48 protein-coding genes, 7 pseudogenes and 1 riboswitch are annotated in these 53,367 nt (G+C 58.7%); of the genes and pseudogenes, 27 read left to right on the top strand and 28 right to left on the bottom strand.

Translation table 11 applies throughout. The features are described 5' to 3' along the window. From NKH52_RS29480 to NKH52_RS29465, 4 genes are all read right to left on the bottom strand, one after another. The coding region (locus tag NKH52_RS29480; RefSeq protein ID WP_352657397.1) for a hypothetical protein at positions 1-387 on the bottom strand (387 nt) is incomplete at its 3' end. Positions 388-612: 225 nt separating this feature from the next. Further along, positions 613-1,626, bottom strand: coding sequence for a type III secretion system translocon subunit SseC family protein (sctE, locus tag NKH52_RS29475; RefSeq protein ID WP_352657400.1), 1,014 nt, complete (start codon positions 1,624-1,626; stop codon positions 613-615). After that, entirely contained in the window at positions 1,619-2,152 is a 534-nt protein-coding gene (locus tag NKH52_RS29470) for a SycD/LcrH family type III secretion system chaperone (RefSeq protein ID WP_352657403.1), read from the bottom strand. Before NKH52_RS29470 ends, sctE begins: the two co-directional genes overlap by 8 nt. 7 nt (positions 2,153-2,159) lie before the next feature. Continuing rightward, positions 2,160-2,432, bottom strand: coding sequence for a hypothetical protein (locus NKH52_RS29465; protein WP_352657405.1), 273 nt, complete (start codon positions 2,430-2,432; stop codon positions 2,160-2,162). Positions 2,433-3,274: 842 nt separating this feature from the next. Between NKH52_RS29465 and NKH52_RS29460 the strand changes: the two genes are divergently transcribed. The 8 genes from NKH52_RS29460 (at position 3,275) to NKH52_RS29425 (ending at position 10,185) form a co-directional block, all read left to right on the top strand. Then, the gene (locus tag NKH52_RS29460; RefSeq protein WP_352663182.1) at positions 3,275-3,592 is read left to right on the top strand and encodes a hypothetical protein; all 318 of its coding nucleotides are present in this window, start codon (positions 3,275-3,277) and stop codon (positions 3,590-3,592) included. Further along, the gene (locus tag NKH52_RS29455; RefSeq protein ID WP_352657410.1) at positions 3,589-3,993 is read left to right on the top strand and encodes an EscF/YscF/HrpA family type III secretion system needle major subunit; all 405 of its coding nucleotides are present in this window, start codon (positions 3,589-3,591) and stop codon (positions 3,991-3,993) included. Before NKH52_RS29460 ends, NKH52_RS29455 begins: the two co-directional genes overlap by 4 nt. A gap of 19 nt (positions 3,994-4,012) precedes the next feature. Continuing rightward, complete coding sequence (gene sctJ, locus NKH52_RS29450; protein ID WP_352657413.1) at positions 4,013-4,777, top strand: type III secretion system inner membrane ring lipoprotein SctJ; 765 nt, start codon at positions 4,013-4,015, stop codon at positions 4,775-4,777. Further along, complete coding sequence (locus tag NKH52_RS29445) at positions 4,774-5,499, top strand: hypothetical protein (protein WP_352735881.1); 726 nt, start codon at positions 4,774-4,776, stop codon at positions 5,497-5,499. The genes sctJ and NKH52_RS29445 overlap by 4 nt, the downstream gene beginning before the upstream one ends. Further along, positions 5,478-6,128: a FliH/SctL family protein gene (locus tag NKH52_RS29440; RefSeq protein ID WP_352657420.1), complete on the top strand. Its 651-nt coding sequence runs from the start codon at positions 5,478-5,480 to the stop codon at positions 6,126-6,128. Before NKH52_RS29445 ends, NKH52_RS29440 begins: the two co-directional genes overlap by 22 nt. A 4-nt stretch (positions 6,129-6,132) precedes the next feature. Further along, positions 6,133-7,503, top strand: a complete 1,371-nt coding sequence (gene sctN / locus NKH52_RS29435) for a type III secretion system ATPase SctN (RefSeq protein ID WP_352657422.1) — start codon at positions 6,133-6,135, stop codon at positions 7,501-7,503. Next, a complete protein-coding gene (gene sctO / locus NKH52_RS29430) occupies positions 7,500-8,003 on the top strand; it encodes a type III secretion system stalk subunit SctO (protein WP_352657425.1) in 504 nt (167 codons plus the stop codon). The genes sctN and sctO overlap by 4 nt, the downstream gene beginning before the upstream one ends. Positions 8,004-8,490: 487 nt before the next feature. Beyond that, positions 8,491-10,185 carry a hypothetical protein gene (locus NKH52_RS29425; RefSeq protein WP_352657428.1) on the top strand — a complete coding sequence of 565 codons (1,695 nt, stop codon included), beginning with the start codon at positions 8,491-8,493 and terminating at the stop codon, positions 10,183-10,185. A gap of 470 nt (positions 10,186-10,655) precedes the next feature. Here the strand turns inward: NKH52_RS29425 and NKH52_RS29420 are convergent, their stop codons facing one another. The 15 genes and pseudogenes from NKH52_RS29420 to NKH52_RS29350 form a co-directional block, all read right to left on the bottom strand. Then, the gene (locus NKH52_RS29420) at positions 10,656-10,808 is read right to left on the bottom strand and encodes a hypothetical protein (protein WP_352657431.1); all 153 of its coding nucleotides are present in this window, start codon (positions 10,806-10,808) and stop codon (positions 10,656-10,658) included. Positions 10,809-11,195: 387 nt separating this feature from the next. Beyond that, a pseudogene (locus NKH52_RS29415) lies at positions 11,196-11,312 on the bottom strand (integrase core domain-containing protein); the annotation flags it as partial. Between the two features lie 222 nt (positions 11,313-11,534). Continuing rightward, complete coding sequence (locus tag NKH52_RS29410; RefSeq protein ID WP_352657434.1) at positions 11,535-11,768, bottom strand: EscF/YscF/HrpA family type III secretion system needle major subunit; 234 nt, start codon at positions 11,766-11,768, stop codon at positions 11,535-11,537. Between the two features lie 13 nt (positions 11,769-11,781). Further along, on the bottom strand, positions 11,782-12,024 hold the full coding sequence (locus NKH52_RS29405) for an EscE/YscE/SsaE family type III secretion system needle protein co-chaperone (protein WP_352657436.1): 243 nt from the start codon (positions 12,022-12,024) through the stop codon (positions 11,782-11,784). Further along, positions 12,021-13,376 carry an FHA domain-containing protein gene (locus NKH52_RS29400; RefSeq protein ID WP_352657439.1) on the bottom strand — a complete coding sequence of 452 codons (1,356 nt, stop codon included), beginning with the start codon at positions 13,374-13,376 and terminating at the stop codon, positions 12,021-12,023. Before NKH52_RS29400 ends, NKH52_RS29405 begins: the two co-directional genes overlap by 4 nt. Continuing rightward, a complete protein-coding gene (gene sctV, locus NKH52_RS29395) occupies positions 13,373-15,469 on the bottom strand; it encodes a type III secretion system export apparatus subunit SctV (protein ID WP_352657442.1) in 2,097 nt (698 codons plus the stop codon). The genes NKH52_RS29400 and sctV overlap by 4 nt, the downstream gene beginning before the upstream one ends. Continuing rightward, positions 15,466-15,843, bottom strand: coding sequence for a hypothetical protein (locus NKH52_RS29390; protein ID WP_352657445.1), 378 nt, complete (start codon positions 15,841-15,843; stop codon positions 15,466-15,468). The genes sctV and NKH52_RS29390 overlap by 4 nt, the downstream gene beginning before the upstream one ends. A gap of 5 nt (positions 15,844-15,848) precedes the next feature. Then, on the bottom strand, positions 15,849-16,277 hold the full coding sequence (gene sctX, locus NKH52_RS29385; RefSeq protein WP_352657448.1) for a type III secretion apparatus assembly protein SctX: 429 nt from the start codon (positions 16,275-16,277) through the stop codon (positions 15,849-15,851). 88 nt (positions 16,278-16,365) lie between these two features. Beyond that, entirely contained in the window at positions 16,366-16,935 is a 570-nt protein-coding gene (locus NKH52_RS29380; RefSeq protein ID WP_352657451.1) for a TyeA family type III secretion system gatekeeper subunit, read from the bottom strand. Between the two features lie 776 nt (positions 16,936-17,711). Next, positions 17,712-18,491 (bottom strand): EscU/YscU/HrcU family type III secretion system export apparatus switch protein, encoded by a 780-nt coding sequence (locus NKH52_RS29375; protein WP_352657454.1) that lies wholly within the window; start codon positions 18,489-18,491, stop codon positions 17,712-17,714. Next, positions 18,488-19,369 (bottom strand): type III secretion system export apparatus subunit SctT, encoded by an 882-nt coding sequence (sctT, locus tag NKH52_RS29370; protein ID WP_352657457.1) that lies wholly within the window; start codon positions 19,367-19,369, stop codon positions 18,488-18,490. Before sctT ends, NKH52_RS29375 begins: the two co-directional genes overlap by 4 nt. Positions 19,370-19,398: 29 nt before the next feature. After that, complete coding sequence (sctS, locus tag NKH52_RS29365; protein WP_352657459.1) at positions 19,399-19,662, bottom strand: type III secretion system export apparatus subunit SctS; 264 nt, start codon at positions 19,660-19,662, stop codon at positions 19,399-19,401. Continuing rightward, a complete protein-coding gene (sctR, locus tag NKH52_RS29360; RefSeq protein ID WP_352657462.1) occupies positions 19,662-20,324 on the bottom strand; it encodes a type III secretion system export apparatus subunit SctR in 663 nt (220 codons plus the stop codon). Before sctR ends, sctS begins: the two co-directional genes overlap by 1 nt. Beyond that, on the bottom strand, positions 20,321-21,310 hold the full coding sequence (sctQ, locus tag NKH52_RS29355; RefSeq protein ID WP_352657465.1) for a type III secretion system cytoplasmic ring protein SctQ: 990 nt from the start codon (positions 21,308-21,310) through the stop codon (positions 20,321-20,323). Before sctQ ends, sctR begins: the two co-directional genes overlap by 4 nt. A 997-nt stretch (positions 21,311-22,307) precedes the next feature. Then, a complete protein-coding gene (locus NKH52_RS29350) occupies positions 22,308-23,255 on the bottom strand; it encodes a LysR substrate-binding domain-containing protein (RefSeq protein WP_352657468.1) in 948 nt (315 codons plus the stop codon). Between the two features lie 1,563 nt (positions 23,256-24,818). Between NKH52_RS29350 and NKH52_RS29345 the strand changes: the two genes are divergently transcribed. The 3 genes and pseudogenes from NKH52_RS29345 to NKH52_RS29335 form a co-directional block, all read left to right on the top strand. Further along, on the top strand, positions 24,819-26,609 hold the full coding sequence (locus NKH52_RS29345; RefSeq protein ID WP_352657470.1) for an F-box protein: 1,791 nt from the start codon (positions 24,819-24,821) through the stop codon (positions 26,607-26,609). A gap of 317 nt (positions 26,610-26,926) precedes the next feature. Beyond that, a pseudogene (locus NKH52_RS35535) lies at positions 26,927-27,007 on the top strand (isopentenyl transferase family protein); the annotation flags it as partial. Positions 27,008-27,307: 300 nt separating this feature from the next. Beyond that, positions 27,308-27,472, top strand: a pseudogene (locus NKH52_RS29335) (hypothetical protein); the annotation flags it as partial. Here the strand turns inward: NKH52_RS29335 and NKH52_RS29330 are convergent. Together NKH52_RS29330 and hemN are read right to left on the bottom strand one after the other, a co-directional pair. Further along, positions 27,428-27,717: pseudogene (locus tag NKH52_RS29330) on the bottom strand (isopentenyl transferase family protein). The pseudogenes NKH52_RS29335 and NKH52_RS29330 overlap by 45 nt on opposite strands. Positions 27,718-27,869: 152 nt before the next feature. Further along, positions 27,870-29,315 (bottom strand): oxygen-independent coproporphyrinogen III oxidase, encoded by a 1,446-nt coding sequence (hemN, locus tag NKH52_RS29325; RefSeq protein WP_352657473.1) that lies wholly within the window; start codon positions 29,313-29,315, stop codon positions 27,870-27,872. 1,003 nt (positions 29,316-30,318) lie between these two features. On the opposite strand from hemN, the gene NKH52_RS29320 reads away from it, so the two are divergent. The 4 genes and pseudogenes from NKH52_RS29320 (at position 30,319) to NKH52_RS29305 (ending at position 32,738) form a co-directional block, all read left to right on the top strand. Then, positions 30,319-31,476: a porin gene (locus tag NKH52_RS29320; RefSeq protein ID WP_352657476.1), complete on the top strand. Its 1,158-nt coding sequence runs from the start codon at positions 30,319-30,321 to the stop codon at positions 31,474-31,476. 18 nt (positions 31,477-31,494) lie between these two features. Then, a pseudogene (locus NKH52_RS29315) lies at positions 31,495-31,758 on the top strand (thiazole synthase); the annotation flags it as partial. Next, positions 31,679-32,494, top strand: a pseudogene (locus NKH52_RS29310) (thiamine phosphate synthase). The pseudogenes NKH52_RS29315 and NKH52_RS29310, both read left to right, overlap by 80 nt. Beyond that, positions 32,448-32,738 (top strand): bifunctional hydroxymethylpyrimidine kinase/phosphomethylpyrimidine kinase, encoded by a 291-nt coding sequence (locus tag NKH52_RS29305; RefSeq protein ID WP_352657479.1) that lies wholly within the window; start codon positions 32,448-32,450, stop codon positions 32,736-32,738. The pseudogene NKH52_RS29310 and the gene NKH52_RS29305 overlap by 47 nt, the downstream one beginning before the upstream one ends. A 221-nt stretch (positions 32,739-32,959) precedes the next feature. Here NKH52_RS29305 and NKH52_RS29300 read toward each other — a convergent pair whose 3' ends face one another. Further along, the gene (locus tag NKH52_RS29300; RefSeq protein WP_352657482.1) at positions 32,960-33,121 is read right to left on the bottom strand and encodes a hypothetical protein; all 162 of its coding nucleotides are present in this window, start codon (positions 33,119-33,121) and stop codon (positions 32,960-32,962) included. A gap of 111 nt (positions 33,122-33,232) precedes the next feature. Here NKH52_RS29300 and NKH52_RS29295 point away from each other — a divergent pair, with 111 nt between their 5' ends. Next, complete coding sequence (locus NKH52_RS29295; RefSeq protein ID WP_352657485.1) at positions 33,233-33,712, top strand: MaoC family dehydratase; 480 nt, start codon at positions 33,233-33,235, stop codon at positions 33,710-33,712. A gap of 784 nt (positions 33,713-34,496) precedes the next feature. On the opposite strand, the gene NKH52_RS29290 is transcribed toward NKH52_RS29295, so the two are convergent. Together NKH52_RS29290 and NKH52_RS29285 are read right to left on the bottom strand one after the other, a co-directional pair. Continuing rightward, a complete protein-coding gene (locus tag NKH52_RS29290) occupies positions 34,497-34,973 on the bottom strand; it encodes a PIN domain-containing protein (RefSeq protein WP_352657488.1) in 477 nt (158 codons plus the stop codon). Continuing rightward, positions 34,970-35,245 (bottom strand): hypothetical protein, encoded by a 276-nt coding sequence (locus tag NKH52_RS29285; protein ID WP_352657529.1) that lies wholly within the window; start codon positions 35,243-35,245, stop codon positions 34,970-34,972. The genes NKH52_RS29290 and NKH52_RS29285 overlap by 4 nt, the downstream gene beginning before the upstream one ends. Before the next feature lie 426 nt (positions 35,246-35,671). Between NKH52_RS29285 and NKH52_RS29280 the strand changes: the two genes are divergently transcribed. The 8 genes from NKH52_RS29280 (at position 35,672) to metE (ending at position 46,022) form a co-directional block, all read left to right on the top strand. Beyond that, positions 35,672-36,016 (top strand): recombinase family protein, encoded by a 345-nt coding sequence (locus NKH52_RS29280; protein WP_352657491.1) that lies wholly within the window; start codon positions 35,672-35,674, stop codon positions 36,014-36,016. A 237-nt stretch (positions 36,017-36,253) separates the two neighbouring features. Beyond that, positions 36,254-36,610, top strand: coding sequence for an ArsR/SmtB family transcription factor (locus NKH52_RS29275; protein ID WP_084026290.1), 357 nt, complete (start codon positions 36,254-36,256; stop codon positions 36,608-36,610). Positions 36,611-36,638: 28 nt separating this feature from the next. Next, a complete protein-coding gene (gene glyA / locus NKH52_RS29270) occupies positions 36,639-37,976 on the top strand; it encodes a serine hydroxymethyltransferase (protein WP_352657494.1) in 1,338 nt (445 codons plus the stop codon). Between the two features lie 53 nt (positions 37,977-38,029). Beyond that, positions 38,030-39,202, top strand: a complete 1,173-nt coding sequence (gene metK, locus NKH52_RS29265) for a methionine adenosyltransferase (protein ID WP_023812683.1) — start codon at positions 38,030-38,032, stop codon at positions 39,200-39,202. A gap of 49 nt (positions 39,203-39,251) precedes the next feature. Further along, positions 39,252-40,244 carry an adenosine kinase gene (locus NKH52_RS29260; protein ID WP_352657498.1) on the top strand — a complete coding sequence of 331 codons (993 nt, stop codon included), beginning with the start codon at positions 39,252-39,254 and terminating at the stop codon, positions 40,242-40,244. 321 nt (positions 40,245-40,565) lie between these two features. Then, entirely contained in the window at positions 40,566-41,123 is a 558-nt protein-coding gene (locus NKH52_RS29255; RefSeq protein WP_352538835.1) for a hypothetical protein, read from the top strand. Further along, complete coding sequence (locus tag NKH52_RS29250; RefSeq protein ID WP_352657501.1) at positions 41,111-42,805, top strand: alpha,alpha-trehalose-phosphate synthase (UDP-forming); 1,695 nt, start codon at positions 41,111-41,113, stop codon at positions 42,803-42,805. The genes NKH52_RS29255 and NKH52_RS29250 overlap by 13 nt, the downstream gene beginning before the upstream one ends. Before the next feature lie 568 nt (positions 42,806-43,373). Further along, positions 43,374-43,575, top strand: a riboswitch (cobalamin riboswitch). 95 nt (positions 43,576-43,670) lie between these two features. Beyond that, positions 43,671-46,022, top strand: coding sequence for a 5-methyltetrahydropteroyltriglutamate--homocysteine S-methyltransferase (gene metE / locus NKH52_RS29245; protein ID WP_352538837.1), 2,352 nt, complete (start codon positions 43,671-43,673; stop codon positions 46,020-46,022). Between the two features lie 437 nt (positions 46,023-46,459). Here the strand turns inward: metE and NKH52_RS29240 are convergent, their stop codons facing one another. Further along, the gene (locus NKH52_RS29240; RefSeq protein WP_023812678.1) at positions 46,460-47,515 is read right to left on the bottom strand and encodes a cytochrome-c peroxidase; all 1,056 of its coding nucleotides are present in this window, start codon (positions 47,513-47,515) and stop codon (positions 46,460-46,462) included. A 955-nt stretch (positions 47,516-48,470) separates the two neighbouring features. Here NKH52_RS29240 and NKH52_RS29235 point away from each other — a divergent pair. Beyond that, the gene (locus NKH52_RS29235; RefSeq protein WP_023737108.1) at positions 48,471-48,824 is read left to right on the top strand and encodes a hypothetical protein; all 354 of its coding nucleotides are present in this window, start codon (positions 48,471-48,473) and stop codon (positions 48,822-48,824) included. A gap of 137 nt (positions 48,825-48,961) precedes the next feature. On the opposite strand, the gene NKH52_RS29230 is transcribed toward NKH52_RS29235, so the two are convergent. Both NKH52_RS29230 and NKH52_RS29225 read right to left on the bottom strand, forming a co-directional pair. Continuing rightward, the gene (locus NKH52_RS29230) at positions 48,962-49,930 is read right to left on the bottom strand and encodes a glycosyltransferase family 10 domain-containing protein (RefSeq protein ID WP_084026292.1); all 969 of its coding nucleotides are present in this window, start codon (positions 49,928-49,930) and stop codon (positions 48,962-48,964) included. A 159-nt stretch (positions 49,931-50,089) separates the two neighbouring features. Further along, positions 50,090-50,715: pseudogene (locus tag NKH52_RS29225) on the bottom strand (transposase); the annotation flags it as partial. A gap of 398 nt (positions 50,716-51,113) precedes the next feature. On the opposite strand from NKH52_RS29225, the gene NKH52_RS29220 reads away from it, so the two are divergent. Next, a complete protein-coding gene (locus NKH52_RS29220) occupies positions 51,114-51,584 on the top strand; it encodes a Ros/MucR family transcriptional regulator (protein WP_023737111.1) in 471 nt (156 codons plus the stop codon). 218 nt (positions 51,585-51,802) lie between these two features. On the opposite strand, the gene NKH52_RS29215 is transcribed toward NKH52_RS29220, so the two are convergent. Next, the gene (locus tag NKH52_RS29215) at positions 51,803-52,015 is read right to left on the bottom strand and encodes a cold-shock protein (protein WP_023737112.1); all 213 of its coding nucleotides are present in this window, start codon (positions 52,013-52,015) and stop codon (positions 51,803-51,805) included. Between the two features lie 345 nt (positions 52,016-52,360). On the opposite strand from NKH52_RS29215, the gene NKH52_RS29210 reads away from it, so the two are divergent. Then, entirely contained in the window at positions 52,361-52,615 is a 255-nt protein-coding gene (locus tag NKH52_RS29210; protein ID WP_023671853.1) for a hypothetical protein, read from the top strand. Positions 52,616-53,367 lie beyond the last annotated feature (752 nt).

Below are 53,367 nucleotides of genomic sequence, written 5' to 3'. Positions count from 1 at the left end.
GGGATCCGGCTTAGTAGCCCGCTTGGGCACCTCGGTCTGAAAACTCGTCTTGCCATTGCGCGCCTTCCAACCGCCAATCTCGGCATCGAACCGTGCCTGTGCTTTGCGCGCGCCCTGAAAGCTCAGTCCCGCACCGGCTATTGCGAAGGCGGAGGTTAGGACTGTGCCGACCAGTTGGCAAAACCCGGAAGCGCGAAGTGCCTTGGCAGCGGCGTTCTGCGCCGCGATATCGCAATCACGTGCAACCTGCCGGTCCAATCTCGCAGAATCACGGAACTGAAGATTGAGCCTGTGCAGCAACGCGCCAACTGTGTATATGTCAATTGAGGCGAGCCGTGTTCCCAAAGTTTCGGCAGCCGCGGTTTGAACGTCGATGCCTGCGAGCATTGGCGGACCTGCCCACGCCAACTTGCAGGAATCGGCAAGCGTTGACGCAACTTCGCCGTTCCTAGTACCCAAGCCACTAGAGGTCGCGGACATGACCAATAAGGGTCGATGTTCCTGCGAAGCGCCGTCCGGCGATAGATGACCGCCGATTCGGTTTGTCTGTATGACGGTGTGTAGCATGTATATCCTCCTGGCGTTGGGCAGGGATTTGACAGCTATGGCTCGTCAGCCGATGTGCCGTATGGCAGTTGAGGCGGATCGACTCTGCTCCTCGATCGCATCGGCAACTCTTTGCGTCATGACCGTCATGCTGAGGACCAATTCTTGGATGCGTGCGATCTCGTCTTCTTGAGGATTCGCCAATCTGGCGAGGAATTTCCTGATATCCAACGTCTCTGCCTGGGCGTCCGTCGCCTGCTTCTGCAGGACTCCGCTCGCGCCGCCTGCGAACGCCTCGGCTACCGAAGCAATGACTTCGCCCGTTCGGGCCGCTGTCGCAACGTGCTGACCGGCCATGGCAATCTTCGCTAGCTTGTCGGCCTGGCTTGTGATCTTCGCGGCAATGCTCGCGGCCCCGTTTACCCCACCGCGGAAACCGGCACCCATGGTGGCCACCGAACAAGTGACGACGATGAAAACCGTGATGATAGTGGCCCAAAGCTCGGCCTGGTGCTGTGCCATCCCTTGATCTTTGATGAGGCTTTTCGCAATGGCCTGCATCATCTTGTCCATGACGCCCGTCTCGGTCAGGATCCCCACGGCGAGTGCAACTGCCGCGGCCGAAGCGGCGAGAAGCCCGCCCGTGACTACGGCTGCTACCCCGGTGAACGCGACCGCAATCCACCCAAATATCCTCATGGCCAGCGAACTCTTTTTCGCTTTTCTCACCTTCTCCGCCGCCTCGGAAATCTTTCGGGCAATTTTCTCGTTCTCCTGCTTCTGCAGTTCACCCCAGTGCCGTACATCCTCCGTACCCGCGGCAGCCTGGGCGTTGGCCATCTTTATCTTGAGCGCTAGAAATTTCTCGACGAGTTGGATCTTATCGAAGGCCCGTGGCGGGGGTAGCGTTGGCACCCTGTCCGGCGACACAGCGCCGTCAGAGACTGGTGGTAGCGAAAGTTCAGCGCCCGATTTGCTAAAACCAGCGACAAGATTGCTGGTGAGCGCGTCGACCTCAGTTAGCACCCCGGCTTTTAGTCCCAGTCCTCCGATCGCTTCTGTAACGTTGACGTTACGCATCGCAGTCTCCTTTACAATCAGCTTCAGGGTTGAGCCGACGCAGCATCAGCGACGCCCGCTGAGCCAAATCCTTATGCTCAGGTTTGCCGCAGCTAAGCGCCAATACACTCTCAAGCGCGCTCACAGCTGCCGCCGGCTGATCTAGCTTGATAAGACATTTGGCAGCGCGAAACGGGATCTGCGGATCCTCGTCATTCAGCAGCGCAGCCATTCCATAGGCACGCACGGCATTTGCTGAATCGCCCAACATCTGACTAGCAGCACCGAATCCGAACCAAAATCTCGGGTCGATGTACCGATGCATGCATAGAAACCGAAAGAAGTTCAGCGCGTCGAAGTATTTACCGGCAGAATAGAAACGATGGCCGAGCGCGTAGACTGCCTCGAGCTCGTCATCCGTCATCCCAATAACAGCCGCCAAATCCGTTCGTCCTGCGATCAGCTCTTCCGTAATCCGCGCCAGCCCTGCAGCCTCAACAGCGCCCGCTTCTCCATCACCCGTTAGCCGCTCCTCTACCTTCTGCATCGTCGCCTCAGACCATCTGCCGTATCAGCTTGACGCCCGACCCACGTACCGGTCGCTGATCGGACGTGAGCGCCGCCTGCCGTTCACATGTGTAAGCTTGCCGAAAGTTCTCGTCTCGAGTTCCAACGAATGCGGAGTCGATACCGCCGCTGATGGCATAATCGCCTAAGAGCTCAGCTTGCCTGGCGAGCTGTTCGCGATTTTCTTTCAAGGAGCTCTCCACCTGGGCGATCGTTTGCCGCGCGGTTTCCATCGTCTCATCGAGATCTTTGCTACCCATTCGTTCCCCCGTGGAATTGCAGGCGTTGCGCCTCGCGGGCAAAGTTTTGACCTCTGGAGAGCAGCAACTGCCTGATGGTCGATGCCCACGGCACATTCCATCCCTCAAGGACTGTGCTAGCACCGTCGTCGGTGAGCTCAACGCGCTTCACACCTACGACGAGGCAGACGAATGATCTGAATCCTTCAGCCACTGACACGACACGGTCTACCGATGTGTGCGTCACGCGGGCATTCCGTTTGCCTCAAGGCGAGAGCTTTACCCGCAACGGCTTGATGCTCGCGTTCCATGCTGATGCACTCCTAATAAAGCCAGTCATACTGTCGATATCCTTATTTAGATCAGACCCGTAATATTGTTTCGATATGTGCTCATAATCAGGCGTAATGGCATCGAACATCAGCCCGATCAGGAATGACAAACATGCTCTCGCTTACGCCCTCATATGCGGCGAGTATGGATGCATATCGTCTTTGTATTTGTGCCTGGCGCGATATCGAACAACACTGGCGGCGAGCTCTTCCGCCTTGATGCGTACTTGTTAGCAAAATCCTTTGTCGAAGTGGCTGCCGCGCATGGATTAGCCGTCCCGGATGCAAGTTAACAAACCAATGCCTGCCGGCGCGGAGCGATTTGAACAAGCTGGGGGCATGTTAGAATCGGTCCGCAGCTCGATCGCATGGTTTGCCGGAAAATGACGCGCAAATCGCCCAGAGAAAGGGAACTCGATAACGATGTCTCCTTCATGTACATCCGGCTCATCCGGGAGTCGAACTGAGATCGGGCTCGGCTTTCGGCGGCATCTTGCCGAGGCGGCATTCCTGGCTTGCGTTTCGAATGACGTGATTCGGGCCAGACGTATTGCGAAAGGACTTCACGCCATTGCGCCGGGCGGTAGGGAGTCTGTCATCGCCTACGCCGTGGCGGATTTGACGGTTGGAGATATCGAGGCAGCGCTGGAAAAGCTGCGTCCGCTTTCGGATATCAATGACGCGTATGGGATGGCATTCAAGGCCCTGGCTCTCCATCTGGCCGGACGACTCAGCCAGCGTGATGCCGTGCTCAAGCAGGTTCCGGGTGGAGATCCCGACGTCGATGGACTCGTCATAACGCTTGGCAAGAGTTCGGTCGCACATCCGGCAGAGAGGGACATCTGGTGAGCGTGAACAGCATTAGTCCAGGGGCTCTGAAGTCTGTTTTGCCAACGGAGAGTGCATTCGTTTCGAAAATTTCGGCTGAATCGATTGACCCCGTTCGTGCCGCATCCGTTCGGCCCGAGTTGTCGCTACAACACGACAGGTCAGCGACCGAGGTGGCGCGCGGATCTGGGGTCGCCCGGACACCGGGAGACGCCATCCTCAGCAGCATGGAAAAGCTGAGCGCCAGCTTTACCCAAGCCATAGAAGCCACTTCGGTGAACATGAACCCGGGAGAAATCCACTCGGCTGATTGGCTGAGCGCACAGCTCACGATATCAGCTTTTTCCCTACAGTGCGACATGCTGGCCAAGGTGGTCGGCAAGGCCACACAAAGCCTTGAGACTTTCCTGAAAAACCAATGATCTACGCTGGTGCGCGGGTGTGACCTTTGTATTGAAGCAGCTGGCGATAATTCTATTAATGTTCACGATGGTGAGCTGCGGATCAAAGCTCGAGCTCTACCGCAATCTTCCGGCGCACGAAGCGAACGAAATGCTCGCACTGCTTATGGATCAAGGCATCTATGCCGAAAAAACGACGGACAGCGGCGGCACTGCCTCGTTGGCAGTAGATACTAAGGATGTCCCCCCTGCCATGGAAGTGTTGAACGGCGCCGGACTGCCTCACGACGTCTATGCCGATATGGGCAGTCTTTTCAAGAAAGAAGGTATGATCTCATCGCCGACAGAGGAGCGTGTGCGCTATATTTATGGCATCACACAGGAGTTGTCGCGGACCCTGACCAGCATCGATGGCGTGCTCAATGCCCGGGTCCATGTGGTGTTGCCGCAAGAGATGAGCGACGATCGAAACCCGCCCTTCCCCTCGAGCGCTGCTGTGCTTGTCCGTTACGCACCCAGCACCACCGTCGATCAGATAGTACCGAAAATCAAGGAGCTCGTCGCAAACAGCTTGGAGGGCCTGTCCTATGAAAGGGTTTCCGTCATCCTGCTAGCGGCGAGCCAGGATAATGCTTTACTGCGTTCGGTCGATAGATCGGCCGTCCTCACGACACAGGACAAGGGCGCACGCTATCTACTGGTCGGGCTCGTGTGCGGCACAGCGGCATCGCTTATCGGCAATGGTGTCCTCGCGTTCCTGCTATGGCGTCGCTTCCGCCAGACATCCGCCATAGCGTCTCAATGAGATCAAGCGGATCGAACAATTCAACGGTGATCGCCGGGACATCCGCCGCGATGTCGGATGAATGGCTTGATGCACCGTGGGCGAAGGCGGTGATGTGCTGCATTGCCGATCCTGCCGCTGATCTCGATTTCATAATGGCGCATGGTTGGCCAGAATGGATGCCGCTGGATATCGCTCTGGCGCAACCATTCACTCGTATTAAGCTTGGGCGCTGGCTGCTTCGTGGCCAAAGTGACCAACCGTCAGCCATCATTTCCGCTTGCGCCGCGCGACGAAGTCGGCTCGCGTTCCTCCCGGGACAGGACGCGGTGCGCCTCATGCGGCTAGCTGGCGCCTGGGTGGGTGCATCCGGCCTGACAGGACTTATTCGCACGAGCGATATCGCGGCGGTTCGCGCGGCGCTTGGAGAAGAAGCCGTCGCATTCGCTCCGCAGGCCGCACTCCTGCCGCGGCCGACTGCCGAACTGATGTCGGCGATCGGTGCTTGTGACATTCCGTCCGCGCCCAGTGCATTGCTCCACTGCGGCGCGGCGATCTTCGGTCTTGCGATTGGCGGCATTCCGCAAATGCTGCGGACTCGGCTAGGCTTGCGCCGTCCCGCGCCACTCTGGGCGGCGGCGGTGGATGCCTGTCGTGACGACAATGCTGGCGAAGACGCATTTAATGCGATGCGGCGCCTGGTCCGTAAGAGAATACCCAAATGGTCGCATTGGTTCAGCTGACACCTGCATCGGCCGGGATACTCGGCCCTGGGCGAATCTTGCCGGCTGGGAGCGCACAGGCGCTGGTGGACGCCGAGCAACTGCTTATGCAGGCACGGCGCGAAGCCGATGCGCTCATCGAGGCGGCGCGTGTATCGGCCCGGGTGATCGAGGCGAACGCCAAAGAAGCCGGCTTGGCTGCGGCACAAGCGGCAATCGAGGCCCGCCTGACCGCGATCGCTACGGATTCTCTGCGGGTTATGGCGCAAAATGAAGAGCAGATCGTCAACATGGGCTTGCAGATCGCACGGCGGATCATCGAAACTGTGGAGCCAGTGGAGGCGGCGGTGCAGATTGCTTTGCGCGGTCTGAAATTCGCGGGGCACAAATCCCTCGTCCGGCTACGCGTGGCACCGTCGCTCCTCGAGGCGGTCCGCAGCCGATTAGACGAGATCCTCCCGACGCTGGCATCGCGCGCCGTCGACCTAGTTGCGGACGCGCGCGTAAATGATGCCGGATGCATCATCGAGACCGATGCCGGACTGGTCGAAGCCACCATCGAGAGCCAGCTTGCGGCAATCGAAAGCTGCCTACGCAGCAGCCTAGAAACCTCTGCAAACTCCAAGCATAATAATGTCTCAACAGCGTAAATCGATGCCCGAGCCAGCCGAGCCGGCGAACGCAGCCATTCCCCCTGAGCAGGAGGACATCGATCGTTTTTTCCAGCTCGCAAGATCAGCAATTGCGCAGGCGTCGACAATGCACGTCCGCGGCCGGGTCCTTCAGATTCTTGGAACGGTCATCCGTGCCACGGCGCCGGGCGCCCGCATTGGCGACCTTTGCACTCTCCGCAATCCGGAGAACGGCTTGCAATTGTCGGCGGAGGTCGTTGGCGTTCAGTGCGACGTCGCCATTCTGACACCGCTTGGGGAAATGCAGGGCCTCTCCACGCTCACTGAAGTGGTCCCAACGGGAAAGCCCCTCATGGTACCCACCGGCTGGAATCTGCTGGGCCGCGTCCTCGACGGTTTCGGCCGACCTCTCGACGAATCCACTAATGGGCCGCTGCTTCCGGAAGCCCGCGTGCCTGTCTACAGGGACGCACCGGACCCCTTATCCCGGCCTATCATCGACAACGTCCTTCCTGTCGGCATACGGGCCATCGATGGTCTTCTAACCTGCGGCGAGGGGCAGCGCACGGGCATCTTTGCCGCTGCGGGCGGAGGCAAGAGTACACTGATGTCGATGCTGGTGCGTGGCGCAGCGGTCGACGTGGCTGTGATAGCGCTGATCGGCGAGCGAGGCCGGGAGGTGCAGGAGTTGATCGAACACAATCTCGGCGCAGAAGCGCTATCGAGAGTGGTTATTGTCGTTGCTACTTCCGACCGCTCCGCAGCGGAACGGGCCAAAGCGGCCTATGTCGCGACGGCCATCGCCGAATGGTACCGCGACCAAGGACAGCGTGTGTTGCTTCTCATGGATTCGGTAACCCGTTTCGCGCGTGCGCTGAGGGAGATTGGTCTCGCGGCCGGTGAGCCGCCGACACGGCGTGGTTTTCCGCCGTCGGTTTTCGCTGCACTGCCGAGGCTTTTCGAACGCGCGGGGAACAATCACCGCGGATCCATAACGGCCTTCTACACTGTGCTTGTGGAGGGCGATGATATGGCCGAACCGGTGGCTGATGAAACCCGATCCATCCTTGATGGTCACATTGTGCTCTCACGCGCCTTGGCAATGTCGAACCACTATCCCGCTATCGACATTCTGGCGAGTATCAGCCGTGTCATGAGCGCAATCGTGTCGTCCGATCATGAATGGTTGGCGGGCAGCCTGCGGCAGCTGATGGCAAAATACGACGAGGTGGAACTGTTGGTGCGTGTCGGCGAGTATAAGGAGGGAGCAGATCCACTCGCTGATGCAGCGATCGCTAAAATAGACCAGATACGAAGCTTCTTGCGACAGTCGACAAAAGAGCAGATCGGCTTCGACGCAATGGTCGATGCGCTCGCCGCCTGCTTGGCGTGATTCCTAAAGCCGTACATCGCATTCTCGAACTCAAGCAACTGCGGCGCCGCCGCGCTGAAGATGCGTTGCGCCTGCGGCACACGGCTCTCGACAATGCTGTCGCGGCAATCGAAACCGCTTCGATAGATCTTCGCAGATGGCAGGAAGACCGACCCCGTCGCGAAGCCGCGCTATACGATCCGTTAATCGGGAAAGCCGCCGCTCTCATTGATCTTGACGAGGTGAATGCGCAGGTCGTCTCGCTGCGCCAACACGAACAGCTGCTCCAAAAGCGCCTCGATGCGACCAGAGCTGAGGCCGACCGCAGTCGGCAGGCGCGTGAGGAGGCGCACAGCGTGGCACGTGAGGCGTGGCGCGAGGTTAGCAAATTCGAGGATTTCGTTCGCCGCTTGCGCACCAACGCCAACCTGGAGGAAGAACGCTCAGCGGATCTGGAATTGGAAGATTTCGCTCAGCGGCGGAACAGTTTGGGTAGTAAGCAAGACATAATCTGTCGGTGAAACTGCATCGAATGTGGAGCGTCCGTCCGTTGCCAGCGATGCGGGGACCACGGCGATTAGTGGTCTTGAAAGGCTGAGGGCTCTGGCGAAGCGCTCAGATCAATGTTGACCTTTTGAAGGGGCACGTGTTTTGCGTGGAACCACAGGAGCGCCCCGATGGGCCATGATGCTGAACATTGCGCAGGTACGCACTGCTGTTGACCCGGAATTTCCAAAGGCAGGTTGTTTCTGGCGCTTTGAAATTCGCCACCATTGGTTCCGGCCGATATTGGGCAATCATTGGGGGGCCACCTGGAACTGGCGGTTTCATCCGGTCTTCTTCGACAGGGCAGCTCATGGTCGACGATGGAAAGGATCTTGTCCGATCGAGTAATTCGCGGACTCAACCTGGTCAAGCCAGCGACGTTCTAGGAACTGCCCGATCCTTGATTGCTTCCGCTGTGCGACAATCACGATGATCTAAAGATGTATCCATAGGAGGTGAATTATGAGGGGCATTGAGGAGGGTGGCAAGGCGCCCATCTCGGCATTCAACGCCATCGAGCGTGATATCACGGACGATTCTCTCATCGGACCGGCGGCTGGCGTTGAAGGACCCGGTGAATCATCCTGTTCTGTGGTGGAGCAGACGCGCTCTGAGCCTCAAGATCAAGCGTTTTCTCCTGTAAGCAGCCAGCATACCAGCAGTATCGATGATCTGCCGCTGGATATGCTCGGTGAGGTTGCTCAGCGGCTCAGCCTGATCGATCTGCTGGGCATGTCACAAACAGATCAACAGCTGCGTGTCGCCGCCATGGCAATCGCGACGCCTGAAGAAAGGATCCGGGTTCAGGCCATCTGGAACAGGCTGACGCAACTCCAACCCGGCCCGCAGCCGCTGATGTATCCCGGCGTGATGCAATCACTCGCGCGCAACTTCGATTGCCTCACCAGAGTGCAGCAGGAGCACATCGTCGCGCTAGTCGAGGGGCTTGAGGACTACGACGACCGCAACTCGATCCTCGACGATATCGGACCGGGCTTGGTAGAACTCGCGCCCGACCTCCAGCAGCGCCTCGTGGCGCTTGCCGAGGGACTTCACCAGTCCTGGGAACGTGGCTCGGCCCTGCGAGGCCTCGGGACAGGCGTGGGAAGGCTTGCGCCCGAGCTGCAGCAGCGTCTGGTCGCCCTCGCCGAGGGACTTGACCACCCCTTACATCACTCCTCGGCTCTGTACGGCCTCGGAGTGGGTGTCGCGGGGCTTGCCCCCGAGCTCCAGCAGCGTCTCGTCGTCCTCGTAGAGGCACTTGACGACCCGGAAGATCGCGCGGAGGGCCTATTGGGCTTCGGCCCGGGCTTGGCAGCGCTTGTACCCGCGCTCCAGCAGCGTCTCATCGTCCTGGCCGAGGGACTTGGCGACCCTGAGCTACGCGCCGTGACCCTGGAGGGCCTCGGAGCAGGTGCGGCTGGGCTGGTCCCGGCGCTCCAGCAGCGTCTCGTCGTCCTCGCCGAGGGGCTCAATCAGCCCGACGATCGCGCCTTGGCCCTGCAGGGACTAGCAGCGAACATGGCAGCGCTTGCTCCCGCCCTCCAGCAGCGTCTTGTCGCCCTCGCCGAAGGCCTTGACGTCTCCGAGAATCGCGGCCCGGCCCTGGGGGTCCTCGGTGCAAGCGTGGCAAAGCTTGCACCCGAGCTCCAGCGGCGTCTCGTCGTCCTCGCCGAGGGGCTCGACCCGCCCGCCGATTGCGCCTCTGCCCTGGAGGGCCTCGGAGCGGGTATGGCAGGGCTTGCCCCCGAGCTCCAGCAGCGTGTCCTCGTCCTCGCCGAGGGGCTCGGTCATCCCGAGAATCGCGGCACGGCCCTGAGAGGCCTCGGAGCGGGCATGGCAGGGCTCGCCCCAGAGCTCCAGCGGCGTATCGTCGTCCTCGCCGAGGGGCTCGACCAGTCCGCAGCCCGCATCTCAGCGCTGTGGGGCTTCGGTCCGGGCATGGCAGGGCTTGCCCCAGAGCTCCAGCAGCGTATCGTCGTCCTCGCCGAGGGGCTCGACCAGCCCATAGATCGCGTCTCGGCTGTCCAAGCTCTCGGAGCAGGTGTGGCGGGGCTTGCGCCCGAGCTACAACAGCGCATCACTGCCATTGTGGACGGACTTGACCAGCCGGCGGATATAGCTGCCGCCTGGGCAGCACTATTGCCGGGTCGGTGATAAATCCTGGTGTAGCCCGAGAACATGGAGTTTAGCCTGTCCACTAGCTATAGCTAGACAGCGAGAATTTCGAACTGCTGAACAACCCAAGGCCTGGATAGTGGGTGTACCCCGCCTGTCGCTTGCGCATCATGTGGATCATCTTGATGTCCGCCAGTGTCGATCCGCTGATGCAGGACGTCGCCAATGGCGCTCGAAAGACACGCGAGCGGAGACACCGCAGGTCATCCTTTTCGTGTTCGGTTTCTAGGCCGAGCAGAAGGGGTCCGCAGACCGGCGGGCCCCCCAAGCTGCGCTAGCAAAAGCCTCTCAGAGGCGCGTCTGCACGCGGTTGGTTCCGGAACGAAGACGGCTTGGAGCCGTGCATCGGATCTGACGTCGGAGATTCCGAGGCAGCAGTCCGAAGAGCGGCCTCCGGATTCAACTCTTGAGCCTGGCGATGGCAGCACCAAAGCGCAGGTAACAGGCCTTCAAGCGCCGGGCAGCGTGCCCTTCACCGACGTCGCGAAGAGATCGAGCAGGATGGCCAGCGCCACGCATGCGGTCAGGATGATGCCCGCCATCAAGATGCGGTTAGCGCGTTCGTAGATGGGTCCGCGCAGCGAACTCATGTCGAGCAACATCGAAAGCCCCCGCATCTGCAACGCGAACCGAACAGGATCGGCACAACGGCAACCAAGTCGTAAAATCCCCATGCATGGGGTTGGCAGCCCAATGCATGACGACGCCGAGTGAAAAGGCAAGCAAGATTCCCACGACGGTGATTGTACCGTTGCGGAAAATCATCTCGATAAAATCTTCCTTCGGATCGTCCTCGTCGAAGCGCTCTCCCCCTCCACCAGCCGTAGCAGTTCTTTGCGCGCTTGAGACAAATGCCATCGGTAGCACCGCCATTAAAAATCGCGATGCTCACCTTTCTTCGCCGTTTGGAAATGCCCAGAAAAACGCGCCTTGCCGCCGGACGTGCCACGGAAGTTTCTTCCAGTGGCGATTAGAGCCTTGGCTCCGCGCCACCAATGGGCGTTCAGGCACCCCTCCCTGAAGCGGCCGTTGAACGCTTCGATGTAGGCGTTGCCGGTGGGCTTTCCCGGTCTGCTGACGTCGAGCGTCACGCATTTCGCGTAGGCCTCAGGTCAAGGCCGCGGGCGCGGCCGGAGTGTCGTATCCGCCTGCATTTGCTGCCCGCGATTGACGCGTTGTGAAAGCGCATGCACGAGCACGTCACCGCAATCGCTCCCGACCCTCGCTGAGGCAATCCTGCGCTCCATGCATACGGGTGCAACAAACGCGCTGCCAAAACAGCATGCCGGCTCGCATCAGAATGAACTGCTGGAATCTAGCAAAAATGTTCAGCTGATTTTCTGGGACACCCCCTTCAGGGCGTCATAAAGCAACTTTATCATGCCGGACTCCAAATTGAGGCTGAGGCTCCATTGCTGACTGATAGATTGAAGCTTAATAAGATCGGACGCGTTGTTGGGGTCCATGGAATTCGCGAAGCTGTTAAGATTCCTTTCTGCTGCAGCAGTGGCGCTTCCAAGGCTTCTGCTTAGATTAGGGTTGTGGCCATGAATGATTTCCATCTCTATCTCCAAGTTAGCGACATTTGTGTACCGGGAAAGCTTCCCATGTCGCGTTGATCACCTCTTTCGCCGCATCTATCGCGTCCACAATGGCTGCCAAGACTTCGAATTCCTGCATTAAAACGCCACCATCCATTTCACGCTTCAACGACTGCCGGCAGGTATCGAATTCCCTCTCCAGGGCAGATCTCCTTGCACCGTCGAAATCACTTAGCAGCTGCCTTTGCAGCTCAAACTGGGCCATGATTTCGCTCACCCTTTCTCCTCCGCTATCCAACTCGGCGTGCTCTGATAAGGAACATGCACCTCATCCGCGCCGAGGCGCACAAAAACTCCGTCTCGATTGATGGCAACGATCTGGCCCAAGGTCTCGAGACTGTCGCCCACCTTCAGGCGCATTCCATTCTCAAGGACGATGAACGGGATTCGGCCGAGGTGTACACCTCTCAGCGTCGGCAATATGACCGGTGTGAACTGCGTCTGAAGCTGGATGTAGGGCGCGAACTTCTGCTGAAAGCGGGAAGCGACGTTCTCCCACGCTTCAAAAGCAATCGCAGTCAGAGCGCCCGAAACGAGCAGGCCATCTGACGTCGTCAAGATGTGAGTGGAGCGACGGAGTTGGGCCGTCATCGCCGTCTCTAGAAAAGCGCGAGCGCATTCGGGTGTCACGATGGCGTTTTCAACTTCGCTTAGGCCTGGAATATCCTGCCGCAGGCGATGAAGCGCCGCCTCGACCTTCGCATCGCTGGGTCCATATCCTGTGATCGTGATGTGCCCGGTGCCGGTCACCCGAACGCCACCTTCGATCCCGAAGCCGCGTATGACCGTCGTTACGAGATCGATGAGCTGCGAATCCGACACAGTGGCCGGTCGTTTCGATAACACTTCCGCTTCAACGCCGGCGTTGCTCAGGGCGGCCCTCAGCTTAGCATCGTCTCCAGGTCGTAGGTCTCCTGCGGTGTTGACGTTGCGCGCGACGTCTAATTCGGGACTGATATCCGGCGCTGTCCTCATCGCGTCAGCGTCTGCAGCCGCTTTCAAGGCGGAGGGGGGACCTCGTCCTATTGCCGTCCAAACCCCAACGACCGGCGGAATCAGGAGAGCGCAAGCCACCGCGCCGAGCCGTAGTCGCCGCGTCCCCGAGCCCCTCATGAGATGTATCTGCCGGCCGTGCAGAGCCGCCGACGCCAGTTCGGGGCGGGCGGAACGATGCGTCGACCCAACAGGCTCCCTGCTTCGCACCAAGGGGTCGATCGCGGCAAAGCTGCTCCGGGCCCGGCCGATCGCAAAGATCGTCCGACCAACCTGCACTGGCGTCAGCGGTTCGAGCACTGTCCAGTCGTCTATTGGGAGATCCTTGGCGCCGATGCGTACGCCCGGTGCGAGGGCAATAATATCGATGCGTCCCGCCTCGATGCCAATGCGAAGATGTGTGGCGGCCAGCTCTGGGTCGGCGAAGGTGAGGTCATCGGTATCACTTGCACCGATCGACCAGACTCCCTCCTCCAGTGACGTCTCTGCATCCCGGTTGGGACCGGACAGCACGCGCAAGATCAGCTTGGCATCATCGCCAGTGCCAGTAACGCTTTCCACATTCGGCTCACTCACGGCAGCGATATCCTTGCCAGCGGCTGTACCGAGATGTCGGGAGTAAGCTCCTGATAGGAGAGCACGGGTAGCGCACGAAGATCGACTTCGATGATCTTGCGCAAGTATCGCCGGATATCGATTGTAGTCAGCAGAACGGGCTGGTGTGACTGCTGGCCAACATTGCCCACCGCCTCCCGCACCTTATCAATGATTTGCCGTGTTGTGCCAGGGTCGAGGGCGAGATAACTGCCAGCGGACGTCTGCCGAATGGCATTACGCACCGTGTCTTCCACCTCCGGCGAAAGAATGTAAGCTGGCAACAGGTTCCTGCCGACCGAATGCCGGAAACAGATTTGCCTTTTCAGTGCACAGCGCACATGCTCAGTGAGCAGAACGGTGTCTTTTTCCTTCTGTCCCCATTCGACCAGTGCGGTGGCGATAGTGCGCATGTTGCGCAGCGAGACCTCCTCGGACACCAGTCGCTTCAAGATCTCAGAAATCGTCTGCAGGGGAACTGTCCGCAGCACCTCTTTTGCGAGTTCCGGGAAAGATGCCTCAACGTTGTTCAGCAGAATTTTCGTTTCCTGGATTCCGATAAACTCGTCCGCTTGCCGGCGCAGGACATAACCAATGTGGTAGCTGATTATCTGAACCGGTTCCAAAAATGGGATACCGGCGGCTTGCAACGACTGGCGATGTGCGACGTCGACCCAGGTGGCCTCGATTTGAGGCAGGGAGGGCTTACCGGGAAGATACGGAATATCCACCATGTCGAGGTTCTCGGGGAGATCACGAGCCAGCAGGTGCTGCGCTGGTAAGGATCCTTCACCACATGGAATCTCGTTGACCATGATAGTGTACGTGCCATCTTTGTTGTTGTCGTTGACACGCAGATTAAAGGCGGGAAAGGGAACACCGAGATCGAGAAGGAGCGCATGTCGCACAGCGGCCAACTCCTTGTTCAGCGAGTCCGGCCGGATGATGCTCTGAACGTCACGACTAATGTCGACCATCACCGGGATCGTGAGCGTGATGGCATCGCCGCCTCCGCCGCTAGGTTCAGCCGGCCCGTCCGACGCCGTCTCAAGCGCTCTCATGCCGCCGACCGAGTAGGAACTCACCGACGGCGCAGAAGGCGCACGACTGCGCTGCAACAACCAGCCGCCGCCTCCACACAATACTGCCAAGATGACGAAAATCATCGAAGGAAAACCAGGTACCAGCGAGAACAGGAGTAGGCTAAAGGATCCTACGATCAGCGCACGCGGCTGGGCAGTTACCTCATCTCCAATTTCGGTGCCGAGATCTGAGCCCTTGTCCTTGCCGCCTACCCTCGTGACGATGAAGCCTGCCGAGATTGAGGTGAAGAGAGCCGGGATCTGACTGACAAGGCCATCCCCGATGGTCAGGATCGTGTAAATCTCAAGGGCTTTGTGCAAGCCCATGCCCTTTTGCAGTGTACCGATTGCGAGGCCGCCCAAGATGTTGACGACGATGCTGATCAAGCCTGCGATTGCGTCGCCTTTGACGAACTTCATGGCACCGTCCATGGCCGCATACAACTGGCTTTCGCGCTCGACGGCGGTGCGGCGTCGACGTGCTTCTTGGATATCGATACCGCCCGCTCGCAGATCGCCGTCAATGCTCATTTGCTTGCCCGGCATCGCATCGAGCGAAAAGCGTGCAGCGACTTCAGCCACGCGCTCGGACCCTTTCGTGATGACCACGAACTGCACGATTGTGATGATCAAGAAGGTAACCGCACCCACCACGAGATTCCCAGCCACTACGAAATCGCCGAAAGTCTTGATGATCCGGCCGGCCTCCGTGTGCAGTAAGATCATGCGTGTCGCAGCGATGCCGAGCGACAACCGAAAGAGCGTTGTCAGCAAAAGCACCGACGGAAATGAGACGAACGCGAGGGGTGACTTGATATAGACTGCGACCATCAGCAGGAGCGCGGAGATTCCAAGGTTGACAGCCTGCAGCACATCCATCAGAACCGGCGGCAGCGGAATAATCATCATGAAGATGATCCCAATTAACAGCCCCGCCAGAATGATATCGTTCCGGCCAGTCGCAACAGCCAGGACTCCGTTGAGAAATTTCACACTGCCCTCCCCCACGACGCACCCGGCTCGGCCGCCTCCGTCAGCAGTATTGCGACCATTTGCTGACAGGCTCTCGCCTCGGACCTGAGGCCGAGTTTCCAACAGGCCTTGGCCCGCACCTGCATCACCCGGAATCGGTCCTTGCCATCCAGTGCATGGACAAGAAGCCGGCCCGCCTCAACAGCGGCTTCTTCGCAGTGCCCCGCTCGCAGCAACGCCAGACAGCGTGCCTGTCGTGCCCAACCCGGTCCAGAGTCAAGATGGTCGAGGGCGAGCAGAAGCTTGGCTGCATTCTGAAAGTAGCCAAACTTGAGGTAGAGATACGCAAGGGCCGATACAGCATCGCGCTTGTCGGAACTGAGGAGAGGCTTCATCAGCATTATCCTCGCATCAGAGCGCGGCAGGCGCTCTCGAAAAGAACACGGTCGGCTAGCTCCTGATCAAGTACCGAGCGCGCGTCGCGGTACACCGCGCAATCTGAGTCCTGCGCCTGTGCTGCGAGATCGCCCAGCGATGCATGTGCGGCCTTGAGGGTCGTGGCGTATGTCGGCGAGTCGAGGACTCCGGGATTTGCGATCGGGGGGGCGAAGGCTGCCATCATCAGGTCGTCGACCGTGGGGGCGTCGTATAGCAGATCGAATTGTGAAGCCGGCCGAGTATCGACCACGGGTTTGCGAACAGCTTCCAGCAGCGCCACAAGTTCGGTTTGGATCAGGCCGCCAAAGTCGAGGCGGGTTGGGCGCAGTTCCGCCGACCCACGCGCAGTCGAAGTTGAATAATTCAGGTTATCAAAGTTGATTTTATTCATGGATCACTGCGCTGTGGCATCAACAGCCTTGATGGGAACATCCGTGTTAAGACCAACCCGAGCAAAAAGCTTGAATAGGCGCCTTCGCTCATGCACTCTCTTCCTGTTCAATGCGGAGGTCCATTGCCGCCTCTACTGCCCGCAATGTCTTTTTTCGGGCTTCCATGTCGCGGTAGACCCCGACCGGAATCATCGCGAGAAGATTTCGGGATTCGCGCAGCACGGCGATGTGCAGATCCAATTGAACGGAAGAGATTCCAAACCTTTCCGGAATGGGAATGATCTTGGATGGACTAGGAACGGCATCTTCGACGAGCGGCAACAACTGCTGCATCAAGCCGGTAGCGGTGATGTCGATCATACTTCGACGCTGTATCCGATCGACCATCTTTTCGCAGAACTCATGCACGGTATCGAGCACCCGCAACGCCGACAATCCGCCGAGGATCTCACGCAGCCGGGCGGGCTCGACCGACGGACCAGCCGAAGCGATGTCTTGGCCGAGCGTACGTGTAAGAAAGGCGATATGCCGTGCAAAGCCCTCGACGCCAAACTTATTGAGGATCTCCCTATAAAGCCGAAGCGGTCCTGGGTCGCCGGAGAGCGTGGCCCGATAGAAATCATGCAGCTCTGCACCGACGCTCTGATCACCCGCCACTTGCGCTCTTCCTTTGCCTGCACAGCTTCAGTGCGCCATGAGTCCACGGGCACCGGGACAGGCTCGAATCGCCACCCGATCAGAATGGCTCGAGGGGCGATTTCGGATCATGCATCGCCCTGGCTCGGTGCGCTCGGCGACGGATCGCTTGAGCGGCTGGCCAATCCCTATCCTTCTGGATCCCAGCGGCAATTCACTGTCCCACCCATTGGGAGCAGACTTGCCATTCTTTCTGAGGGGTGCAAGGCTGCGTGGATCCACATGTCCCCATCAACTCGTTTCGGTGCTTGCTCCCATGGCAGTTACATCTGGGGAACACACCATCGAGCCGAACGGCCCGATTGGCTGGTGCGCAAGACAAACCGCCACAACAGTAGTATAATCTCATTCCATGGGCGACAAATATAAGCTCGTTATGTCTGCATATTAAACAAATATGAGCCGCCCGACGGAGCGACCAGCAGCAGCCGAAAGCTTTGTTTTCGGCACACCTTGAACAGAGATTTACGCGACCGATGGCCGGCCTTGGTTGCGCTTACCAAGCGCTCGGAGAAGACCCGCGAATTTTGCGTAAAACTGATGGAATAGACTCGTCTGGTCGTTGTCCGTCCTTTAGCAGCTGGCGCGCCATCGGAATGTTTCGCACGACCGGCACAGAGGTAGCCACAGCGCAGGCTTATGCCGCGGCGCGAGATCGGTACATTGCACCGATCAGAGGCAAGGGTGCGTGCCGCCGGTCGTAATAAAAACCACGGCAACATGCGTCGGATTGGTGATCAAGACGGCCGCCCTGCGCGCTTGGCCGAAATACCTTTTGCAAGCAACTCCACATGTAGTTGTTTGCGTTTTGCCATGGCCAAGGGATTGCCGACAGTCTCTTTGTATTCCCGCTTCACTTCATCCTTCGACATCATGTTTTTCTTGGTGAATTGCCAGCGCTCGAATGCGAAGTGTGCAATTGCCACCGTGAGAAAACTCAATGCGGTATAGATTGCGATACCGAGAAGCAGGTTACCTGTCACCGCCCTCAGGCAGGAGATTCCGCAACTCGGCGTCCAGACGAGTGCATGCATACCTTCTCGCAAAACAAGCAGCAGAACAGAGCCGAGTATCAGAATCTTTCCAATCGACTTGACCACTTCGATGAAGCTCGCCAGCGAAACGATCCTCCTGATGTTCTCACTGGGACTGAGCCTCTTCAGCGTCGGCGCGGCCGCCTTGGGCGCGAACATCGGGCCATTCTGTAGGGCGTTGGCGCCTACGCCGATCACCAGAACGATGCCGATGAAGGGCGCGAGCAAAAATTGTAGTTCGGCAACATAGGACCGCAGAAGCTTGTGAGTGACGCTCAGGAGGTCACCCTCGAGAAGCGGTATAGGCAATAGGATCATTGCCTCGAGCCGGTCTATCATGCCAGACAAGGAGGCAAAGAACAGGGTGAAGAATGCGATGGTCAGCGCCGCGGATACGACTTCATTGCTCCGAGGCACCTGTCCCTTCCTGCGCAGGGCGCGAAGCCTTTTGGGAGTAGGCTTTTCCGTCTTTTGGCCGTTCATGGCAACCATTTCGCGACGAGGTTGAATACCGCGAACTGTGATGGCACGTATTGATCCGCCTCGGCCAGAACGATTGTGAGCGAAAGGATCAAGAGCAGGAGGGCCACCGCACTCTTAACCGACATGGCGATAAAGAAGACCTGCAGTTGTGGTGCGAAGCGGCCGATCAGTGCCAGACCGATTTCGCTGAGGAACATGGCAACGATGGCTGGACCGGCGAGAAGTAAAGTCAGTAGCATGACAACATCTGCGAGATGCAGAACCCCCGTAGCAAATGCCGGACCGAATGCAGGCAGCAAGCTCCACAAAGGCCAGACGTCGTGGGAGCGATAGAGCGTATTGATCAATTCGGAGAAGCCCCCGGTGACAAACAGCGAGGTGACGAAGAGCTGCGCCAGCAGCGTTCCAAGCGGCGAGACCTGATTGCCGCTGGCCGGATTCAAGAGGCTGACCATCGCGGCGCCCCTCTGGTTGTCAACGAAGGTGCCCGCCGCCTCAACACCCCAGACAGTCGCGGCAATCGGCATACCGAGCACGATCCCGAGTAAGAGTTCCTTCAGCCCCAAGCCAAGGAACATCTGCAGATGCCAAATCTCGAGGTTCGCGGGCCTGGTTGCCCAAGCATGCGCCATCACCGGGAGGCTCAATGCCATGATTACGCCGTTCCGCGCCAGTCCGGTTACAATGCCACGCCCCAAAAAGGGTATAATCAGCATCATGCCCGCAGTACGCGTGGATGCGAGTGCAAAGACGACAACGGCAGTATACAAGAGAGACGGATCAACTGCGACATGGGGCGGATCAGATAAGTTGATCGAGAGCGACTCGCTGGAACCGCCCTCATAGTCACCGCGCGAGATAACAGACCGATTGAGCATCTCCCACCTTTGCACTTACATCGCTGCACTTACATCGCTGCTATCGTGTCGAAGATGTTCAGCGTATACTGATACAACTCCCCACTGATCCAGCTCCCAGTTGCCAGCAGAACCAGGCTCACGCATATCAGTTTCACCGCGAACGGAAGCGTCTGCTCATGAATTTGGGTTAGCGCCTGCACCACGCTGACGACCAGCCCGACCGCTGTAGCGACGACGATCATGGGCATCGATAGAATCAGAGTCAGTTTCAGTGCGTCGATGGTAATGTTGGCGAGAGTGGCGGTACTCATCACGATGGTCCCGCATAGGACAGTACCAGGCCGTGGATCAGGCGCTGCCATCCGTTCACAGCGACGAACAAGAACAGCTTGAAGGGCAGAGAGATTGTCATCGGCGAAACCATCATCATTCCCATTGTCAGAAGAATATTCGATATGACCAGGTCTATGACGATGAAAGGCAGGAATAGTAGGAAACCTATCTTAAACGCATCGGCCAACTCGGATGTGATGAATGCCGGGATCAAAATCATAAAATCGCTATCAGTAACCGCGGCGGCGTCCGCTTCGCGCCATAGTTCCCGGGTGGCCTGGGCGAAGAATTGTCGCTCCTGTCGCGACGTGTTCTTCAGGAGAAAGTCGCGAAATGGCTCTATAACTAGCGGTATCGTTTCGCCGAGCCCACGGAGATCTTCGAACGCGATCTCTTTGTTGCGCACTGCTTCGTATGCGTTTTGGGCAGCTGGCTGCATGATATAAACGGAGAGCAGGATGGCGACCGCATTCAGTGCCATGTTCGGCGGGATGTTCTGAATGCCGAGAGCATTGCGGATCAGGCCGAACACGACCACCAGTTTGACATACGACGTGACGGTAATCGCAAGGAATGGGACGACTGCGAGCGCCCCGGTCAAGACGATCAAGACAACGGGATCAGGCAACCCGGTGTTCATGGCTCGCCGCGTTGTAGGCGCATGTCTAAGACACGCACACCGGTTCGATCGGCGATGCGCACCAACTCGCCCACAGCGACCACCCTGCCATTAACTCGCAAAGTGATATTGGTCGTAGCGTCGAAACCAAGATCCAGTACTTGGCCCACAGCGAGTTCACGAAGCTGCTTGAATGACATGGTCAGGCGTCCAACATCCACATCGACCGGTAGGTCGATGCTGTCGAAGGTTTCGGGAGGGAGAGGCTCTGGTTTTTCCATCATGTGGTCCACTGCTGAAAGGACTGCGAGGCGGCCGTCCATGATGGAGGCCCGAAATCGTGAATTGCCCGATAGGCACAGCAGTACGGTCATCGCGCCGTTACGAGCGACCGGTGAGGCGTCGAGCAGGATGATGTCACTCGGCGCAAGCGCTTGTAGTTCCGCCAAGGTAAGGGTCACGCGAGCGACCCTCAGATCGAGAGAGAAGGCCAAATCGTCGAGGACTGTGCACACGACCGGCAGCGCATCGCAGCAGCAGTCGGCGATCCAATCGAGCCCGCCGGCACCGAATTCTACGAGCCCGAGGAGTTTGTTTGGCCCCTCCAAGCGAACAAGCCTAATTGCGTAGGGAAGCACTCCGCTGATCTCGGACGACGACCAGATGGGCCGCTCACCGCACCATCGTTCCACCTGAACCGCTATATCGCGCAGGACGGTGTCAAACAGAATTTCCCGCAAGCTGTCATCCAGTGGCAGCGACGTGATGTCTGGCCAATGTCTCACCGCTCTGGACGGAAGGAGCGTCGGGTCGATCGAGATGCGGAAATCATGGCCATTCAGGCGCATCATAAACCGGCGGCAATCCATCGGAACACGCGGTGGTGTCGAGTCAGGCATGACGGCTGCCACGTCGATGCCGGTGAGGCTGAAAGCAGCCGGCAAGCGAGCTGCAAAAAGCGAAATGGCGGCGGCCTCTCGCGAACTATAGCAAGGCAGATCGATCACGTGCCTTCTCGGCTATTCATTCACGAGGCGGGTAAGCTGCCCAATCACTCGATCGGTTCGGACAGGCTGTTGATGCAAATCATCGGGTTCCAATGAATCCTTCTCGTCACGGCAACGGATGTCCCGAATGATTGACTTGCGGGAATGCCATCCGCTCAATCGTTGAGCTGTCGTTTACATCCAATCGACCCTACGCGGGCCAGACGCAAATACCGTGTCGATATTGGATCATCCGCCATTCTTATGAATGAGCTCTGACGTAACATTCTCCCTCATGGTCTTGATAGGCAGTGGCCGCTCAGAAACAAAGGCGTAACGTTCAGCAAGGTCAAGGTTGGACGGCAGGCATCGCGTGGCACGCGCTGATCAGGATCCCAGATTGGCGGCAAACGCGGACCATCGCAGCCTGGAGCCCGCCTACGGCCGCTTGTTGATGCTATTCGACCAGCCGAGACCTCACAGTTCTTTGGTGATCGACTTAGCCTTGCGGGTCGACACACGATCAACGTACATTTCGCAAGCGTCGCAGAAACCCGCTCCGAACGCTGGTAGCGCTCGAATAGCTCATTGGAAAAGGGCCGGCCAGGTCCTACGGAACCCGGAGATCAAGCTTGCCGATACGGCTGAGAGGGGGCCGTAATAGCCCGTGCGATCGCCAAGTGTCTCCGGTGTACGCTCCCCCTTAGAACACCCAGCACCTCGTCCATCTGGGCTTGAGGACCTCCTCCATCACCGCACCGATCACGCAGACCAGGGTTCGAACGCAGGTTCGAAAGCAGGATGTCTTAGACGGCAGCGCTGCCGGTCTTACTTTCAGCATTTGGTCGGGTGGCGATGCCTGGGGCAATCAGGTGAAATGAACATCATCAACCGCCATGTGCGCCATGCGCAGAAAATTGCAACCGGCAGCGCTCGCAGGGCATCAGCTGAAACCAGCTCAGTGGGTCTGTAGCGAAATCGCTCGGTCGCCAAAGAGATGTCGTCCAAAGACAGGCCCCTACTCGCCTCTGGACAATGATTGAATTGGAACGCGCTCCCATTCGAAGGGCCGCGCTTCGCTAAGATGCTTTTCTATCTGCGTGACGAGCAGGGCACTTGCCGCCTCAGCGGCGGAGGTGAGCGGCATGTTGGCGGATGAGATGAGGCATGCCGTCAGATGTATCGGCGGATCGATGACCGCGGGCCTCAGAGCTTCGTGGCCTGGAATATCCGAGAAATCCCCCTTGGGAACGATCGCGCTTGCTACGCCGGCTTTGACTAAGGAGAGCACGCTGTAGAGTGTATCAACCTCAGCCACGCAGTTGGGTAGCACGCCGGCCACTCCAAATGCCCGGTCCAGTGCGTCACGCATCATATGCGGCCGTGCCGGCAGCACGAGAGGAAGTGCCGCCAGCTCCTCGAGGGACACGCAAGGCGCGACGTCTTCTGTGTTGGCAGGCTGGACAAGATAGAGGCGCTGGCGGAACAGCGGTTTGCGGGAAACGCCGAGGGTAGGTGTATCCTCGAAGACCATGCAAACGTCGAGCGAGTGCGATTCAACGAGCGACCTAATGCGGAGAAAATCCCCAGTGACCAAGCGCAGGGTCACTTTGGGGAGTGCCGTCCTGCAGGCGCCCACCAAGGTGGCAGCGAGGGAAACGGCGAGCGTCGAAGACATGCCGACCCCGACAGAACCTTCTGGCTCTCCCTCCGCGGAGCGAATGATGCCGCGCAGTTGCTCTATCCGCTCCAAGATGGAGACGGCCTCCCGGTAGAAGGCCTTGCCCGCACGGGTCGGGCAAACGCCCCGTGCGCTGCGATGCAACAGGGTGGCGCCGAGCCTGGCTTCAAGGCCAGCGATCTGTTGGCTGAGGGCCGGCTGCGCCACATGGATAGTGGCCGCTGCCCGGCAGAAGCTCCCAGCATCAACGATGCTCACGAAATAGCGGAGGTGGCGTAGCTGCATGGGATAGTCTTGGCAGGGGTGAAGAGAATTAGAATACGGCTGTATCCGCTCATGGCTGCGGCAGCACCGCCCCTGCTTTTAGCCGAGAGTGACCCCATTCCGCACTGGCTGGCGACCACCACATTTTGCACACACTGCGGCGTTCCAAGGATACATCAATTCCCGTACTATATATAGTCCACGGTTGTCCCTCGCTTAATGCTTGGGGCCGGCATACCCGTCCCTGTTTCAACATATCATTTTCCCGGCAACCGCCACCTTGCTGACGACCAGAGGAGCGCTGGCTTAAACGGCATTTGGAGGAAGCCTCAGAATAAGAGTCTTGCTCGAGTTCTGCCTGGCCCCAGATTTCATAATCGCGCCTATCTTCGAAACTCACCAGGGAGCCAAGCGGATAGTCGCAGGGAGCATTCACTCACGATCCCATATTGTGAACTGAACCTCCGGCACTTTTTCGTGCTGCGACAAAGCACAACGCAAGATTAAGGCCAGTTTGCGCAACCGAATATACACTTCGTTTTGGTGGCCATTGGTTCCGTTCGCAACAGATTGGTAGGATTGTTGACATTCGGCATGCCCTCTTTCGAACAAAGCGGAGAGATCGATATATTGAAGCGGGCAAGCAATCGCGGAGCCCGCAACGTACCTTGCCGGATCATTTAGCGAGCATCGCCGACGCAGCGCTCGACTTCAACGAAGGCGTCATCCCACCAGGGCAGCCGAACTCGACGAGGTCGCCGGGCAGAAGGAGCGGAACCTTCGCCCACGCGAAAGACGCTCTGACGCCGGTTCTTTTCGTGACGACCGCAGACCAATCTCCGCTACGATCTGGAGGGCCTGGCCGCTGATCGAACGGCTTTATGTGCCGATTTGCAAGCTGTCGCGCGCATGCCGGATCGGGCGCAGAGTGATGAGATGGGTCTCCTGCACAGGAAATCGTCAACCGATTTGAAACTCAACAATGGATACCACACACAATCGATCCAGAATCCCAGCAATGAACTTCAACCAGGCTCCAAACGGCGCGGGGCAACGCCGCAGGCAGAAGCTCCGCCGTGCCAGTGCCGACATTCACGCCGCTGACTGAGCAGGTAAAATCTCCATCCCCTCGACATAAGCGCTCGGATCAATGTCGATCATTTAAAGCGGTACGTCTTTTGCATGAAACCATTTTGACGATGAAGACGATCCGAGACATCGCCACAAACCACAGGAGCGCCCCGACGAGCCATGATGCTGAACATCTCCCGGGTCCGTACTGCTGTTGACTCGCAATTTCCGAATGCTGGTTGTTTCTAGCGGTTGACATTCGCCACCATTGGTGCCGCCGATATTGGTCAAGTCATTGGAGGGCCGCCTGGAACTGGCGGCTTTCATCCCGATCTCCTTCGACAGGGCAGCTCACCGCATGGTCGATAACCGAAAGCATCTTGTCCGATCGAGCAATTCGCGGGCTCAACCTGGTCAAGCCAGCGACGTTCTAAGAACTGCCCGATCCTTGAGGATTCCGCTGCGCGATAATCACGATGATCTCATTCAGTTGGTAGCTATAGGAGGTGAATCATGAGGGGCATTGAGGAGCGTGGCAAGGTGCCCATCTCGGCATTTAACCCCATCGAGCGTGATATCAGGGACAATTCTCTCATCGGACCGCCAGCTGGCGTTGAAGGACCCGGTCAATCATCCTGTTCTGTGGTGGAGCAGACGCGCTCTGAGCCTCAAGATCAAGCGTTTCCTCCTCTGAGCAGCCAGCGCACCAGCAGTATCCTTGATCTGCCGCCGGAGATTCTTGGTGAGATTGCTCAGCGGCTCAGCCCGATCGGTCTGCTGAGCATGTCACAAACAAATCAACAGCTGCGTGTGGCAGCCATGATAGTCGCGGCGCCTCAAGAAACGCGTCAAAGGGCTATCCAGGTTCAGGCGATCTGGAGCAGGCTGACGCAACCCCAACCCGGCGCCCCGCTGCTGATGCACCCCGGCGTCATGGAATCACTCGCGCGCAACTTCAATTGCCTCACCAGAGTGCAGCTGGAGCACCTCGTGGCCCTAGTCGAAACGGTTGACCAGTCGAAACGCGGCTCGGTCCTCCGAGCCCTCGGCAAGGGCACAGGAGGGCTTGCGCCCGAGCTCCAGCAGCGCGTGGTGGCGCTTGCCGAGGGACTGCTTCACCCCTGCATTCGTGCCTCGGTCCTATCGGGCTTCGGAGCGTGTGTGGCAAGGCTTGCGCCCGAGCTCCAACAGCGTCTCGTCGCCCTGGCCGAGGGAGTTGGGCCCTTGTATAGCTACTTGGCGCTGCAGGGCCTCGGAACAAGCGTGGCAGAGCTTGCGCCGGAGCTCCAGCAACGTCTCGTCGCCCTCGCCGAGGGGGTCCCGACCAAGGACCGTGCTTCGGCCTTGAGGGGCCTCGGAGCGGGTCTGGCAGGCCTTGCACCCGAGCTCCAGCAGCGTCTCGTGGTCCTGGCAGAAGGACTTGGCGACCATGATAGTCGCGCCTCGGCGTTGAGGGGCATCGGATCGAGTGTAGCAGGACTTGTCCCCAAGCTCCAGGAGCGTCTCGTCCTCCTCGCCGAAGGGCTTGACCCCTGGCCTCGGTCCAAGGCCCTGGAGGGCCTCGGAGCAGGTGTGGCAGGGCTTGCCCCCGAGCTTCAGCGCCGTCTCGTCGTTCTCGCCGAGGGGCTTGACCATCCCGGGGACCGCGCTTCGGCCTTGAGGGGACTCGGAGCGGGCGTGGCAGGCCTTGCCCCCGAGCTGCAGCAGCGTCTCGTCCTTCTCGCCGAAGGGCTTGAGCCTTGGTCTCGGGCCGAATCCCTGGAGGGCTTCGCAAAGGCGGTGCCAGGGCTTGCCCTCGAGCTCCAGCAGCGTCTCGTCGTCCTCGTCGAAGCACTTGACGACCCTGGACCTCGCGCCGCGGGCCTATTGGGCTTCGGACCGGGTTTAACAGCGCTTGCACCTGAGCTCCAGCAGCGTCTCGTCCTCCTGGCCGAAGGGCTCGGTCGGTCCCAGCATCGCGCTTCGGCCTTGACTGGCCTCGGAGCGGGTGTGGCAGGGCTTGCACCCGAGCTCCAACAGCGTCTTGTCGTCCTCGCGGAGGGGCTCGCGCGGCCTACAGATTGCAACACGGCGCTATGGGCCCTCGGAGCGGGCATCGCAGGGCTTACCCCCGAGCTCCAGCAGCGTCTTATCGCCCTCGCCGAGGTTTTCGACCTGCCCATGGATCGCGTCTCGGCTCTCCGAGCCCTTGGAGCAGGCATGGCGGGGCTTGCGCCCGAGCTACATTGGCGCACCGCTGCCATTGCGGACGGCCTTCACGAGTGGGTGCATCGGGCTCGCGCCTTCGCAGCGATATTGCCTTAGGAGGTGAGATAATCCGAAAGAAGGTTCTGCCCTACGGACGTCTTCAACGGAGGGTGAAATGAGCCGGAGCCGATCGCAGGGGATGACCTATCGGCGACAATCTGGATTCTCATGATATTTGTGCGTGTTGACGTTCGTTGCCACTGCGATCTAGCCCGGATTGAAGTTCATGGCCCACTCAGAGGACGGCATTACATGATTCGCAGCTGCTATTCTGAACAGGAGATCATCGGATTCTGAAGGAGCATGAGGCTGGGTTCTTGGTCGCAGATCTGTGAGGCAAGCACGGGGTAAGCGACGGCTCGACCCACCATTGGGCAGTCCGTCCCACCTTGGAAGACGTTGACGGATATCGTTGCGCCATTCGTTTTGCGAGAGAGCACAGCCTGACCATCAGCGAAAATGCCGCGGCTTCGCAAAGAGCTCCAACAACGTTGGCAGGAACGTGACTTTCCAGAATGGCAGCTTAGTGCGAGCCTCCCTAACTCGCTGCGGTGCTGGGACGGTAGCTCCTGAGAATTATGTTAAGTGTCTGCGGGAGCAAGACTAAGACTGGTGCTGGGCGACATAAGCCGTGTCGCAGCGGAAGCATTGCTTTTGCTACGGTGGATACGGAGGAGGCCACATGACTGAACCGCTCATTCGGGCATGGATTGGAATGCGATGGCAAGTGATGGCGCGGTACGGAGAGAGCAAAGCGTCGGGTCACAGACATGTTTGTCCCAAGACAAGGACGACCTTCATCGCTACAGGAACTTGCGGCTGTCTGGAATGAAGATGCACTAGAAAGGCGTCCGAGTTGCCGAGCCGCATCGGCCTTACATGCCACGGAGCGCCAGCCCGATGCTGACTCGCGCATGTGAATTGAGAAGGGAGACGAGCCGGCTTCGAGTGAGCCCTGGCTGAGATCTAAGCTCATCCACGTGCATGATCAGCTTACGATGGGCAGTCACGGCGTGGATGTGCCCGCGGTTAGGGGGCGTATCCAAGTAAACCCGCTGGGTAGATTGCAGTTCGGAATCCGAGGCACGCCCGCTGCCCATAGCGTTTGAGAACAGCATTGTACACGATCCAACGCAATGACCGGCCGTCCGGTCTCTCGTGCAATTTAAATTGAAACGTCTGTCTTGCCGCTGCAGGTTGGCCCGTAAATCAAATGGATTAGCATGTGTTTACCGCTAGAAGCCCTAGTTTTTCGAACTAACTGCCGACAACACACTGGATAGGCTGTTCTCGTCGTTCGGTCCAGTTCACCAACGCCTATGTCGACATTTTACGGCGCTTCACTACTAACCGGGCACCGCACGATGGCAGCTCGTTCTCTCCGGCAAAAGATACTCCCTGTGTTAGCTTCCGTGTTGTGTGCTTGCCCTCAACTGCGGGATACGTAAGGCCATCCCTAAAAGCATCGAATGCGGCAGCAACAGCGCGAATCCCAAAGCGATGCTCCCGCCGTACGCGGACAAGACCGTTTTCGAAGTCCACTATTCCGTCCTTGGCCAGCATCGCCAAACGCTCATCTGAACCGCGAAGACGGATCGGATCAGATCCGTGGGCGACACAGATTGCCGGCACGTCAGCCTCGAAATCGCACATTAATCGCTCGATGATTGCGGCTCGCACGCGGTCGTCGTCTGTGAGGCGATGGCCCTTCGATGTCGCCAGTCGGCCAACTGCGATGTGCTGGATGTAGATATCCCGTGTAACTTCGTTTTGAACGTACCCCTGGCCGATGCGGCCGATAGCCGACGCGCCGAAACCGATCAGGGTTCTGCAGGTATCGGCAGAGTAGCCCAACGAGTTACGTCGCAGGCGACCGGTTTCCTGTGCCAGCGCGAGCTCGTCGTCCGGCAAGGCGAAATGGTCGAGCCCGATCTGTCGGTAGCCGGCGGCAATCAGCGTCACGGCGACAGCCGCATACTGTTCAGCGCGGGCAGCGCTGTCGGGAAGAAATTCCGCCTCGATGAGGCGCTGATTCTCTACTTGGGATGGGATGTGCGAGTAGCCGAACAAGGCAAGCCGGTCGGGGCGCATGGCGACCGCCGCCCTCACTGTTTCGACGCACGACTCCACCGTTTGATGCGGCAGGCCGTAGATGAGGTCGAAGTTGATGCGGCTTACTCCATGCCGGCGCAGCACTTCCACGGCAGCCGACGTCTGGGCCTCGCTCTGGATTCGGTTGATCGCTTTTTGAACAATGGGATCGAAGCTCTGTACGCCCAGGCTCGCGCGGTTCACGCCGGCCGCTCCCAAGCCTTCCGCCATCTCGGGCGTGAGCGTGCGTGGATCGATCTCGATGGCGACCGTAGCTGTTTTCGAGATGGCGAAGCGGCATCGCAGGAACTCCATCAGAGCGAGGAACTCGGCTGGTCCGATGAGAGACGGCGTTCCGCCGCCGAAATGTATGTCGCTCACGGGCAGCGTCTTCGGCACTCGCTCCGAAACCAGACGGATCTCGTCACGCAACGCCGCCAGATAGTTGAGGATGGGCGCATCATGGCGGGTGATGGTGGTTGGGAAGCCGCAATACCAGCAGGCTGATCGGCAGAACGGAACGTGCAGATAGAGTGACACCGGATCATCAGCCGGCAGGTTCCTGAGCCATTCCTCATAAGCCTCGGCGCCGACCGCCCCAGAGAACTCCGACACAGCCGGATAGATAGTGTACCAAGGCAGCCGGGCCTCTCGAAATTTCGTGGTCTGCAACGGTCACCGTCCCATGCTGATAACATCCAACCTTACCGCTGCGCTGGCCTGCGTCTTTGCGCTATGTCAGTCCGTCCCGCTTTGGGCTCGAAATTTTTTAGCAATGGGCGCCGTTCAGTCTTGGCTGGACAGCGATGGTCTGAGCGCACTCGGTCAGCGACTGACGATGGTGTTCCCGCCGAAACCCTCACGCGCACCGTTTTGTTCCAGCGTCCCTTCCCTTCATCTGCGCGTGGGAGACTCTTCTGAGCGCAGATGCCGCATCCGATGAGACAATACGGTGTTGGGTCCAGACTTTGCACGCCAGCTACGCCGCCCATAATGATCTCTGCCGTCTCGATGAGCTCGTTGTGTGAATTGCTGGCAAGAAGCATTAGCTGTGGCGCGCCGCTTTCAGGACGAGAACCTGCTCGACGCGACCGTCAGGTCCGCCGCAATGCCAAGGCTGGCGCCTACTGACTCAGTGGTGCAAGGCTGCGGCGCGTGGTTATCGACCATCAGCTCGCCAAAGTGACGGCGTCGTACCGAGCGGTGGCCGCCAGATGATGCCTCAACGGCGGGGCTCACAGCAACAATGCCGTCGCCATTAAGCCAAACTGTCGCGAAGCGAACAGACGAACCGTAGCCGAAACGTTTGCCGTTCCTGCTTGGGTGGATCCGCAAGGCAAAGAGAAGGAAGCGCAAACCAAGGTCCGCCCGTACATTTGAGCTTCAAGCCGCAGCTGGGTCGTCAGGGTGGCACGTCATTTGCTGTAGTACCCTTTGTGAGGCCCGCCGGAGGTGAAAAGGGTGATTGTACAAAAATGCTGTACGACCGCCTGGGAGTGTTAACTAATTAATATATGTGACAACAAGTCTCAATCACATTCTAACTTCTCCTGAGCATTAGCACGACAGGTGCAGCAACACTCCCAGAATTCAGCTTGATGCGCTATCAATAGTTTGCTTAGCAAAAATCATTTATCGGTCTCGATTCCTTTTACTATTTAGACGGAGATCAACAATGACCATTGGGAGCCTCCTCCTCGGCTCAACTGCGGCACTGATCGCCGTTTCCGACGCTCGCGCGGTGACCACCGTCGCCGAGCCTGACCCGACTGAGTACGCCAAGATCTGCGACGTCTACGGCTCGGGCTACGTCTACATTTCAGGCACCGAGACCTGCCTGCGCATCGGCGGCTATCTTAGCTACTACGTGGGCTTGGGCGATGTCGGATTGTTTTACCACGCAAGAACCTCAGATGTGAGGACTGGTGAGGATCAGGGTACATGGCAAAACAACACGCGCTTCACACTGAAAGCTTGGACCGGCCAGGAGACCGAACTCGGCACGTTGAAGACCTACACCGAAACCCGCGTGAATTTCGGTAACCGCCACACTTCGGTTTCGGACAGTTCTCGGTCCTATGCCTTCAACGGAGACAGCATCTTGACTTTCGCCTGGATTCAGCTTGGTGGCCTCCGAGTTGGTAAGGACTGGTCGGCCTTCGACATGTTTATTGGCGGCGCGGGTGACGTACTCAACCAGACGCCGGTTCCGTACGGCGCTTTGGATACCAATGTGGTCCAGTACTACTTCGACGCCGGGAACGGCTTTTCGGCCGTGGTTTCGCTCGAAGAAGGCTCAGGCGTGGTCGGCACAATCGACAACTACGCTCCGCAGATAGTCGGCGGCTTGAAATACACACATGGCTGGGGAGCGATCACCGGCGTTGCTGGTTATGATAGCAACTACGAATCGGTGGCCGCCAAGGTCCGTGTCGACATCAATGTCACCAACGAACTGTTGCTGTTCGGAATGTTCGGCTACGGTTCCAATGGCAAGCTCAACGACGACCCCATGAACGCGATCGACGCTCATGGTCGCGGCTTCTATAAGATTTGGGGCGGGAACTGGGCTTTCTGGGCTGGCGCCGCTTACGAGCTCAACGAGACAACTTCGTTGAACCTTCAGCTCTCGGGTGATCAGCTCAAGAACTATGGTGTCGCTGCGAACGTCGCCTACGCGCTTCTTCCAGATTTCACAGTTACGGCTGAACTCGACTATGACCGCTACGGAGGCTCCGCCGTCGGAAAGGTGAAAGCTTCCGAAGTGAACTGGACCAATGCCAACAAGAAGAGCAGTGTCGGCGGTATCCTGCGTTTCGAACGCTCATTCTAATGCGATGAAGCGTTGAGCTCCGAGGTCCAGTTGATGCGCGGACATTTCCCTTACATTCCGTTGATTGTGGATGCACGGCTCGGACGGCCGTCGTGCGCGGCGACCGTCATGGAGCTCAGGTTTGACGCCGTGCTCCTGAACACGGCGGTCCCGAGGGCGGCCGATCCGGTCGGCATGGCGCGTGCGTTCGGCAAAGCGGTCGATGCCGGTCGTGAAGCTTTCAACTCGGGAATGCTCGAACCGCGCTACTCACCGACGGTCGGCAGGGCTGTCTTCTCATGAAGCTCGATCCCTTCTATCTGAATTTCGACGTGCCGGCTGGGTTGACCGGCTGGCGCCGCTCGGCGTGAGTCTGCTGCAGCTCCGGATAAAGGATATGGACGAGAAAGGACTGCAGACGGAAATCCGCCGCGCGAACGACGCCTGCGCGGTCCATGGTTGCCAAGTGAGCGTCAACGACAATTGGCGCACGGCAATCGAGGAAGGCTGCGACTTCGTCCATCTTGGTCAAAAGGATTTGGCTGCCGCCGATGCTGACGATTAAATACGCCGGATTGAAGCTCGGCCTTTCGATCCACGATCACACCGAACTGGAAACGGCGCCAGTGGCCGAGCCGGAGTATGTGGCGCTCGGCCCATCTATCCAACGAGCCTGAAGCAGATGAAATGGGCGCCGCAAGGGCTCGAGCGGATCAGCGAGTGGAAGCACCAGGTCGCGCCGATCCCATTGGTCTCCATCGGCGGCCTCAACCTGACCGGCTCGAAGGCGTTTTTCGAGGCTGGCGCGGAAAGCGCAGCCGTGGTCACCGACTTTGCGCTGAACGACGCCCCAGAAGCGCGCACGCGAGAATGGATCGAAAGACAGAGCAATGGCGCTGGGGCGAGAACCGCATCTGCTCGTCGTTGTCGGGTCAGATTCCCGCGGTGGGGCTGGAATTGCCCGCGAGATCGAGACGATCGCTTGCCTTGGCGTGCGCACCTGCCTTGCTGTCAGCGCGCTGACGGTGCAAACCCATGAAGACGCCTTGGAAATCCAAGTTACGCAACCCGGTCTGGTGGCGGATCAGATGCGCGCTACGCTTCAGCCTAACAGAGTGGCCGCCACCAACATCGGCATGCTCGCAACGGCTGAGATCGATCGTCGCTGCGGTTGCCGCTGTGCTGCGCGAATATCCGCGCATACCGACAATCCAGATCCAGTGCTGCTTCCACGTCAGGCCGAGCGCTTCTTGAAGCAAGCGCTATCCCGCATAATAAATTAGCATCTGATGCCGCTTTGCCGTGTCGACACCCAATGTCATTGAACTGGCGCTTCTTGCCGGCTCAGAGCTAGCGGCCAATGAGGTCGGCGCGCTTCAACAAGGACCACAAGCCACGCCGTCTGCTGGACTACTCCTCCAAATTCGAGACACGGATGGTTCCTATCCAGACAATTGATTTTATCAATCTGCGACAATACCGCATAGCGGCGCCGGCGGAATGATCACCGGTAGCAAGACGAGCTGTTTTCAGTGGCCTGCAGGACGCGCACCGCGACCGAGGTAGAAGCCACCCCGTCTGCAGCCATGTTCGGATCGGCCGCATCGGTGCGCCGAATGAGATTGCCGGCGGAACGCTCTATTCGTGCAGCTGTGACGGCAGTCATCTCACCGGGGCCATCCTGCCGATGGATGGCCGGCAGTCGGTGCAGCATTGGCTGACACTGTTCACGGAATGAAGCCGTCGCGCTTCGGACGGTTGAAATGGAGGACATTGCGTGGAACCGATCAGTCTCGACGAACTTCTGGCCAGCGTCGGCAAGGAAGTCGGCGTGTCGCCGTGGCGGGTGGTCTCGCAGCGGATGATCGACCAGTTCGCCGAGGCCACCGATGACCACCAGTTCATCCACTGCGATCCGGAGCGCGCCAAGCGCGAGACGCCGTTCGGCGGCACCATCGCGCATGGCTTCCTGTCGCTTTCGCTTTTGTCGGCGATGACTTTCGAGACCATGCGGCCGCTCGAAAACTGCAAGATGGGTGTCAACTATGGCTTCGAGTCGCTGCGCTTTCTGGCGCCGGTGAAAACCGGATCGCGCATCCGCACCCGTTTCGTACTGGCCGACGTCAAGGCCAGGCCGTCGGGCTGGGTGCAGACGGAGCTGGGCGTGACGATTGAGATCGAGGGCTCGAAAAAGCCGGCGCTGACCGCGCGCTGGTTGACGCTGACGCTGATCAAACGCCAGCCGGAGGCGGCCTGAATTGCTCAACGAGCGTCAGCAGAGACGATCTTCACGTGCCGGGGCGATGTAGGCGACCAGTGCGCACCGATCGGCAACGCGGCCACGGGGGTCGGCTAGATAGAGTGGCAGAATGCCTAATCGGGGCTCGCATCGATGTATCGGAAGCGCTTCGCCTTTCGGCGCTGCATTCCTTCTTCACGAAGGTCCATGCAGAATTCCCGACCACGGGGTCGAAAGATCGGCTTGTGATCGGAGTGGGCAGATCCTCCCCGACTGAATCTGCCAATAGGGTGTTATCGAGTCAACCGGGTCGAACTTGAGGTCGCGGATGTCGCTGATCGGCTGCTCGTCGAGCTCGAGAGCTGCCAGCCAAAGGCAGAACACGGCGATGCCAAGAGCTCCGCAGTTGATGTGGACGCCCAGAGAGTACAGACCGACGAGTTCCCGGCGGGCGAACTTGCCATTGGTAGCGCGCCAGACCAGTCGCGAGAAAGCCTCGATGAGAAGGCCCCCGAGCCGCACGCGGGATCGACTACAGTGGCGTTTGGCGAGAGGCCTTCGAAGACGAGAGCGAGTGTAAGATGGACGAGCTCGACACGCGTATCGCGCAGTCCCTGCGATCGCGCCTTGTCCGCGGCGCTCGTGCGTGCGAGCTGTTGGTTGATCGAGCTGACTAGATGAACCGGGATGGCATTAAAACGGAACTGGAAGAGACGTCCCTGGCCGAACTAAGCAAGATCAATCCAGCCATCGCTAAAGGTAGGCGAACACGAGACGTTCGGACTCCGTGCCCCTGAAATCCTCAAATTGAATCGGCCGGACCGTTGGAGCTATCATCACCCGCTTGGCTTCTAGAGCTACGGAGCGGCTTGATTATCTGAACGTCCTCGAAGTCCTTTCCATTGTCGGTCACTACGACACACTCGTTGGCTTCGGCTACAGCGGCAATGATTGTGTCTAGGGCGCTCCGCGAACGGCCTCTGGCTTTGCCGTTGGCCATCAGCCGCGCCCACACGAGGCCGGCTTTCTCGTCGAACGATAGCACGCGGCCAGCGAACAGCGCTTGCGGGCCTTCGGAGCCCTCGAACCAAGTTTCAAGGCTGCTGCGCTTTTTCCCCTTCGGCTTCTCTAGGATGCTTCGGCGAATTTCGGCGACAGTAAGCGAAGCAATGAAGAGGTCTTCGTCCTTCTGCGCGCCCATCCAGGCCAGCAACGAGCCCGAAGGCTCCGGCTTTATGACGTTGCTGATGATATTGGTATGAAGAAGGTAGCGCGTCACAGGTCGATCTTGCGCCCCTCTTCGCGCGGCCGGCTGAGGTCGAGATTGGAGCCAACCAGAGGCGAGCGACGCAACGCGGCGAGAATGCTGCCCGCTTTCGGTGGCTCACCCGCCACGGCTTGCTGTATGGTCCGACGAAGCTGTCGGGCATCCGGCCCGCTCTCCGTTAATTTTCGGGCAAGAGTTCGCAGTAGATCGCGGTCTGCGTCGAACGCCAGGATCTCGAACCGCGCGATGCCGCGCTCAGCCAGGCGGGACCGATAATTCTCGATGGCTCTCTGCTGTGCAGTGTTGCCCCATCGCGTGCCTCCCGTTCTCTATCCGGATATATAGCCATCGCTTCTTCGGAGCACAAGGTGCCCCGTCATCGGCCAGCACTGGCTCCTGCGCGACGCGCGTTATTGATCACAAAGAATTTCCATCTTGTCGAAGCACTGTGACTTGGCATCCTTGTCGCGAAACGGAGTATTTCGCGTCAGGACAGGATCGATCATAGCGCGACCGAAACGTGCAACAGCCGAAAAGCTTCGTGTGGTCGCCGGCGCGGCCCGCGAATCGGCTGTGCCTGCGTCGCCGAAGCCCGATCGACGCTTCGTCAATCTGGTCCGGCTGCTGGCGCGACAGGCCGCACGGGATTTCGTTCAAGCCGAAACGGATAGCCAAACGCGAGACCGCGTCCCGGAGCAAGGGGCCGCCTCATGAAGGTCGCGCTTGGCGCTCGCTACTCAACTGGCAATCACCGAGACGCCTCGATCGAGGATCAGTTGCGGCTCTGCTGCTTGCGTGCTGAAAAGCAAGGCTGGACAGTCGTCGACAGCAATACCCACCGCGCGATCTGCGGCGCGTCGCTGTTGCGTCCCGGCCTTCAGGAGCTGATCAGCGATGCGATGGAGGGCAAATTCCTGATCGTGCTCGCAGAGGCGATGGATCGCCTGACGATGACCGCTGCAAACCGGGAGCAGGCCAGGCTGCGCAAACGTTGCAACAGATCCTTCAAGGAAATTCATAGACTCTTAGCAACTCCGGCTTGCTGTGAATGGTAGGCTTATTGCAACGTCTGAGGTCAGTGGTTCCAAACCGTGGCCCCGCTTGTCTTCGACTCGCCGAACTGCCTGCAATTTCGGCTAAAGGCAAGAAGAGCGCCCATTTGTTTGTTCGACACAGGATATCGACGGTCGTCACGGCCACCGAGATTTGTCCGGTCGTTGGACAACCGTCGAAATCTGCAGCTTCTGTGGAGAACGCGAAATGAGAAATTCGGCAGGACTTGGTCCTGAGCCATGATGACACTGGTTAGTCGCCTACGCATGGCAGCGCATCCTGACCGCCTTCGAATCCTGGGCCTTTGTGCGCATGCGGACCTAACTGTCTGCGAGCTAGCGGAGATTCTGGGCGTGTGTCGAGAGCGGGTTGCGCGACACGTCCGGCTGCTCGCCAGAGCCGACTTTCTCTGCTGCAACGAACAGCCTCCGTGGCGCTCGTACCATCTCAACGCAGGATCCAACGACGGCGGGCTGGTTCAATTATTGGTCGATCTCCTGCCCCATCGCGACGGCTATCATAAACAGGACCTGCAACGGCTCGAAGCGGTACGAGACACGCGGCCGAAGGGGACCGCGTGCTTGATCGTGAAATAGGTCAATCCAATTGGAGCGCGAAGCTACCATGGACAACTCCGCCGACGGCACGATCGCACAGCCCGACACCCACGGGCGGTCTTCCTTGGCCGCGGTTGATTGCCGCGTTCACGAGCTGCTTCTGAGACAGGAGCGGCAGGAGCGGACGACCCTCAAGCTCATCGCCTCAGAGAACTTTGCGTCCTCGGCCGTGCTGGAAGCGAACGGCTCGATTTTCACGAACAAGTACGCCGAGGGGTACCCCGGTGCGCGCTACTACGCTGGAAACGAGATCGTTGATGAGCTTGAGAATCTAGCCATTGAGCGCCTGAAATCACTATTTGGCAGCGAGCATGCCAACGTCCAGCCTTATTCCGGCTCGCCGGCCAACCAGGCTGTCTATCGTGCGCTTTTGAGTCCCGGTGACAAAGTCATGGGCTTGCCCCTTCCGGAAGGGGGCCATCTGACTCATGGTTGGGCCATCAACTTTTCCGGTACTGACTATCAACGCGTCCCCTATGGGTTGGATGAAACGACACAGCAGATTGACTATGACCGCTTGCGCGAGACAGCCAAGCGGGAACGGCCGCGGCTCATTTGGGTCGGCGGAACTGCTTACCCGCGTGTCTTTGACTACGCGGCAATGGCAGAAATTGCCCTGGAAGCGAACTCCTATCTCGTAGCCGACATTGCGCACATCAGCGGCCTGATTGCCGCGGGAGCGCACCCGAATCCCGTGGGCCATTGCGACGTGGTCAGCAGCACGTCCCACAAGTCGATCCGCGGTCCCCGCGGTGGCTTCATTTTGTCAAGGAACGAAGATCGCTATCAGGCCCTGTATCATACAAAGAGCAAATACAATCTCGCCAGACGAATAGACCGGGCGGTCTTCCCTCACCTGCAAGGCGGGCCTCACATGAATGCCATCGCTGCGCTAGCGGTTGCCTTGCACGAAGCCGCGAACCCGTCCTTCCGAAGCTACGGCCAACAGACGGTCAAGAACGCCAAGGCTCTGGCACATGCACTGCTTGAGCGAGGTCATGACCTGGTGACCGGGGGGACGGACAATCACATGCTGATCCTTGATCTTCGCAATCGGCCACTATCGGGCAAGGCCTATGCCGAGCGACTAGCAAAGGCAGGAATCATCACAAACTTTAATATGGTGCCTGGCGACCCGCGGGATCCGGCGGTCACAAGCGGAATTCGCCTGGGGGCACCAGCAGTGACGTCAATGGGCATGCGCGATGTGGAAATGCAGCAAATTGCTGGCTTCATTGACTCCGTCCTCCAGCGGCCAGACGACGAAGATCTCCATGCCTGCGTGCGAAGAGACGTTGCCGACTTGTGCGCTGCGTTCGAGGTCCCGGGCATCTCCGACAAGTAAGGTGGGCCAAGCAAAATGCCCATACCACATCCAACACCCGAAGCGAGGTATTCATGGCTAGGCAGTTCGTGTTCTCTTCCGAATCGGTTGGCGCGGGGCACCCGGATAAGTTGGCCGACAACATCTCGGATGCCATCCTCGACGCCATCCTCCGCACAGATCCCAAGGCGCGCGTCGCCTGTGAAGCGTTGGTAAAATCAGGGATAGTCGTTCTGGCTGGCGAGATTACCAGCGATGCCCAGGTGGATTACAGCCAAGTTGCGCGCGATACGATTCTCGACATTGGGTACGACGACGAGGCCGTCGGCTTCGACGGCCGGCGTTGCTCCGTCGTCCATGCCCTCACCGAGCAGTCGCCCGACATCAGCCAAGGCGTTGACGAGGGAAGAGGGCAAGACCTCCAGCAGGGAGCGGGAGATCAGGGCCTCATGTTCGGCTACGCATGCCGCGAAACCGATACCCTGATGCCTTTGCCGATCCAGCTCGCTCATCGCTTGACGAAACGGCAGGCGTATGTCCGGAAGGCACAGCTTGGCTGGTTGCGTCCTGACATGAAATCCCAAGTCTCAGTGCGCTATGAGGGGTTGCGCCCGGTCGCCCTGGATACCATCGTCGTGTCGACGCAACATGACGAGCAGGTCTCCCAAGAGACTGTCCGCGAGGGCGTCATTGAGGAAATCATAAAGCCTGTCCTGCCGACCCACCTGGAGACGGAAGGCATCAGAATTCTGGTCAACCCGACGGGGCGGTTCGTAGTCGGCGGGCCGCGCGGCGACTGCGGTCTCACGGGACGCAAGATCATCGTCGATTCCTATGGCGGGATGGGTCGTCATGGCGGCGGCGCCTTCTCGGGCAAGGACCCGTCCAAGGTTGACCGCTCGGCTGCCTATGCGGCCCGCTATGTCGCAAAGAACATCGTCGCCAGCGGACTTGCGGACGTGTGCGAGGTGCAGCTTGCTTACGCAATCGGCGTGGCCAGTCCGGTTTCCGTCATGGTCAACACGTTCGGGACAGCCAGGGTTGAGGAAAGCAGGATCGAGCGCCTCATTCTTGAGTTGTTCGATCTCAGACCGAAAGGCATTATCAAGATGCTTGATCTCTTGCGCCCTATATACCGCAATACAGCCACCTATGGCCATTTCGGCCGTGAAGAGCCTGATTTCACCTGGGAGAAGACAGACAGGGCGGACGAATTGCGTCGCGAGGCAGGACTAGCCGCCCCGTGAAGCCGCCGGCGAGCGAATTGGCAAGCGGAAAGCCCAAGCGGAGACATTGATGCCGGATTATGACGTGCTTTGCATCGGCAATGCCATTGTCGACATCATCGCCCAGTGCGACGACGCTTTTCTGGTGACCAACGGCATCATCAAGGGTGCCATGAACCTCATCGATACCAAGCGCGCCGAGCTGCTCTACAGCCACATGGGGCCGGCGATCGAGGCCTCCGGTGGCAGCGCCGGCAACACGGCGGCCGGCGTCGCCAGCTTCGGCGGCCGCGCCGCCTTCTCCGGCAAGGTGTCCAACGATGCGCTGGGCGAAATCTATGCGCACGACATCCATGCGCAGGGCGTTGCCTTCGACACCACGCCGCTCGAGGGTGAGCCGCCGACGGCGCGTTCGATGATCTTCGTCACCCCCGACGGCGAACGCTCGATGAACACCTATCTCGGCGCCTGCGTCGAGCTTGGGCCGGAGGATGTCGAGGCCGACAAGGCTTCTGGCGCCAAGGTCACTTATTTCGAGGGCTATCTGTGGGACCCGCCGCGCGCCAAGGAGGCGATCCGGCAGACGGCGAAGCTCGCGCATGCGGCAGGGCGCGAAGTCTCGATGACACTGTCGGATTCGTTTTGCGTTGACCGCTACCGCGACGAGTTCCTCGATCTGATGCGCTCGGGCACGGTCGACATCGTCTTTGCCAACAGCGACGAGATCAAGTCGCTCTACCAGACCTCGTCCTTCGACGAAGCGGTGGCGCAGATCCGCAAGGACTGCAAGATCGCCGCCGTCACACGCTCGGAAAAAGGCTCGGTGATCGTGCGCGGCGACGAGACCGTGGTCATCGAGGCGACCGCCATCAAGGAGCTGGTCGACACGACGGGCGCCGGCGATCTCTACGCCGCCGGTTTCCTGCATGGCTACACGCAGGGCCGCAACCTCAAGACCTGCGGCGACCTTGGCTCGCTGGCGGCCGGCCTGGTGATCCAGCAGATCGGCCCAAGGCCAAGGCAGAATTTGCGCCGCGAGGCGGAACGGGCTGGGTTGCTGTAGATGCGCGGGCAACTAACCAGCTGCCCAACCGACGCGATCATCGCAGTGGCGGAACTGTGTCAAAGCTCGCTGATAACGACAGCCATTCGCTTCGGAGAACTGACCGATGCTGCTGCCGTGAAGCTCGCTGGAAGGGGGTGCAAGGCGGGCATGCCTTGACGGCATTCACCGTCATCGAGATCGCCACCGGCATTTTCCAGAAGCTCAGCTTGGGGAAGGCCAGTAAGGTTCCTGAGGTAACGGAGAACTCGCGGCGTCCGTCGGAGCACTTGACTTGCGATCACGTCCCACGATGCCGAATGCGGGCAGACTGGTTCGCCATTGGTATGGGACCAGCGGAATTGGCAGCAGGGCTTCATCTTCGTCAATCTCGACGAGGCGCCGGATGTGGAGCCCGGCATTCGCGGATGTCAGGAAGTGCTCGCCTGGCTGGTATTCACATCGCGGTCTGGCTTCCACGATTTTGGGATCGTCGAGGGCAACGAGGAAGGGATTCAAAAACCGGCCCTGACGGGCGGAAAGGGACTATCCCGCCCTCTCCGATCTCCGTGTCAAAACTCTTCGGCAGACGCAGGATCGCATCACGGGGCCCGGCAGCCTTGGCTGCAGCGACATAGTTTCAGTTCATTTCAACAGGTGCTGGCATGGGTGTATCTCTTATCCGAACAATCCAACAATTACCGCAAGCACGGTCCGCTCGATCGGGTCGCCAGCTATTTTCGCGATAAGCCGGTTCTTGAGGGCGCCGAAGCCGAAACGCGGCAATCGGTCGCCATTTGCTCTGACGCTCGTCAGATTCTCGTCAGCAGGGCCAATTTGGAATTCCAGTTGCTCCATCTGGGGGAAATATTCAACGGAGGCATGAAATGGACGCATTGAACAACGCCAACTCGCCGCGCCGGAACCTCACATGGCAAACTGGGGCTGTTCACGAACTAATCGCTTTTGAACAACCCCTGAGAGACTTGCCACAGGAGCGAGAACAACAAGCCGAAGTTGGCCCGTCCCGTCCTGTTGTCTCAGCCGCAGACCAGCGCTTCAACACGGCGGCCCAGCAGCCACATAGGAGTCTTATCGCAATTTCCAACCGCGGTGCGACTGTCAATTCTGATCAGCCCAAGACAGGCGGGCTTTCGGCGGCCCTGGAGTGCGTCGTGGAGCGTTCCGGCGCGGTCTGGGTAGGTTTTTCCGAGCATCTGGGCGACGGGGATAAGCAACAGGTGCCCCTCGTGCAGCGTGGCAAAGGTCAAATCGGGTGGCTCGATGGGCCGGCAGCGGACTATTCTCGGTACTATCAAGGTTTTGCAAATTCAATATTGTGGCCGGCGCTCCACTCGCTGCCGGACCGGATCTCAGGCTCGGAAGAGGATTATAAAAGTTATCGCGACGTCAATGCCTTCATGGCGCGCGCGGTGTCCGAATTGGGAGATAACGCAGTCTACTGGGTTCATGACTACCATTTCCTGCCGCTCGGCGCTGATTTGCACAGACTCGGCATTGACCGGCCGATCGGCCATTTCCTGCATACGCCATGGCCCGAGTCTGACATGATGGAGCGCGTGCCCAATTCTGGCGAGCTAATGAAATGTATGCTCGAGTATGATCTGCTCGGTTTCCAGACCGACCGTGATGTGAGCAATTTCCTCGCCTGTGTCCAATCTCATTTGGGGCTGGAGAGCAAGAACGGGGTCGTTTTCTCGGACCATGGCCAGACGCAATGCCAAAATTTTCCTATAGGTATCGATCCGAAGCAATTCGAACAGTGTGCCGCAGATTCGCTTGAGGCGCAGAAAGCCTACATTTCGCAGTTGAAACTTGGCGGAGCAAAGCTAGTTATCGGCGTCGATCGGCTCGACTACACCAAGGGCATCGACAATCGGATTAAAGCTTTCGATCTGCTGGCAGTCGAGCCGCAACGTGTCTCGCTCTTGCAAATCGCAACTCCCTCACGTGGCGACATCCAAGCGTACAGCGAATATCGGCGCGACGTCGAAAGACTCGTCAATCAAGTCAACAACCGGCATGGCACGGACGAGTGGATGCCGATTATCTATGAGAACAGGTCGTTCACCCAAGCTGAGATAGCGGGTCTTTACAGAGCCGCGCGTGTTTGCGTTGTGACGCCGTTGCGCGATGGCATGAATCTTGTGGCGAAAGAATACATTGCTGCACAAGATCCGAGCGACCCTGGCGTTCTGGTGTTATCGAAGTTTGCCGGCGCGGCCGAAGACTTCGGCGAGGACGCCCTGCTGGTAAATCCGAGGCTCTCCGACGAGATAGCTACCGCGATCTCAAGAGCGGCCAGCATGCCGCGCGAAGAACGCATCCAACGCTGGCGGAGGATGATGGACAAACTTGAAGCGTATACGATCCACCATTGGTCAGCGGACTTCGTTCGGCAACTGGACAGCAGCCGGGATACGGTCCCTGCGGATCACTTCCACTATGTTGGCTTGGGCTGGATCAGCGAGGCCCAAATGCCTTCGTATCGGACCGAGCCAGAATTGCACACCGCGCTGACGCGTGCACTGGATAAAAACTGGGTCCTGCCGATCGTATGATGCAGAATATGAAGCACGCGAGCTTTGCCTGCATTTGCGCATCCCTCAATGCCGAGCGCTTGGAGAGAGAGATACTTATCCTGACCGCCTGAATGCGGCTTAAGCGGCTTATCGGGACCACAGTCGGGCTTTGCATCAGACCCTTGAGCCAGGCTCCGTCAGTGTGGTCTCTTGCCGCCGAGCGGAGTCATCACGATTGCCTAGTCACCCGTGATGACGACTGGCGTGCCAATTCCCCTCGGACCACGGTTTGGCGCTCACTCCGAGAAAACCGCTTCTCCCACGCACGCACGGCTTGCGGCCGCATCGTTAAACATCGCCACCAATGCGATCTTCTGCATTCTAATGACGTTGTCACGCGCTTGAAGTCTTGTCCGAAATCCTTCATCGGCGACCTGCGAGGGATGTCGCAGCCCGACAGGGATCCATTAGTTGGACTATGGTGGCAGCGGAGCAGCGCCGCCAATGGGCGACTGAATATTTCACAATGTTAGACAAGCGTAAAAGCGAAATCACATAACGACATAAACATTTCGTTATGCGTCATTGACAAAAGAGCGGACTGCTGTGATTGTCTGCGTGTCGTGGTTCTCGCGTGCGGCGCTGCCGCAGCGGAGCTAAGAGGGAAGCCGGTGCAATGCCGGCGCTGCCCCCGCAACTGTTAGTGGCGAGCCAACCCCACTCATGTCACTGAGGCGAATACCCTCAGGAAGACGGGTAGAGGCTATGACCCCGCGAGCCAGGAGACCTGCCACGGCGAATTACGTCCACGGGCGGGGTGTCTCGGTGGCCGCTGCAAGCCGGCGTTCGTGCCGGCCTGCTAGCGCCTTCCTTGTCATCGGCGCCCCAACCATCGGGGTATGACATGACTGACTCTCAGGAAATTCCTGTAGCAACGCTCGGCGTGCCGCGCTTCGGTCGTCGGCGAGAACTGAAATTCGCGCTTGAAAGCTACTGGTCCGGAACATCGTCCGCTGGCGACCTTCTCACGACGTCGAAGGCGCTCCGTGCCGCTAGCTGGGAAGAGCAGCGCGATCGCGGCGTGTCGAAAATCCCGTCGAACGACTTCTCGCTTTACGACCATGTGCTCGACACCGCAGCCATGGTCGGGGCCGTTCCATCCCGTTACGGCTGGAATAGCGGCGAGGTCCCACTTGACATCTACTTCGCAATGGCGCGCGGCAACCAGGGTCAGACGGAGGATTGTGGACACGCTGGTCACCAGGAGGAGGCTCATGGACCTGGTGTAACCGCGATGGAAATGACCAAGTGGTTTGACACCAACTACCACTACATTGTGCCGGAACTCGATGATGATCAGACGTTCGCCCTCTCGTCATCGAAGCCGGTCGATTATTTCCTCGAGGCTAAAGCTCTCGGCATTCACACACGCCCAGTCATCCTTGGACCCATCACCTTCCTCAAGCTGGCGAAATCGCCTGCCGAGGGGTTCGGTCCCATCGCGCTCCTACCGCGGCTGCTGCCCGTTTACGAGCAAGTCCTGCAGAAGCTGAAGCTGTCGGGAGCCGACTGGGTGCAGATCGATGAGCCAGCGCTTGTCCTCGATCTGAACCCGAACGAACGAGCTGCGTTCGAATTCGCCTATGGCCAGCTGTCGAAAGCCGCGCCCGAGCTGAAGATCATGCTGGCTACGTATTTCGGGTCGCTGGGAGACAATCTCGAAACCGCGGTTTCTCTGCCCCTGGCCGGGCTGCATATTGATCTCGTGCGCGCTCCCGAGCAGCTGGAAACGGTGGGTCGGCTCGCTCCGAAGGATCTGGTGCTCTCGCTTGGCTTGATCGATGGCCGCAACGTCTGGCGTGCGAACCTGCCCGCCATTCTCGACCGCATCAAACCGATCGTCGCCGGCTGGCCCTTGGACCGCGTCGAGATCGCGCCTTCTTGCTCGATGCTGCATGTGCCGATTGATCTGCGCATGGAGACGGAACTCGACGCCGACATCAGGTCGTGGCTCGCCTTCGCGGCCCAGAAGACCGACGAGCTGGTCTTGCTGGCCCGGGCCCTGTCCCAAGGCAGGGATGCGGTGGCAGGCGCGTTGAAAGCGTCTGCCGAGGCTGCCGCCACGCGCGTGACATCCACGAGGATCCATGACCCGCTTGTTCAGGGGCGGATCGCTAGCATTGAGGACAGCGCGAAGCGACGAGAGAGCGCTTTTGGCGAGCGCTCCAGAGTCCAAGCCGGCTCACTCGGGCTGCCGCCGTTCCCGACGACGACCATCGGGTCCTTCCCGCAGACGCCGCAGGTACGCAAGGCGCGGGCCGCTCATGCGAAGGGCCAGCTGAGCTATGTCGACTATGAGACGTTCCTGAAGAAGGAGATCGAGGCTGCAATTCGCTGGCAGGAAGAGATCGGGCTGGACGTGCTGGTGCACGGTGAGTTCGAGCGAAACGACATGGTACAGCATTTCGGCGAGCAGTTGTCCGGCTTCGCGTTCACCCAGCATGCCTGGGTACAAAGCTATGGGTCGCGCTACGTGCGTCCCCCCATCATTTTCGGCGACGTATCGAGGCGCAATCCGATGACAGTGCGCTGGTGGCAATTCGCCCAGTCGCTTACGGAAAAGCCCGTGAAGGGAATGCTCACAGGCCCAGTCACCATTCTCAACTGGTCTTTTGTTCGCGACGACGTACCCCGCTCCGAAGCCTGCCGCCAGATCGCGCTCGCCATCCGCGACGAAGTGACGGATCTCGAAAGGTCCGGCGCAAGGATGGTCCAGATCGATGAGGCCGCCTTTCGCGAAGGATTGCCACTGCGCCAATCTGACTGGAAAGTCTATCTCGACTGGGCTGTCGAATGTTTCCGGATCGCTTCAACGGGTGTAAAGGACGCGACTCAAATTCATACCCACATGTGCTATTCGGAGTTCAACGAGATCATTCACGCGATCGCTGGAATGGATGCGGATGTCATTTCGATTGAGACGTCGCGCTCGAAGATGGAACTGTTGGACGCCTTCACGAGCTCCAAATATCCGAACGAAATCGGTCCCGGCGTCTATGATATTCACTCACCACGCGTCCCGGAAGTCGGCGAGATTTCGGACTTAGTCATGCTTGCCCGCGAGCGACTGTCCGATGGCCAACTGTGGATAAACCCCGACTGTGGCCTCAAAACACGCAAATGGGAGGAGGTCCGCCCTGCCCTCATTAACATGGTCGCTGCAGCACGCGCGCTCCGGCAGAAAGTGCAGGCGTGAGGCTTCTCTTCCTCACCGTGTGGGGAGTTGCCGACTGGCGGATGTCGGCCGGGAATATGCCAAACCGATCACACTCTTGGAAATAAGCCACTCGGCGAAAATGTGCAATTTTCCTTCGGCACGTGTCCTCATCCCGCAGAAATATGAATGTGACACTACGCTATAGTATTGGTCCTTGGGAACATACAGGCCCCGCGCCTCGAACAAATCGTACACACGTCGTTTCTCAAAGTAGACTGCTTGGCATGTTCGCTCAGGCGGCGACAATATATGGTGCTGCGCGTCTGTCCGCTTCCCCAGCTGATTCGCGCAGACTACGGGCGAGGTGGCAGGTTTCGGGTATTGCTAGCCTCCCGCCAATTCGGAGATGGATGTGGCAATTCGTGTGGCCCAAGTAAAAGCCGCAATCATTTTCGATGTCCGCAGCCAGTTGGCCCTTATTTTCCTAAGATCTGCGTTACAGGCCGGGGCGTTGTCGCCGTTTCGGAGGGTAAGATGGGATAGGTGACCTCGGGTGCCTCTCCGGTCAGCGAGTTGAGGAAGGCAACAAGCAGATCAACTTCTTCGTCCGCCAGTACTACGCCAAGCTGGGTGGTCCCCATAATAGCGACGGCCTGTTTCAGATCCCAAACCTTGCCCGAATGAAAGTATGGCGCGGTGAGTGCAACGTTGCGCAGCGGCGCCACGCGGAAAACATAGTAGTCATCGGCTGCATTGGTGACCGCGAATCGGCCCTTGTCTTTGTCCGGCAGGACCTCGGCGCTGGGCTGTTCCACGAGGCCAAAGGGGAAATAGGCTTGCCCACCAACGTTGATGCCGGCATGGCAGGACGAGCAGCCTTTGTCCATGAAAAGCGCCAGGCCCTGTTTCTGTTCGGAAGTCATGGCAAGCTCATCACCATTCAGGAAGCTGTCGAACGGGGCCGGTGTGACCAATGTCGCCTCGAAGGCTTCGATCGCCTTGGCGAAGTTGTCGAAGGTGACCCGATCGGCTTCAGCCGGAAAAGCTGCATCGAACCACTCGACATATTGCGGCATGGACTTGAGCGTGGCGATGACTTGGTCCGGTGTATTGGCCATTTCGATGCCAGCTTGGACCGGTCCCTTCGCCTGAGCCTTCAGGTCTGCGGCACGACCGTCCCAGAACTGAGCGATGTTGAAGACAGCGTTCAGTACAGTCGGCGCGTTGCGCTGTCCCTTCTGCCAACCATGGCCGATCGAGGTTTCGTGATTGTCGTCGCCGCCCGTGGCCAGGTTGTGGCACGAGTTGCACGACAAAACGCCTGACGCCGAGACGCGTGGATCGAAGAACAGTGCCTTGCCGAGAGCGATCTTTTCCGGGGTGTTCGGGTTGTTGGCGACTGTCGGCGTGGTGGATGGCAAAGCCCTGAAGGTGGCCAATGCCGTATCTCTGAGGTCGGTGGGGATCGAATCCGCAGCAAAGGCGGTGGGTGCCAGCAAGGTGACAGCCATCGTTCTGAATAGGATTTTCATAAATGGTCTTCCTGCGTCGTGCACGCAGCCACTATGCGATCTGCGGCTCATGAACGCCCTGAGCTAGATCAGTTGAGGGAGAGGATCGGGGTCTGGCACCTGTTTTCGCGGCTGAGCTGGGACCCTCTTGGAAGTGATCGCTCTTCTCGATTGGACTTCAGGGAGGAGGAGTATCCCTGCTCGACAACCGTTTGTATGCATCAAAGCACGCCCTGGCGGCGGCTTCGTAGATTCGGTCATTGCGATCTTCCCGCCATCGTTGAGAAAGTCGAGAGCACCCGCAAGACTGGCAATCTCTTGCACGATGTGCGCTGCACGCCTTGCGAAAAGTGAGCTTCTGAAACCTCAGGGTTCATTCGTTCCTCCTGACCTGCTGATTGCGTGAATCGGCCTTATCGACACCCGCGGACTGCACATTGTGGTGTCACCAGCGATGGCGGTCTCAATACCTAAGCAGCAACGGTCTATGCGACAGTATGGATGTCCTGTCGGAATAGCCGGTTCGCCTTATCGACGTCACACCGGCATATAGCTCCGCTTCTACGAACATCCCATCACGCGAGGAAAGACATGGCCAACACGCGCAGTATCGCCAATCTAGCCCTTGTGTCGGCGCGGCGCTTGAGCAGGTCCACCGGCTGTAAGTGCCTCACACCTTGATCCACAGATCCTAGGCGATGACCACGTTGTCGTCATCATTTGACGGACGCGGGGCATTGGCCCATAAGCGAGCCACCGCAAACTGTGCGGTTGCCAATGCGTAATGATGTGAATTGGAATGATCTTCGGTTTGCGAAACACGCACGTCCGACGCAGCTTGCGTTGACAGAGGCGGTTTTACGCGCAATAGCACTTCCGCCGGCCTATTTTTGTGGAGTTCAATTGTGGTTCGGCCAAGGGAGCTGGGCGCCGGACCGGCCCCGTGTAAACCTCATCAAAGAGAGAGAGACCCTGCATGGAAGAATTCTTACCGCGCATCGCCACTGGTGCCGGCATCGGCCCGGCTCTCGCAGAGAAGGGCGTTGGGTTAATGCTGGGTTTCCTGCAAAGCCACGCGGCCGACGGTCCCGTTGCGCGCATGATCGAGGCCATTCCGGGAGCTTCGGAATTAGTAGCGAAGTATCATGGCGACGACCCAGAGGGTGGCGGCCTTATGGGGCTTGGCCAGCAATTGATGAGTGAGGGTCTCAGCATGGCAAAGATCGCCGGCCTCGCCAACGAGACGATCGCCTGCGCCAAGGAACATGCCGGCGACGAACTCGTGGACGAGGTCCTCAATTCCGTTCCTGGCCTTCCCCAGTTCGTCTGATCAGCGGCAGCCGGGGGCGCATGACCTCGTGCGCCCGTGCCGGCCCGTCTGCGCAGCAGGCATTCTCCGCCGAGCATTCCGTACCGATCTCGCCAGACCACCGACCGCCGGGCACGCGAAGCGAGCGTTGGAGTACTTCATTCGTCTATTCCAAAATCGACCTCAGGCGAATCGATGTGTATAATTTCCGGCGGTAAGGGTTTATCCTGAACGCTTTCGATGAAGCTCGCGAGATAAGCAAACGTATTGTATTTCTCGAGGACCAACCGCTTCGCCTCTCTTATTGCGCCGCGACGTTCCTTCCAGAGGTCCGAGTTGATGATTTCTTGAATTTTTGGGATTACGTTCTTGTCCTCTGGGTCAATCAGAACCATAGAGTCCGAAGGGAAGAACCTCGTGATTGCAGGGCTGCCGTAATAGATCGGCATTGTTTCAGCAACGAAGCAGTCCATAAGCTTCTCTGTAAAATAGTAATCAGCACGAGTATTCTCGAACGCTATACTGTAACGGTAAGGTGCGAGTGCGTTCCATTTATCTCCAATCAGCCGAAAACCTCGGCCGAACAGGTCAAAATCGAGCTCCTTTCTCAGCCGTTCCAGAAACGCCAGCCGATATCGATGTCCTTTAAGCAGGGCGATGTCACTGGTAATCCATGAGAGCCGAAGCGGCTTATCCACGACTTCGCTGACCAGAAGTTGGTCATATGTCTTGTTTACAGACCAAGACCGAGTGATAGGTGGAGACAAAACGAATCGGCGCGCTGCATTCTGCCGAGCAGCCAGCTCTGCGTCACACGTCAGGACGATAGTATTTTTCCCCTGCCCTTCATGAAACGCGCGATGAGCTTTCGTCGGCGGTTCGCCGATTGCAAAAATTGTCCTGTTTGGGCTCGCCTCGATATCAACAGGGAGCCCAAAAAGAGAAGCAGAGTTAAAGACGATATGCCAATCGGGCACGAAGGATGTCGTGCGAACAAAAGCGACATTGTTCCAGATTCCACTCCCCTTTGGAGTGAGATGGTGGATTGCATCATCCAAAACGCCCCAAGAATCTAGACATGTAGCAACAATGGGCGCCGGGCGTTCCGTCAACAATTTGGCCGACAAAGCAGTTCCACTCCCTCACTCGTGAAGGTACTCAATGGCCATTCAGGATTGCGGTAACATTGGGCAGCATAAACCTTCCGGGACCCGCTGTCGAGGCAATTGTCGCTTTGCACTTGACCAGGTTCTTCCTCGCTTTGTGCGGTGATCGGGCCGGCTGAGTGGCAGCATGCGTGCCCAAAGGAGTTCGCAGCCCGCTCTGCCTACATCGTACGTTTAATCGTCTTCAGGCGGTTGATCAGCCCTTTCGCCTGCCGTTGCTCGATAGTTCAATGGCATCGCGAACGGCGTCAACGTCACGGCGTAGGCCCTACCGAAACGCGGGATGGCGACGAACCCGGAGTTGACGCCACGTCGATCGAAGTGTCGAGCTTGCCCAATTCACAGGCCCCGCAAAATGCCGCGGAAGCGCATGGCAAGCCTGCGCATAGTGGCAAACTCATGTGACCCCTGCTTCAGGACGTCGACCTTTGTGGCCTGGTTGATCGTCAGCACATCCCGAGGCTTCGTGCAGAGGGCCGGGGCCACTACCGGCGAGATCAGACGGCCGGTCGCGGGATTCCGTATGGGACAGCGTCGTCTGGCAGGTTGACGCGTATGATTGAAGCAGGCGACGCACTGTCCTTGCCCGGCCTCTCGGCACGGCGCCAGCTTGCGAGAAGCCGCTCCAGATTCGAGAAGCTGCCCGTGTCGCCGCGCTGTTAATCGTGGAACAGGTGTCGTCCGCAGCGATTGCCGTCTCTCGAGGACCGGCAAAGAAACGCCTCGAAATACATTGATGTCCTTGGTTACCAGCGGCGGTTCCCAGCCCCTTGGAAGAGCGGCTCACCGGGCGATGAACTTACATTTGGCCATTGCCAATGAACGTCCATCGTCCTGACGCCCACCAGCAAGCGATCACGATCCCTCGATTTCACAGTGCAAAGAAGTAAAGCGGGACACAAATAGCGCGCTTAGCCTCGACTACTAGCAACTTCGGCGCAAAGTTACAGCCGGGACGCGCCACGCACCACGGCAGGGTCGCCAACAACGAGTGGCTCAGCGGTCACGACGGGAAATATGGCGCATCGATGTCGCTTCTGGACGAGCATTGGCAATAACGCTGTCGAGACATTGTTGCTTTCAGCGGCAACCGGCCCTATGAAGCGACGCTTCGCTGACTATGTTTCACCGCCTGGAGAGTTTCATGACAGAAGAAGCCGGAAAAAACGTCGACACCCTCATTGAGCTTGCCGCCGATGTCGTGTCGGCCTATGTCTCCAACAATCCGATCCCGGTGGGGGATCTCCCTGCCCTCATCGGCCAAGTGCATGCGGCTCTGACAGCGACGGCCGGAGGTGTCTCTGCGCAAGAGCCGGTTGCCCTTACGCCTGCAGTCCCGATCAGGAAATCGGTGACACCGGACTACATCATCTCCCTTGAGGACGGGAAGAAATTCAAATCGCTAAAGCGCCATCTGTCGACCCACTATGGGCTGACGCCGGATGGATATCGGGCCAAATGGGGCCTGCCGGCGGATTATCCCATGGTCGCGCCGAACTACGCCGCGGCGCGCTCGACATTGGCCAAGACGATGGGGCTCGGCCGCAAACCGAAGGCGCCGGAAGCGCCGGAGCCTGCGCCGACGAAGCGAACCCGCAAGAAGGTCGCGGCTTGATTTCGGCAATCGAGATTCGTTCTGGAGCGTTGCAGCCATCGGCTTAATCTGCGCGTCATATAAAAAGGCGGGGCCAACCCCGCCTTCCTTTCAAACAACCTTGTTTCATGAGGAATTCGCGACCCTGCAGCAATCTGCTGCCCTCAGTTTTTGCTCGGTCCCATCGAGCGGCCGTGAGGACTTATGTGCTTACTCTTGCCAGGACGCAGGAGAAAATTTTAACCAGCTTTGCTGAGGCTGCCAGCGGAGGACTTGCCCGTGCGGCGATCCTGCTCGATCTCATAGTTGATCTTCTGGCCGTCAACGAGGGTCGAGAGGCCCGCGCGTTCGACAGCGGAAATGTGGACGAAAACATCCGGACCGCCATTGTCGGGCTGGATAAATCCAAACCCCTTGGTGCTGTTGAACCACTTTACCGTTCCAGTCGGCATATACTTGTTCCTTCTTTTACAATGCAACGTGGGCAGGCCATTAGGCCTGTCCGAGTCATAGCCGAGAGTTGGGCGCAGCAAAAAGCGAAAAATTGTTAAGCCCCGATCAGCTGGCGCACTCCTTTGTGGGCGTAGCCGCCAGCAAGCACTGTCCTACACTACCGCTTGAGCGTGGCCGGAAGCGCACAATTTCTTCCAACGCTCCTCAGCGCCACGTCGATGGCTCGGGTTTGGAGGCGCGGGACGTAAGGCCGACCGCTGCTCGTGCCGCCAGGTCAAAGGCCGGGTAGTTCACGGAGCTGCCTTCGTGCATAACACCTTGGGAGCGCCTTAAGGAGTTTCGTGTTGGATTGTTTCAAGAGGGTCGAGGGGTTGATCGATGCGACCAGCGTGGAAGCGATCGATAGCGCGCGCGTTTTGCTGGACCAGTTCAAGGGCAAGTCAGAAACAATCGCCCAAGCGATTGACGACTTCCTGCTTGATTTCATGACCTTGCTGTTTGTGGTAGAAGCCACCCGCGAGCAGTTCCACAATCCGGCGAGGCGGTTAGCGCGCATCAGATTGAGCAAGGTCAGGCTGTTACTCACGCGATGCTCTTGACCTAAGCGACCACTCCGCCAGGCATGCATTTGCAGCCGAGCGCACCAGGCGGTATTTTACGCACATGAAATCAATCGCGACCGCTAAATTCTGCTGTTCGGTGCCCAGGGACGACGGCAAGCGCGGACAGCTTCCGTGCTGCTGTCCTGCAGCGGCAAATGTGCTGCATGCCTCCATCCAAGGCGAGCTCGACGTTTGTTTCTTACGTGACCAAGGTCCCGCGAAAACACTCCCCTTCCCGCAGCAACTCATCACGTTCAACGGCCTCGCGGCAGGCCATCACGCCAGAAGAGAGCAACGGCATCGTTTTTCCCGCCCAGTCCTACGACCTCGTTTTCCAGCGCCTCGCGAATGTCGCCACCCGCCGTTTTTTTTCAGGTCCGTCTTCGCGCGCGAGCTGGCTCCGCGCCCACTTAGCTACGCTGCTCACGTCTCTACCCCTCAGCACCGCTCGGTCTGACTGTCGAGACATCGGTCCGCTGGAGCGACAACATTTCAATTCTGACCGTCGGTGCAGCGGCCTTCGAAGCGCGTCCAGTACCCCTCCCCGGCAGCGCGCCTAATCGTCTTCCGAAGGAAGAAGATATTCTCAGTCGTGCTCGCGTCGCCTTCAGCCCTGTTCAATCGCCCACAATGTCGGATGCGCAACATGGCAGAGCCCGATTTGTGGTTGTGTGCGTCAAGTTCTGCAAAATGGGCGATCATGAAGCTGGTCATGCGGCTTGGCGTAGAGCGAGCTTCTTGTGCTCGCG

The organism is Mesorhizobium sp. M1066 (assembly GCF_040318635.1).
Classification (GTDB): Bacteria; Pseudomonadota; Alphaproteobacteria; order Rhizobiales; family Rhizobiaceae; genus Mesorhizobium.
This window is presented reverse-complemented; position numbering and strand designations above follow the sequence as displayed.

What these genes read in the sequence shown, in the direction of transcription:
- sctE (WP_352657400.1), bottom strand. Translation starts at nt 1,626, where the DNA reads ATGCGTAACGTCAACGTTACAGAAGCGATCGGAGGACTGGGACTAAAA.
- NKH52_RS29470 (WP_352657403.1), bottom strand. Translation starts at nt 2,152, where the DNA reads ATGCAGAAGGTAGAGGAGCGGCTAACGGGTGATGGAGAAGCGGGCGCT.
- NKH52_RS29465 (WP_352657405.1), bottom strand. Translation starts at nt 2,432, where the DNA reads ATGGGTAGCAAAGATCTCGATGAGACGATGGAAACCGCGCGGCAAACG.
- NKH52_RS29445 (WP_352735881.1), top strand. Translation starts at nt 4,774, where the DNA reads ATGAGATCAAGCGGATCGAACAATTCAACGGTGATCGCCGGGACATCC.
- NKH52_RS29440 (WP_352657420.1), top strand. Translation starts at nt 5,478, where the DNA reads ATGGTCGCATTGGTTCAGCTGACACCTGCATCGGCCGGGATACTCGGC.
- sctN (WP_352657422.1), top strand. Translation starts at nt 6,133, where the DNA reads ATGCCCGAGCCAGCCGAGCCGGCGAACGCAGCCATTCCCCCTGAGCAG.
- NKH52_RS29425 (WP_352657428.1), top strand. Translation starts at nt 8,491, where the DNA reads ATGAGGGGCATTGAGGAGGGTGGCAAGGCGCCCATCTCGGCATTCAAC.
- NKH52_RS29420 (WP_352657431.1), bottom strand. Translation starts at nt 10,808, where the DNA reads ATGTTGCTCGACATGAGTTCGCTGCGCGGACCCATCTACGAACGCGCT.
- NKH52_RS29410 (WP_352657434.1), bottom strand. Translation starts at nt 11,768, where the DNA reads ATGGAAATCATTCATGGCCACAACCCTAATCTAAGCAGAAGCCTTGGA.
- NKH52_RS29390 (WP_352657445.1), bottom strand. Translation starts at nt 15,843, where the DNA reads ATGAAGCCTCTCCTCAGTTCCGACAAGCGCGATGCTGTATCGGCCCTT.
- sctX (WP_352657448.1), bottom strand. Translation starts at nt 16,277, where the DNA reads ATGAATAAAATCAACTTTGATAACCTGAATTATTCAACTTCGACTGCG.
- NKH52_RS29375 (WP_352657454.1), bottom strand. Translation starts at nt 18,491, where the DNA reads ATGAACGGCCAAAAGACGGAAAAGCCTACTCCCAAAAGGCTTCGCGCC.
- sctT (WP_352657457.1), bottom strand. Translation starts at nt 19,369, where the DNA reads ATGCTCAATCGGTCTGTTATCTCGCGCGGTGACTATGAGGGCGGTTCC.
- sctS (WP_352657459.1), bottom strand. Translation starts at nt 19,662, where the DNA reads ATGAGTACCGCCACTCTCGCCAACATTACCATCGACGCACTGAAACTG.
- sctR (WP_352657462.1), bottom strand. Translation starts at nt 20,324, where the DNA reads ATGAACACCGGGTTGCCTGATCCCGTTGTCTTGATCGTCTTGACCGGG.
- NKH52_RS29350 (WP_352657468.1), bottom strand. Translation starts at nt 23,255, where the DNA reads ATGCAGCTACGCCACCTCCGCTATTTCGTGAGCATCGTTGATGCTGGG.
- NKH52_RS29345 (WP_352657470.1), top strand. Translation starts at nt 24,819, where the DNA reads ATGAGGGGCATTGAGGAGCGTGGCAAGGTGCCCATCTCGGCATTTAAC.
- NKH52_RS29320 (WP_352657476.1), top strand. Translation starts at nt 30,319, where the DNA reads ATGACCATTGGGAGCCTCCTCCTCGGCTCAACTGCGGCACTGATCGCC.
- NKH52_RS29300 (WP_352657482.1), bottom strand. Translation starts at nt 33,121, where the DNA reads ATGACTGCCGTCACAGCTGCACGAATAGAGCGTTCCGCCGGCAATCTC.
- NKH52_RS29280 (WP_352657491.1), top strand. Translation starts at nt 35,672, where the DNA reads ATGAAGGTCGCGCTTGGCGCTCGCTACTCAACTGGCAATCACCGAGAC.
- NKH52_RS29275 (WP_084026290.1), top strand. Translation starts at nt 36,254, where the DNA reads ATGATGACACTGGTTAGTCGCCTACGCATGGCAGCGCATCCTGACCGC.
- glyA (WP_352657494.1), top strand. Translation starts at nt 36,639, where the DNA reads ATGGACAACTCCGCCGACGGCACGATCGCACAGCCCGACACCCACGGG.
- metK (WP_023812683.1), top strand. Translation starts at nt 38,030, where the DNA reads ATGGCTAGGCAGTTCGTGTTCTCTTCCGAATCGGTTGGCGCGGGGCAC.
- NKH52_RS29260 (WP_352657498.1), top strand. Translation starts at nt 39,252, where the DNA reads ATGCCGGATTATGACGTGCTTTGCATCGGCAATGCCATTGTCGACATC.
- NKH52_RS29250 (WP_352657501.1), top strand. Translation starts at nt 41,111, where the DNA reads ATGGACGCATTGAACAACGCCAACTCGCCGCGCCGGAACCTCACATGG.
- metE (WP_352538837.1), top strand. Translation starts at nt 43,671, where the DNA reads ATGACTGACTCTCAGGAAATTCCTGTAGCAACGCTCGGCGTGCCGCGC.
- NKH52_RS29240 (WP_023812678.1), bottom strand. Translation starts at nt 47,515, where the DNA reads ATGAAAATCCTATTCAGAACGATGGCTGTCACCTTGCTGGCACCCACC.
- NKH52_RS29235 (WP_023737108.1), top strand. Translation starts at nt 48,471, where the DNA reads ATGGAAGAATTCTTACCGCGCATCGCCACTGGTGCCGGCATCGGCCCG.
- NKH52_RS29220 (WP_023737111.1), top strand. Translation starts at nt 51,114, where the DNA reads ATGACAGAAGAAGCCGGAAAAAACGTCGACACCCTCATTGAGCTTGCC.
- NKH52_RS29215 (WP_023737112.1), bottom strand. Translation starts at nt 52,015, where the DNA reads ATGCCGACTGGAACGGTAAAGTGGTTCAACAGCACCAAGGGGTTTGGA.